The sequence below is a fragment of the Actinomadura livida genome, from assembly GCF_014648675.1.
In the GTDB taxonomy this organism is placed as follows: domain Bacteria; phylum Actinomycetota; class Actinomycetes; order Streptosporangiales; family Streptosporangiaceae; genus Spirillospora; species Spirillospora livida.
In genome coordinates this window covers 13011-65967 of record NZ_BMRO01000007.1, presented here as the reverse complement: position 1 = coordinate 65967, position 52957 = coordinate 13011, and the positions used below count along the sequence as shown (strand labels likewise).

Annotated in this window: 63 protein-coding genes (1 of these 63 running past the window's edge); 24 read left to right on the top strand and 39 right to left on the bottom strand. The window is 73.2% G+C overall.

From position 1 onward, the window contains the following. The 4 genes from IEZ03_RS17805 to IEZ03_RS17790 form a co-directional block, all read left to right on the top strand. A protein-coding gene (locus tag IEZ03_RS17805) for a PH domain-containing protein (RefSeq protein ID WP_184881580.1) crosses the window boundary here: on the top strand, nt 1-187 show its final stretch. 341 nt of this gene lie to the left of the window's left edge; 187 of the gene's 528 nt are visible here — the last part of the coding sequence; the start codon falls outside the window, past its left edge; its stop codon occupies nt 185-187. A 122-nt stretch (nt 188-309) separates the two neighbouring features. Continuing rightward, nucleotides 310-501: a DUF1059 domain-containing protein gene (locus IEZ03_RS17800; protein WP_184881578.1), complete on the top strand. Its 192-nt coding sequence runs from the start codon at nt 310-312 to the stop codon at nt 499-501. Nucleotides 502-511: 10 nt separating this feature from the next. Next, nucleotides 512-808, top strand: coding sequence for a hypothetical protein (locus IEZ03_RS17795; protein ID WP_184881576.1), 297 nt, complete (start codon nt 512-514; stop codon nt 806-808). 294 nt (nt 809-1102) lie between these two features. Then, a complete protein-coding gene (locus IEZ03_RS17790; RefSeq protein ID WP_184881575.1) occupies nt 1103-1666 on the top strand; it encodes a dihydrofolate reductase family protein in 564 nt (187 codons plus the stop codon). A 9-nt stretch (nt 1667-1675) separates the two neighbouring features. On the opposite strand, the gene IEZ03_RS17785 is transcribed toward IEZ03_RS17790, so the two are convergent. Next, a complete protein-coding gene (locus IEZ03_RS17785) occupies nt 1676-2473 on the bottom strand; it encodes an alpha/beta fold hydrolase (RefSeq protein WP_184881573.1) in 798 nt (265 codons plus the stop codon). Nucleotides 2474-2573: 100 nt separating this feature from the next. Between IEZ03_RS17785 and IEZ03_RS17780 the strand changes: the two genes are divergently transcribed. From IEZ03_RS17780 to IEZ03_RS17765, 4 genes are all read left to right on the top strand, one after another. Next, nucleotides 2574-2936 (top strand): ArsR/SmtB family transcription factor, encoded by a 363-nt coding sequence (locus IEZ03_RS17780; protein ID WP_229808369.1) that lies wholly within the window; start codon nt 2574-2576, stop codon nt 2934-2936. Beyond that, entirely contained in the window at nt 2933-3430 is a 498-nt protein-coding gene (locus IEZ03_RS17775; RefSeq protein WP_184881569.1) for an SRPBCC family protein, read from the top strand. Before IEZ03_RS17780 ends, IEZ03_RS17775 begins: the two co-directional genes overlap by 4 nt. Before the next feature lie 73 nt (nt 3431-3503). Then, entirely contained in the window at nt 3504-4319 is an 816-nt protein-coding gene (locus tag IEZ03_RS17770; RefSeq protein WP_184881568.1) for an alpha/beta fold hydrolase, read from the top strand. A gap of 128 nt (nt 4320-4447) precedes the next feature. Beyond that, on the top strand, nt 4448-5356 hold the full coding sequence (locus IEZ03_RS17765; protein WP_184881566.1) for an oxygenase MpaB family protein: 909 nt from the start codon (nt 4448-4450) through the stop codon (nt 5354-5356). A 142-nt stretch (nt 5357-5498) separates the two neighbouring features. On the opposite strand, the gene IEZ03_RS17760 is transcribed toward IEZ03_RS17765, so the two are convergent. The 4 genes from IEZ03_RS17760 to IEZ03_RS17745 are packed head-to-tail and all read right to left on the bottom strand — an operon-like array spanning nt 5499 to nt 8678. Continuing rightward, nucleotides 5499-6425 carry a RecB family exonuclease gene (locus tag IEZ03_RS17760; RefSeq protein WP_229808368.1) on the bottom strand — a complete coding sequence of 309 codons (927 nt, stop codon included), beginning with the start codon at nt 6423-6425 and terminating at the stop codon, nt 5499-5501. Nucleotides 6426-6433: 8 nt separating this feature from the next. Continuing rightward, on the bottom strand, nt 6434-7138 hold the full coding sequence (locus IEZ03_RS17755; RefSeq protein WP_184881564.1) for an MBL fold metallo-hydrolase: 705 nt from the start codon (nt 7136-7138) through the stop codon (nt 6434-6436). A 25-nt stretch (nt 7139-7163) separates the two neighbouring features. Continuing rightward, nucleotides 7164-8015, bottom strand: a complete 852-nt coding sequence (locus IEZ03_RS17750; RefSeq protein WP_184881562.1) for a PHP domain-containing protein — start codon at nt 8013-8015, stop codon at nt 7164-7166. An 18-nt stretch (nt 8016-8033) separates the two neighbouring features. Then, a complete protein-coding gene (locus IEZ03_RS17745) occupies nt 8034-8678 on the bottom strand; it encodes a DUF6758 family protein (protein ID WP_184881560.1) in 645 nt (214 codons plus the stop codon). Between the two features lie 83 nt (nt 8679-8761). Between IEZ03_RS17745 and IEZ03_RS17740 the strand changes: the two genes are divergently transcribed. After that, nucleotides 8762-9151, top strand: a complete 390-nt coding sequence (locus IEZ03_RS17740) for an NUDIX hydrolase (protein ID WP_184881558.1) — start codon at nt 8762-8764, stop codon at nt 9149-9151. Between the two features lie 19 nt (nt 9152-9170). Here IEZ03_RS17740 and IEZ03_RS17735 read toward each other — a convergent pair whose 3' ends face one another. Together IEZ03_RS17735 and IEZ03_RS17730 are read right to left on the bottom strand one after the other, a co-directional pair. Then, the gene (locus tag IEZ03_RS17735; RefSeq protein ID WP_184881556.1) at nt 9171-10481 is read right to left on the bottom strand and encodes a CPBP family intramembrane glutamic endopeptidase; all 1311 of its coding nucleotides are present in this window, start codon (nt 10479-10481) and stop codon (nt 9171-9173) included. Nucleotides 10482-10530: 49 nt separating this feature from the next. Continuing rightward, on the bottom strand, nt 10531-11472 hold the full coding sequence (locus tag IEZ03_RS17730; RefSeq protein WP_184881554.1) for an HpcH/HpaI aldolase/citrate lyase family protein: 942 nt from the start codon (nt 11470-11472) through the stop codon (nt 10531-10533). Nucleotides 11473-11524: 52 nt separating this feature from the next. On the opposite strand from IEZ03_RS17730, the gene IEZ03_RS17725 reads away from it, so the two are divergent. Next, a complete protein-coding gene (locus tag IEZ03_RS17725; RefSeq protein ID WP_184881552.1) occupies nt 11525-12028 on the top strand; it encodes a hypothetical protein in 504 nt (167 codons plus the stop codon). Between the two features lie 19 nt (nt 12029-12047). On the opposite strand, the gene IEZ03_RS17720 is transcribed toward IEZ03_RS17725, so the two are convergent. Continuing rightward, nucleotides 12048-12947, bottom strand: a complete 900-nt coding sequence (locus IEZ03_RS17720) for an RNA polymerase sigma-70 factor (protein WP_184881549.1) — start codon at nt 12945-12947, stop codon at nt 12048-12050. Between the two features lie 128 nt (nt 12948-13075). On the opposite strand from IEZ03_RS17720, the gene IEZ03_RS17715 reads away from it, so the two are divergent. Together IEZ03_RS17715 and IEZ03_RS17710 are read left to right on the top strand one after the other, a co-directional pair. Then, on the top strand, nt 13076-14374 hold the full coding sequence (locus tag IEZ03_RS17715; protein ID WP_184881547.1) for a magnesium transporter MgtE N-terminal domain-containing protein: 1299 nt from the start codon (nt 13076-13078) through the stop codon (nt 14372-14374). Then, entirely contained in the window at nt 14374-14862 is a 489-nt protein-coding gene (locus IEZ03_RS17710) for a DUF1003 domain-containing protein (RefSeq protein ID WP_229808367.1), read from the top strand. The genes IEZ03_RS17715 and IEZ03_RS17710 overlap by 1 nt, the downstream gene beginning before the upstream one ends. Here IEZ03_RS17710 and IEZ03_RS17705 read toward each other — a convergent pair. Then, the gene (locus IEZ03_RS17705; protein WP_229808366.1) at nt 14859-15293 is read right to left on the bottom strand and encodes a MarR family winged helix-turn-helix transcriptional regulator; all 435 of its coding nucleotides are present in this window, start codon (nt 15291-15293) and stop codon (nt 14859-14861) included. The genes IEZ03_RS17710 and IEZ03_RS17705 overlap by 4 nt on opposite strands. A gap of 85 nt (nt 15294-15378) precedes the next feature. Between IEZ03_RS17705 and IEZ03_RS17700 the strand changes: the two genes are divergently transcribed. Beyond that, a complete protein-coding gene (locus IEZ03_RS17700) occupies nt 15379-16518 on the top strand; it encodes an Mrp/NBP35 family ATP-binding protein (protein ID WP_184881545.1) in 1140 nt (379 codons plus the stop codon). Between the two features lie 304 nt (nt 16519-16822). Here the strand turns inward: IEZ03_RS17700 and IEZ03_RS17695 are convergent, their stop codons facing one another. From IEZ03_RS17695 to sigE, 5 genes are all read right to left on the bottom strand, one after another. Next, nucleotides 16823-17176, bottom strand: a complete 354-nt coding sequence (locus IEZ03_RS17695; protein ID WP_132050540.1) for a sec-independent translocase — start codon at nt 17174-17176, stop codon at nt 16823-16825. 131 nt (nt 17177-17307) lie between these two features. Next, nucleotides 17308-19071, bottom strand: a complete 1764-nt coding sequence (locus IEZ03_RS17690) for a trypsin-like peptidase domain-containing protein (RefSeq protein WP_184881543.1) — start codon at nt 19069-19071, stop codon at nt 17308-17310. A gap of 115 nt (nt 19072-19186) precedes the next feature. Then, nucleotides 19187-20293: a MucB/RseB C-terminal domain-containing protein gene (locus IEZ03_RS17685; protein WP_184881541.1), complete on the bottom strand. Its 1107-nt coding sequence runs from the start codon at nt 20291-20293 to the stop codon at nt 19187-19189. Beyond that, nucleotides 20290-20895: an anti-sigma factor family protein gene (locus IEZ03_RS17680; RefSeq protein WP_229808365.1), complete on the bottom strand. Its 606-nt coding sequence runs from the start codon at nt 20893-20895 to the stop codon at nt 20290-20292. The genes IEZ03_RS17685 and IEZ03_RS17680 overlap by 4 nt, the downstream gene beginning before the upstream one ends. Nucleotides 20896-20986: 91 nt before the next feature. Further along, nucleotides 20987-21664, bottom strand: a complete 678-nt coding sequence (sigE, locus tag IEZ03_RS17675; RefSeq protein ID WP_373293637.1) for an RNA polymerase sigma factor SigE — start codon at nt 21662-21664, stop codon at nt 20987-20989. A 308-nt stretch (nt 21665-21972) separates the two neighbouring features. Here sigE and IEZ03_RS17670 point away from each other — a divergent pair, with 308 nt between their 5' ends. Both IEZ03_RS17670 and IEZ03_RS17665 read left to right on the top strand, forming a co-directional pair. Beyond that, nucleotides 21973-22575 (top strand): O-methyltransferase, encoded by a 603-nt coding sequence (locus tag IEZ03_RS17670; RefSeq protein WP_184881537.1) that lies wholly within the window; start codon nt 21973-21975, stop codon nt 22573-22575. 6 nt (nt 22576-22581) lie between these two features. Next, nucleotides 22582-23289, top strand: coding sequence for a hypothetical protein (locus IEZ03_RS17665; RefSeq protein ID WP_229808364.1), 708 nt, complete (start codon nt 22582-22584; stop codon nt 23287-23289). A 31-nt stretch (nt 23290-23320) separates the two neighbouring features. Here IEZ03_RS17665 and IEZ03_RS17660 read toward each other — a convergent pair whose 3' ends face one another. Both IEZ03_RS17660 and IEZ03_RS17655 read right to left on the bottom strand, forming a co-directional pair. Then, nucleotides 23321-24802, bottom strand: coding sequence for a leucyl aminopeptidase (locus IEZ03_RS17660; protein ID WP_184881535.1), 1482 nt, complete (start codon nt 24800-24802; stop codon nt 23321-23323). 100 nt (nt 24803-24902) lie between these two features. Next, on the bottom strand, nt 24903-25070 hold the full coding sequence (locus tag IEZ03_RS17655) for a DUF3117 domain-containing protein (RefSeq protein ID WP_131954262.1): 168 nt from the start codon (nt 25068-25070) through the stop codon (nt 24903-24905). 277 nt (nt 25071-25347) lie between these two features. On the opposite strand from IEZ03_RS17655, the gene IEZ03_RS17650 reads away from it, so the two are divergent. The 3 genes from IEZ03_RS17650 to IEZ03_RS17640 all read left to right on the top strand — a co-directional run bounded on the left by IEZ03_RS17650 (nt 25348) and on the right by IEZ03_RS17640 (nt 29581). Continuing rightward, a complete protein-coding gene (locus IEZ03_RS17650; protein ID WP_184881533.1) occupies nt 25348-26133 on the top strand; it encodes an enoyl-CoA hydratase-related protein in 786 nt (261 codons plus the stop codon). Nucleotides 26134-26223: 90 nt separating this feature from the next. After that, the gene (locus tag IEZ03_RS17645) at nt 26224-26988 is read left to right on the top strand and encodes an ABC transporter ATP-binding protein (RefSeq protein ID WP_221480588.1); all 765 of its coding nucleotides are present in this window, start codon (nt 26224-26226) and stop codon (nt 26986-26988) included. Between the two features lie 4 nt (nt 26989-26992). Then, complete coding sequence (locus IEZ03_RS17640) at nt 26993-29581, top strand: FtsX-like permease family protein (RefSeq protein WP_184881532.1); 2589 nt, start codon at nt 26993-26995, stop codon at nt 29579-29581. A 24-nt stretch (nt 29582-29605) separates the two neighbouring features. On the opposite strand, the gene IEZ03_RS17635 is transcribed toward IEZ03_RS17640, so the two are convergent. From IEZ03_RS17635 to IEZ03_RS17625, 3 genes are read right to left on the bottom strand one after another with little or no spacing between them, the layout of a single operon-like run. Further along, nucleotides 29606-30181 (bottom strand): DNA-3-methyladenine glycosylase I, encoded by a 576-nt coding sequence (locus IEZ03_RS17635; RefSeq protein WP_184881530.1) that lies wholly within the window; start codon nt 30179-30181, stop codon nt 29606-29608. Nucleotides 30182-30195: 14 nt separating this feature from the next. Then, entirely contained in the window at nt 30196-30624 is a 429-nt protein-coding gene (locus IEZ03_RS17630; protein ID WP_184881528.1) for an SRPBCC family protein, read from the bottom strand. Further along, nucleotides 30621-31073: a hypothetical protein gene (locus tag IEZ03_RS17625; protein WP_184881526.1), complete on the bottom strand. Its 453-nt coding sequence runs from the start codon at nt 31071-31073 to the stop codon at nt 30621-30623. The genes IEZ03_RS17630 and IEZ03_RS17625 overlap by 4 nt, the downstream gene beginning before the upstream one ends. Nucleotides 31074-31146: 73 nt before the next feature. Here IEZ03_RS17625 and IEZ03_RS17620 point away from each other — a divergent pair, with 73 nt between their 5' ends. Next, on the top strand, nt 31147-31464 hold the full coding sequence (locus IEZ03_RS17620; protein ID WP_184881525.1) for a hypothetical protein: 318 nt from the start codon (nt 31147-31149) through the stop codon (nt 31462-31464). Between the two features lie 4 nt (nt 31465-31468). Here IEZ03_RS17620 and IEZ03_RS17615 read toward each other — a convergent pair whose 3' ends face one another. The 7 genes from IEZ03_RS17615 to IEZ03_RS17585 all read right to left on the bottom strand — a co-directional run bounded on the left by IEZ03_RS17615 (nt 31469) and on the right by IEZ03_RS17585 (nt 38820). Beyond that, nucleotides 31469-32824: an alkaline phosphatase PhoX gene (locus tag IEZ03_RS17615; RefSeq protein ID WP_184881523.1), complete on the bottom strand. Its 1356-nt coding sequence runs from the start codon at nt 32822-32824 to the stop codon at nt 31469-31471. A 68-nt stretch (nt 32825-32892) separates the two neighbouring features. After that, nucleotides 32893-33747 (bottom strand): inositol monophosphatase family protein, encoded by an 855-nt coding sequence (locus IEZ03_RS17610; RefSeq protein WP_184881521.1) that lies wholly within the window; start codon nt 33745-33747, stop codon nt 32893-32895. Nucleotides 33748-33852: 105 nt separating this feature from the next. Next, nucleotides 33853-34455, bottom strand: a complete 603-nt coding sequence (locus IEZ03_RS17605; RefSeq protein WP_229808363.1) for an LOG family protein — start codon at nt 34453-34455, stop codon at nt 33853-33855. A 37-nt stretch (nt 34456-34492) separates the two neighbouring features. Continuing rightward, nucleotides 34493-36097, bottom strand: a complete 1605-nt coding sequence (locus IEZ03_RS17600; RefSeq protein ID WP_184881518.1) for an ABC transporter permease — start codon at nt 36095-36097, stop codon at nt 34493-34495. After that, nucleotides 36094-37005, bottom strand: coding sequence for an ABC transporter ATP-binding protein (locus IEZ03_RS17595; RefSeq protein ID WP_184881516.1), 912 nt, complete (start codon nt 37003-37005; stop codon nt 36094-36096). The genes IEZ03_RS17600 and IEZ03_RS17595 overlap by 4 nt, the downstream gene beginning before the upstream one ends. Continuing rightward, entirely contained in the window at nt 37002-37670 is a 669-nt protein-coding gene (locus IEZ03_RS17590; protein WP_184881514.1) for a TetR/AcrR family transcriptional regulator, read from the bottom strand. The genes IEZ03_RS17595 and IEZ03_RS17590 overlap by 4 nt, the downstream gene beginning before the upstream one ends. A 79-nt stretch (nt 37671-37749) precedes the next feature. Further along, the gene (locus tag IEZ03_RS17585) at nt 37750-38820 is read right to left on the bottom strand and encodes a S1C family serine protease (protein WP_229808362.1); all 1071 of its coding nucleotides are present in this window, start codon (nt 38818-38820) and stop codon (nt 37750-37752) included. Between the two features lie 193 nt (nt 38821-39013). Between IEZ03_RS17585 and IEZ03_RS17580 the strand changes: the two genes are divergently transcribed. Beyond that, complete coding sequence (locus IEZ03_RS17580) at nt 39014-39370, top strand: helix-turn-helix transcriptional regulator (protein ID WP_229808361.1); 357 nt, start codon at nt 39014-39016, stop codon at nt 39368-39370. A 19-nt stretch (nt 39371-39389) separates the two neighbouring features. On the opposite strand, the gene IEZ03_RS38855 is transcribed toward IEZ03_RS17580, so the two are convergent. From IEZ03_RS38855 to IEZ03_RS17540, 9 genes are read right to left on the bottom strand one after another with little or no spacing between them, the layout of a single operon-like run. Then, nucleotides 39390-39500, bottom strand: coding sequence for a DUF6893 family small protein (locus IEZ03_RS38855; RefSeq protein WP_373293636.1), 111 nt, complete (start codon nt 39498-39500; stop codon nt 39390-39392). A gap of 20 nt (nt 39501-39520) precedes the next feature. Continuing rightward, on the bottom strand, nt 39521-39730 hold the full coding sequence (locus tag IEZ03_RS17575) for a hypothetical protein (RefSeq protein ID WP_184881513.1): 210 nt from the start codon (nt 39728-39730) through the stop codon (nt 39521-39523). Beyond that, nucleotides 39730-40353 carry a DUF5947 family protein gene (locus IEZ03_RS17570; protein ID WP_184881511.1) on the bottom strand — a complete coding sequence of 208 codons (624 nt, stop codon included), beginning with the start codon at nt 40351-40353 and terminating at the stop codon, nt 39730-39732. The genes IEZ03_RS17575 and IEZ03_RS17570 overlap by 1 nt, the downstream gene beginning before the upstream one ends. Then, nucleotides 40350-40904, bottom strand: a complete 555-nt coding sequence (locus IEZ03_RS17565) for a NifU-related iron-sulfur-binding protein (RefSeq protein WP_184881509.1) — start codon at nt 40902-40904, stop codon at nt 40350-40352. The genes IEZ03_RS17570 and IEZ03_RS17565 overlap by 4 nt, the downstream gene beginning before the upstream one ends. Next, nucleotides 40897-42690 (bottom strand): nickel-dependent hydrogenase large subunit, encoded by a 1794-nt coding sequence (locus IEZ03_RS17560; protein WP_184881507.1) that lies wholly within the window; start codon nt 42688-42690, stop codon nt 40897-40899. Before IEZ03_RS17560 ends, IEZ03_RS17565 begins: the two co-directional genes overlap by 8 nt. 32 nt (nt 42691-42722) lie before the next feature. Beyond that, nucleotides 42723-43760 (bottom strand): NADH-quinone oxidoreductase subunit B family protein, encoded by a 1038-nt coding sequence (locus tag IEZ03_RS17555; RefSeq protein WP_229808360.1) that lies wholly within the window; start codon nt 43758-43760, stop codon nt 42723-42725. Nucleotides 43761-43771: 11 nt separating this feature from the next. Next, nucleotides 43772-44134, bottom strand: coding sequence for a hydrogenase maturation nickel metallochaperone HypA (locus IEZ03_RS17550; RefSeq protein ID WP_184881505.1), 363 nt, complete (start codon nt 44132-44134; stop codon nt 43772-43774). Further along, nucleotides 44127-44672 (bottom strand): hydrogenase maturation protease, encoded by a 546-nt coding sequence (locus IEZ03_RS17545; protein ID WP_184881503.1) that lies wholly within the window; start codon nt 44670-44672, stop codon nt 44127-44129. Before IEZ03_RS17545 ends, IEZ03_RS17550 begins: the two co-directional genes overlap by 8 nt. Next, the gene (locus IEZ03_RS17540; protein WP_229808359.1) at nt 44669-46042 is read right to left on the bottom strand and encodes a hypothetical protein; all 1374 of its coding nucleotides are present in this window, start codon (nt 46040-46042) and stop codon (nt 44669-44671) included. Before IEZ03_RS17540 ends, IEZ03_RS17545 begins: the two co-directional genes overlap by 4 nt. A 201-nt stretch (nt 46043-46243) precedes the next feature. On the opposite strand from IEZ03_RS17540, the gene IEZ03_RS17535 reads away from it, so the two are divergent. Then, nucleotides 46244-46789, top strand: a complete 546-nt coding sequence (locus IEZ03_RS17535; RefSeq protein ID WP_184881501.1) for a hypothetical protein — start codon at nt 46244-46246, stop codon at nt 46787-46789. Here the strand turns inward: IEZ03_RS17535 and IEZ03_RS17530 are convergent. Next, on the bottom strand, nt 46728-47324 hold the full coding sequence (locus tag IEZ03_RS17530) for a TetR/AcrR family transcriptional regulator (protein WP_184881499.1): 597 nt from the start codon (nt 47322-47324) through the stop codon (nt 46728-46730). The two genes, IEZ03_RS17535 and IEZ03_RS17530, sit on opposite strands and share 62 nt — an antisense overlap. Between IEZ03_RS17530 and IEZ03_RS17525 the strand changes: the two genes are divergently transcribed. Further along, on the top strand, nt 47266-48324 hold the full coding sequence (locus tag IEZ03_RS17525) for an NAD(P)-dependent oxidoreductase (protein WP_308427979.1): 1059 nt from the start codon (nt 47266-47268) through the stop codon (nt 48322-48324). The genes IEZ03_RS17530 and IEZ03_RS17525 overlap by 59 nt on opposite strands. Nucleotides 48325-48330: 6 nt before the next feature. On the opposite strand, the gene IEZ03_RS17520 is transcribed toward IEZ03_RS17525, so the two are convergent. Both IEZ03_RS17520 and dapE read right to left on the bottom strand, forming a co-directional pair. Beyond that, nucleotides 48331-49146: an LOG family protein gene (locus IEZ03_RS17520; protein ID WP_184881495.1), complete on the bottom strand. Its 816-nt coding sequence runs from the start codon at nt 49144-49146 to the stop codon at nt 48331-48333. Further along, nucleotides 49143-50219 carry a succinyl-diaminopimelate desuccinylase gene (dapE, locus tag IEZ03_RS17515; protein WP_184881493.1) on the bottom strand — a complete coding sequence of 359 codons (1077 nt, stop codon included), beginning with the start codon at nt 50217-50219 and terminating at the stop codon, nt 49143-49145. The genes IEZ03_RS17520 and dapE overlap by 4 nt, the downstream gene beginning before the upstream one ends. A 28-nt stretch (nt 50220-50247) precedes the next feature. On the opposite strand from dapE, the gene IEZ03_RS17510 reads away from it, so the two are divergent. Continuing rightward, nucleotides 50248-50955 (top strand): 4'-phosphopantetheinyl transferase family protein, encoded by a 708-nt coding sequence (locus tag IEZ03_RS17510; protein WP_184890400.1) that lies wholly within the window; start codon nt 50248-50250, stop codon nt 50953-50955. Nucleotides 50956-50983: 28 nt separating this feature from the next. Here the strand turns inward: IEZ03_RS17510 and IEZ03_RS17505 are convergent, their stop codons facing one another. Further along, nucleotides 50984-51820, bottom strand: coding sequence for a 2,3,4,5-tetrahydropyridine-2,6-dicarboxylate N-succinyltransferase (locus IEZ03_RS17505; RefSeq protein WP_184881491.1), 837 nt, complete (start codon nt 51818-51820; stop codon nt 50984-50986). A 44-nt stretch (nt 51821-51864) separates the two neighbouring features. On the opposite strand from IEZ03_RS17505, the gene IEZ03_RS17500 reads away from it, so the two are divergent. Next, nucleotides 51865-52791: a hypothetical protein gene (locus IEZ03_RS17500; RefSeq protein ID WP_229808358.1), complete on the top strand. Its 927-nt coding sequence runs from the start codon at nt 51865-51867 to the stop codon at nt 52789-52791. The last annotated feature ends 166 nt before the right edge of the window (nt 52792-52957 follow it).

Below are 52957 nucleotides of genomic sequence, written 5' to 3'. Positions count from 1 at the left end.
CGGCGATGCCCGCCCGATCCTGGTCGTTCTCGTGGGCAGCATCCGCAGCACCATCCCGTGGGAGCGCTACGACGTCGCTCCCCCGAACACCCCGCGCCGCCTGCGCGACCAGTACGGGACGCTACGCGAGGCCTGGCACCGCCACCGGGAGGACACCGGGACGTCCTCCCGGGATAGTTCCGGCTGACCTGGGGACATATCACGATAAGTAGTGAATTCGGCGATGCTGCGGGACGGCCAGGAGGCCGGCGCCGCGAAGCACGTTCTCCTCACGCGCCGGCCGCCCGGCCACCGACACGGGGAGGAACGATGCGCAAAGTGGCCGACTGCCGGGAGATGCCGAGCGAGTCCGGATGCACGCTGACCATCAGCGGCGAGGAGGACGAGGTCGTCCGCGCCGCCGCCGAGCACGCGGCATCGGTGCACGGGCACACCGACAGCCCGGAGTTCCGCGAAGAGATCCGCAACTCGCTCAAGGACGAGCACATGAGCGTCCGTTAGGGGGCAGCACATGACTTTCATGCAGATCATCGAGTACGAGACCGACCGTCCCGACGAGCTGGACCCGCTGTTCGACCAGTGGGCCGCGGCGACCGAGGGCAAGCGGACGGTGTCCCGCGACACGCACACGCGCGACCGCGAGAACCCGGCCCACTTCGTGGAGATCGTGGAGTTCCCGTCCTACGAGGCGGCGATGCTGAACAACGACCTGCCCGAGACCCAGCAGATCGCCGCGGAGCTCCAGGCCCGCTGCACCAGCGGCCCGCGCTTCATGAACCTGGACGTCATCCGCGACGAACCGATGTGACCCCACCGCGCCGCCCGAGCCTCACCGTGGACGGCCGCCCTCTCCGTTCTCGCCGTCCTCAGTCCCGAGGCGGTGATGCAGGTGCGCGAGGACGTGCGTCAGGCTGGAGAGCAGGCTCGGAGCCGTGACGTTCAGGTCGAAGAGCTCCGCGATTCCTTCGGCCGTGGCATGATCGCCGGCCGGGGCGCCGGATCGGGCCTCGTCGGGTTTTCGCGGTGCGCGATGAGTTCCCGCGATGAGTTCCGCGTTGTCCGACGGTCGTAACGTCGAACGCGTTACCGGGAGGGGACTCTGATGCGCAGTGTGACCTATTCGATGGCCGTGTCGCTGGACGGCTACGTCATCGGGCCGGACGGCGGCTTCCAGTGGGCGGAGCCCGACGAGGAGGTCTTCCGCTTCGCCACCGACGAGGTCCGGGACGTCGGCGTCCACCTGATGGGACGACGGCTGTACGAGACGATGCTCTACTGGGAGACCGCCGCCCAGGACCCGAAGACCACCGATCTGGAGCGCGAGTTCATCGCCGTCTGGAACCCGCTCCCGAAGGTGGTGTTCTCCAACACGCTGTCGGCGGTGCAGGGCAACGCGCGCCTGGCCTCCGGCGGCCTGGCGGAGGAGATCGAGCGGCTGCGGGCCGAACCGGGCGGCGGGAACATCGCGATCGGCGGCGCGACACTCGCCGCCGAGGCCGCCGCACTGGACCTGATCGACGAGTACCGGGCCAGGGTCTGCCCGGTCCTGGTCGGCGGCGGCACTCCGTTCTTCCCCCGGCACGAGCGGCACGTGGATCTCGAACTCGTCGAGACCCGCACCTTCACCTCGAAGGTCGTCTTCCTCCACTACCGCGTGGCCCGCTAGCCCGCACCCCTACCGCTGCGGGTCAGCGGCCAGGAAGGCCGTGATCACCGGGGCGGCCTGGTCGGCGGGCGCGGCGTGGTCTTGGCCTTCCAGCAACGTGTACTCGCCGTTCGGCAGCAGGGCGGTCAGGCGCGTCGCGGTGTCGCGGAAGAAGGGCGGGCTGGCGCTGCCCGCGATCAGCAGGGTCGGGGCGGCGACGGCGCGGGCCAGGTCTTCCGGGATCGCGCCGCCCCGGGCGGTGTCGCCCATGACCTCGAAGTCGTAGGGCATCGTCGGGGCTATCGCCTGCATGTCCGGGTCGGCGGCCGTCCCTTCGGCCGTTTCCGGGGGCATGCCCGACGCGGCCAGGAAGAGCTTGATGGCGTCGGCCCGGCGGTCGTCCTTCAGGGCCGCCTGGACGTTCTCGGCCAGTTCCCGCGCGGTTCGCCTCTCGTCCTCGTCGTCGGAGCCGTAGGGCGGCTCGTGCAGGACGAGCCTGGTGATCGGCAGTCCCGCGGCGGCCGCTTCCAGGGCCAGGCCCGCGCCGGAGGAGTGGCCGTAGACCGCGGCCGAGCCGCCGGCCTCGGTGATCAGCGCGGCCAGGTCCTCGACCTCCCGCCGCACGGCGTACGGGGCCGTGTCGCCGCTCTCGCCGCGGCCGCGCCGGTCGTAGTTGAGCACCGTGAAGCGTTCGGCGAGCCGCCCGGCCAGTTCCCGGGTGGCGGGGCGGGCGCAGAACATGCCGCCGATGAGGACGACCGCCGGGCCCCCGCCCAGGCGGTCGTAGGCGATGCGGGTCCCGTCCGCCGAGGTCGCGAAGTGGGTCATGCGCACTCCTTTCGTCGTGGTGTACGGACCGGGCGGCCGGCCGGAACTCATCGGTGCCCGCCCTGGACAAAACGCGTAACACGATGGTTACATGTTTTCCGTGGACGTCTTCGATGCCGTGGCGGATCCGGTGCGGCGGCGGATCGTGGTGCTGCTCGGTGACGGGCCGCGGACCGCCGGGGCGCTGGCGGCCGCGTTCCCGGAGATCAGCCGGCCCGCCGTGAGCCGGCACCTGCGGGTGCTGCGCGAGGCGGGGCTGGTCGAGGCCGAGCTGGTGGGCCGGGAGCGGCACTACCGGGTCGAGCACGGTCCGCTGCGGGAGATCGAGCGCTGGCTCGCCACCGCGCGGCGGCGGGTGTGGGACCAGCGCCTCGACGCACTGGAGACAGAGGTCCACCGCACGCGACGCGACCGCGCGCGTGGCCCGGGCGAAGAGCCCATGGACGCGAGGAGCACGGGATGACGCCCACACCGACCGGCAGGCTGATCGCCGCGGCGACCGGCACGGACCTGGAGATGACGCGCGAGTTCAAAGCACCGATCGAGGACGTCTGGGCGAGCATCACCGAGCCCGAGCGGACGGCCCGCTGGTTCGCCCACTGGACGGGTGAGGGCAAGCCCGGCGCCAATGTGCGGCTCACGCTCGTCATGGAGGAGGGGCAGCCGGAGAGCGACATGACGATCATCGCCTGTGAACCGCCGCGCAGGCTGGAGGTCGAGGCGGTCGACGAGTACGGGCGGTGGCACCTGGAGGCGCGCCTGGCCGAGGCCGGCGGCGTGACCACGCTGACCTTCCTGCACCACCTCGACCCGGACACCGACGTGTCCACCACCGGGCCCGGGTGGGAGTACTACCTGGACCGGCTCGTCTCCTCGATGACGGGCGCGCCGGTGGCGGACTTCGACGCCTACTACCCGGGGCAGGTCGAGTACTACAAGGGCCTTTCCGCGAGCTGATCCTCGTCCGGGCGATGAATTCCTCCGGGATCGCGAGTCTTCCTGACCGCACCTACATCACCTGGAGGAATCCATGACGACCAGCGGAACCCTTCGCGTGCCGGATGCGCGGCTGCACTACGAGGTCCGCGGGCGAGGCCCGCTCGTGGCGCTCGTGGGCGCGCCGATGGGCGCGGCGGCGTTCGAGCCGCTCGCCGACCTGCTCGCGAGCGACCACACCGTCCTGACGACCGACCCCCGGGGCATCGGCCGCAGCCCGGTCGACGACCCTGAGCAGGACTCGACGCCGCCACTGCGCGCCGACGACCTGTCGCGCCTGATCGCGCAGGTGGACGCCGGGCCGGCCGTGGTGCTCGGCTCCAGCGGCGGCGCCTGCACCGCCCTCGCGTTCGCGCAGGCCCACCCCGGCCAGGCCCGCCTGGTCATCGCGCACGAACCGCCGCTGGACGAGCTCCTGGACGACCGCGACGACCTCTACAAGGCGACGGACGAGATGATCGCCACCTACTTGAGCGGCGACGTGATGGGCGCGTGGCGCGCGTTCATGGCGCTGAGCGACATCCACCTCCCGGACGGGGCGCTGGAGCACATGTTCGGCGGGGACCGCGACCCGCAGGACCTCGCCGACGAGCGCCGCTGGTTCGAGCACGAGCTGCGCGAGACCGTCCACTGGAAGCCCGACCTCGCCGCCCTGCGCGCGGTCGCGTCCCGCATCGTGGTCGGCATCGGCGAGGAGTCCGCGGGCGAGCTGTGCGACCGCGCCTCCCGGGCGCTCGCCGAGGAGCTCGGCATCGAGCCGACGCTGTTCCCCGGCGGCCACACCGGCTTCGCCGACGCCCCGGAGTTCTTCGCCGTCCACCTCCGGAAGGTCCTCGCCGCGTCCTCCTGAAGCACCGGGCAGCGGAGGTCGGAGGGGCTGGGCCGAGGGCGACGACCGGACGCCTCGATCGGGGGGCGGTGTCACGGCGGCGAGCGGGTAATGACACACTTACCGGAGTTTGTCTCATGGAGGTGTCAATGCCCGCGACGATCCAGCCGCCCGAGAGCGTCACCTGGCGCGTCCACCTCGACCGCACCATGTGGGTCGGCGGGGTGCGCAGCCTGATGCTGCAAGCACTGCATCCGATGGCGATGTGGGGCGTCTGGCAGAACTCCAACTTCCGTGAGGACCCCTTCGGCCGGCTGCAGCGGACCTCCGACTTCGTCGGCCTGGGCACGTTCGGCAGCCCCGAGGAGGTGGAGCAGGCGGCCTACCGGGTCCGGGAGATCCACCGGAGCCTGCGCATCCTCAACCACGACACCGGCAAGAGGGAGCGGCTCGACCAGCCCGAGCTGCTGCTCTGGGTGCACTGCGCCGAGGTGTACTCGTACCTGGAGGTCGCGCGCCGGGCGGGCCTGCCGCTCACCGGCCCCATGGCCGACCGCTACCTGGCGGAGCAGCGCAGGTCGGCCGAGCTCGTCGGCCTGCACGCCGAGGACGTCCCCGGCACCGTCGCCGACATGGAGGCGTACTTCGCGGAGATGCGGCCCCGGCTCCGGGTCACGGAGGAGGCGGCGGAGACCGTCCGGTTCCTGATGTGGCCGACGATGCCGGAGAACCTGAAGTTCCTGGCGCCCGGCAAGCCGGGCTACTTCCCGTTCGGCGCGCTCTGCTACTACGCGCTGCCCGACTGGGCCCGCGCGATGTACGGGGCGCTGCCCGAGGTGCCGCAGCCGGCGGTGACGGCGGCGCTCAAGTCGTTCCGCCTCGCGATGAACGCGGTGCCGGAGCGGCTGCACGACTACGCCTTCGCCAAGCCCACCCGGGACATGCTCGAACGCACCCGGCAGCGGCTCGCCGCCGAGGGCTACGACGTGAGCCGGGGCCTGTTCGGCCTGCGCGACCCGCGGCGCTGGCCGGCCGGGAAGACCCTCACCCCCGCCTAGCCGCCAACCGCCTAGTGCGGTGACCACCAAGGTCCACCGGGCTCGTTGACTTGCGGCGTGTTGTTGTTATCCGGTGCGCCATAACAACAACACGCCGCAGCTCAACGGCTTGTCGACCCGGTGAACGTTCGCGGACACCGCACTAGGCGTCGACCTGGCCCTCGTCGTCGGCGGGCAGGGCCGCCCAGGGCTCCTTGCGCGGGGCGGCCTCCCGCCCTTCGGGGCAGTGGCGGGCGAAGTCGCACCAGGAGCAGAGGTTGCCCGTGCGCGGCGGGAACAGCTCGTCGTACGGGGCGTGGTCTACGGCGGCCGGGCGGGCGTCCCCCACGCGGGGCTTCGGCACGCCCCCGCGCTCCCCCGCCAAAGCGCGGTAGCCCTCGTCGGCATCGGCCGCCTCGGAGGCGATCTGCTCGGCGCGGCGGATGTGCCGGTTCAGGGACTCGTCGGTGTGGTCCCAGGCCGCGACCTCGCCGGACGGCAGGTGGTGCAGCTCGACGCGGTGGCAGGGGCGGCGCAGCACGCGGGACGCGGCGACGGCGTAGATGGCGAGGGCGAGGGACCCGCGGGCGTCGTCGGACGCGGGGACGCGGCGTCCCGTCTTGTAGTCGACGACGGCGAGCTCGGAGCCGCGGGCGTCGAGGCGGTCGATGCGGCCCGACACGGCGATGCGGTCGGTGCGGGTCGCGACCGTCCGCTCCACGCCGACCGGCTCGTCGGACGGGTCGAGGCCCGCCGCGTACCGCTCGGTCATCTCGCGGGCCCGGTCACGCCACCGCGCGGACTGCGCGTCGTCGCGGAACCCGTCCGTCAGCCAGCCGCGGACGAGGAGGCTCCCCGCGGCCTCGGGGGTGCGGTCGCCGACGGGCAGCCGCCACCAGCCCGCCAGGGCGTTGTGGACGCTCGCACCGACGCTGTTGTGCGCCCACGGCGGGCCCTTCGGCGGCATCGGACGGTCGAGGTACGTCATCCGGTACCGGCGCGGGCAGTCGAGCCAGGTGTTCAGCCTCGACGGCGTGCACGTGTACAGCCGCCGGGGCATGCCGTCGAAGCCGAGCTGCTCGGCGCCCAACGAGGCCGTCAGTCCTCGTCCTGGGCGAGCGCGCCCCACGACTCCCAGCGGGAGTCCTCTTCGCCGACGGTGGTCTCCTCGCCCTGGGCGGGCAGGACCTTCAGGTCCTTCGGGAGCGGGGTGAGCAGCGCGCCGATGGAGTTGAGCTGCTTGCGCAGGTCCTCGTAGACGCCGCCGATGGAGCCGGGGCGGCCGCGGTGCAGCGTGTCGCCGGAGAACAGGACGCCGAGCTGCTCGCTGATCACGCAGACGCTGCCGGGGGTGTGGCCCGGGGTGTGCACGATCTCCAGCTGGGCGTCGGCGATCTCGAAGACGCCGCCGTCCTCCAGCCAGATGTCGGGTTCGAGGGAGCGCAGGGCCTTGGCGTCGTCCTCGTCGTCCTCCTCTTTGGCGAGGCGGCCGAAGTAGTCGCGCCACAGCAGCCGGTCGCCGCGGTGCAGCGCGATCGGGGCCCAGTTCTCCTCGTCCTCCTCGCCCGCGGCGGCGACCTCGAGGACCACGTTGAGGTGGTGCTCGTTGCCGTCGGTGAGCAGGACGGCCATGACCTCGCGGTCACCGACCTCCTTGAGGATGGCCTCGGCGTCGTGCGCCGGATCGATCACGACGACCTCGTCGTCGTCACCGATGATGTAGGTGTTGTTCTCGACGTCGTAGTCGGTGTCGTCGAGGGAGAGCCGCCCCGACGTCACGACCTGTTCGATGCGCGCGTCCACCCTCCGAAGCCTATCGTGCTTCGCGTCACGTTTCGGGCAGTCGGAGATCATCACGGCGGGCTCCCGCCAGCAGCCGCTCGTAGTCGGCGGGCGCGGTCGTCTCGGCGCCGAGACGGTCGCCGGTCAGGTCCCCGTGGTCGTCGCTGGAGCCGGTCACGGCGAGGTCCAGGGCGGACGCGAGGTCGCGCAGGTGAGCGCGGTCCTCGGGGGCGTGGTCGGGGTGGTCGGCCTCGATCCCGGCGAGCCCGGCGGCGGCGAGCCTCTCGACCACCTCGTCGGCGACGACGTACCCGCGGCGCCGCGCCCTCGGGTGGGCCAGCACGCACACTCCCCCGGCCGCGCGGACGAGCCCGATCGCCCGCTCCGGTTCGAGCGCGTACCGCTCGGCGTGGGCGCGGCCGCCCTGCGCGATCCAGCGCGGGGTGAACGCCTCGTCGGTGTCGCGGATCGCGCCCGCCGCGACCATGGCCCGCGCGATGTGCGGACGCCCGACCGCCTCGCCTCTGGCCAGCGAGCGGACCATGTCCCAGGTGACGTCCACGCCGAGCTCCCGGAGCCGGTCGACCATGGCCCGCGCCCTGATCACCCGGTCGTCGCGGATCCGGGCGAGTTCGGCCGCCAGGTCCGGGGCGGCCGGGTCGAACAGGTAGCCGAGCATGTGGAGGCTGCGGCCGTCCTGCCGGCACGACAGCTCGATGCCGGGGACGAGCGTCAGCCCCTCGGGCAGCGCCCCGGCGGCCTCGTCCCAGCCGGCGACGGTGTCGTGGTCGGTGAGCGCCAGGACGTCGAGGCCGTTCGCCCGCGCCCGCCGGACGACCTCCGCGGGCGGCCGGGTGCCGTCGGACGCGTCACTGTGGCTGTGCAGATCGATCCGCATGGCCCGTTCATACCAGCGTCAGTCGTCGAGCCGCGGGCTGTAGGCGCCGTAGGGGAGGTCGAGTTCCATCCCCGGCTCGCGCAGATCGAGCAGGGTCTGGCGCTCCAGCAGCAGCACACCGGCATCGGCGGGCCAGAGCACGACCCAGAGCCAGTGGCCCATCGCCTCCCCGACGAACACGGCGCGGTCGGCCTGGCCGTTGACCGTCCACATCGGCACGGAATGCCCGCAGGTCGCCGCGGGGCCGCTGACGTCGAGCTTCACGTGCGGGGGGGCGTCGAACACCTCGCCCGGGTCGGAGCCGTCGAGGCCCGCGTAGTGGGCACCGAGGCCGATGCCCGGCTCCTCGGCGATCAGCACCATGTCGGCGGGCCCGGCGAGCAGCCCCGGCCCGGACAGGGCCACCGCCGTCGCCCGCGCGCCGCTGCGGTCGTCCCCGACCGTGGCGAACCCCGTGACGAGCCAGCCCAGCGGAAGGGGCCAGGGCGTCCAGACGGGGACGCGGGCGTCGCGCAGCACGGCGGCCAGCCCGTCCGGGCCGGGCCGCTTGGACGGCTGCCTCGGGAGGACGACGCCGTGCACGCCGCAGCTCCAGTCGCTGGACCAGAGGCCCGGCGCATGCAGAGGGCCCGCGCAGCGCGGGCAGGTGGGCTCCGCCCTCATGACTACCCACCCTGCGCGGCCTCTTCCCGGCCCGTCAAGGCCGGGCGGGTCGCCGCGTGGAAAAGGGGGAACAAAATGAGGTCATGCGTGTGCGTTGTGTCGGCGGGATCGTGCAGGACGGCGCCGGGCGGCTGCTCCTGGTGAAGCGGGCGCGCCCGCCGGGCGAGGGCCTGTGGTCGATCCCGGGCGGGCGGGTCGAGCCCGGCGAGGACGACCCGGCCGCGCTCGTGCGGGAGCTGAAGGAGGAGACCGGGCTGGACGTCGTGGTCGGCGCGCTGGCCGGGACGGTGGAGCGCCCGGGGCCCGGCGGCGTCACCTACGAGATCCACGACTACGCCGCGACGGTGGCGGGTGGAACGCTCCGCGCCGGGGACGACGCGGCCGACGCCCGTTGGATCGCTCCGGACGCGCTGGGGGACCTCCCCGTCGTGCCCGGCCTGCTCGACGCGCTCGTGCTGTGGGGCCTGCTGTGAGATTCGGGCTGTGACGCGGCTATGCGACGTGCGCGGGGCTGACGCCAGCGGTCACCGGGGCGTCGTCCTCCGCGGGGGCCGAGCTGACGGTCTGGACGCGCAGGCGCCGCGCCAGCCGGACGGCCACGGCCGCGAACAGGACCATCGGCACGATGTCGGCCACGACGACCTCCCACGGGACGTCGCCCTGCACGATGTCCAGTTCCCCGACGGCGGCGGAGAACATGAACGCCAGCAGGTTGTTGAACACGTGGAGGGCGATGGCCGCCTCCAGCCCGCCCGTGCGCACCGTCACCCACGCCGCGATGGCGCCGAAGGCGAAGATGTCGAGGATCCCCCAGCCCGTGTAGCCGTGCCCGGCCGTGAACAGGGCGGAGCCGACGACGATGCCGGGCCAGGGCGTGCGGAACACGACGCTGAGCGCCCGCCCGACCTTCCGCTTGGCGTTCTCCAGCGTGCAGGCGCCCACGGCCTGCAGCATCCAGCCGCGGAAGACGTACTCCTCCGCCGCGGCCTGGAACGGCACCAGGAGGAGAATGACGACCGCCGGGACGAGGAACTGCCCCCACCCGACCCACTCCTCGTCACCGCCGGACGGGTCGTCCATGGCCATCTCCGCCACGAGCGACGTCCCGAACGCCACGATGCAGAACCCGACCGCGAGGCCGCAGCAGACCAGCAGCCACTTCCAGCGCAGCCGGCCCGCGACCGACGACAGCGTGCCGGGCGCGCGCCGCTGGATGCCCCACGCCGCGAAGAACGCCACCGGCAGGAACACCGCGAGCATGGCCAGGTTGATCGCCAGGTCGGCGGTGTCGTTCTCGAACACCGTGGCGTTCGTGCCGGTCGTGTCGGGCGGCTCTCCAGTCACCGCCCAGGCGATGACCGTCCCGACGATCATGAGCCCCATCACCAGGCCGATGCCGATGACGAGGATCGTCAGCGAGCCGGCCAGGGGACGCCACCAGCGGTGCGCATCGTTCCGTGCCAGGTGGTGGAACGGGCTGCCGGCCGGCGCCTCCACCGTCCAGGACGTCTTGACGGGCTGCATCCCGTAGCCCGGGTACCCCTGCGGATAGGGAGCCTGCCCGTAGGCGCCCTGCCAGTAGGGATCCCGGGCGGGCTGCCCGTACGTCGGGTCCCACCCCGGCGGCTGCGCCGGGGCGCCGGGCCAGTACGGCGTCCCCGCGGTGTAGGGCTGCGCCTGCCCGGGATCGGGCGACCCGGGTGCGGGCGGCCGCTCCTCCTGGGGGCGCGGGTCCGCGGGCCGCTCGCCGGACATGCCGGGGTCCAGCGGGGTCCAGCCGTCGGCTTCCCCTGGTTCTGACACGTTCGGCCCTCCCGAAGCCCTTCCATCCGTGGACGAATCGTACGGGCGGTCAGTTCCCCCGGGGGTCGAAACGCTTCGTGCGCGCCAGCCCGGCCGCGCGGCCCTTGGCGGCGACGACGAGGGCCATCTTCCGGGACGCCTCGTCGATCATCTCGTCGCCGAGGACGGCGGCGCCGCGGCCCTCCACCGTGACGTAGTGGTCGTAGGCCTCGAGGATCAGCTCGGCGTGGTCGTAGTCCTCCTGGGACGGGGAGAACACCGCGTTCCCGGCCTCGATCTGGGACGGGTGCAGCACCCACTTCCCGTCGAACCCCAGCGCCGCGGACCGCCGCGCGACCCGCGTGAACGCCTCCACGTCGCGCACGTTGAAGTAGGGCCCGTCGATGGCCTGCAGGTCGTTGGCGCGGGCGGCGACCAGGATCCGCATCAGGATGTAGTGGTAGGCGTCGCCCTCGGTGTAGCCGGGCGGCTGCTCCCCCACGACGAGCGTTCCCATGTTGAGCGACGCCATGAGGTCGCCGGGCCCGAGGACGAGCGTCTCCAGCCGCGGCGAGGACGCCGCGATCGCGTCGATGCCGGCGAGGCCCCGGGCGTCCTCGATCTGCGCCTCGATGCCGATCCGGCCCACCGGCAGGTCCGCCGCCCGCTCGATCTGGGTGAGGAGCCGGTCGAGCCACTGGACGTAGGAGGCGTCCCGCACCTTCGGCAGCATGATCGCGTCGAGGTTGGCGCCGGCGCCCTCCACGACCTCGATCACGTCCCGGTACGCCCAGTGGGTGTCCAGGTCGTTGACGCGCACCACCCGGGTCTTGCCGGACCAGTCGCCCTCGTTGAGCGCCGCCACGACCGTCCCGCGTGCGTCCTCCTTCGCGGACGGCGCGACGGCGTCCTCCAGGTCGAGGAAGATCTCGTCCGCGGGGAGCCCCTGCGCCTTCTCGATGAAGCGGGCGTTGCTGCCGGGGACCGCGAGCGTGGTACGACGTGAGCGCATGGCCCCGGATGCTATCCATCGGTGTGAGACCCTTCTGACATGGGTGACGGGCATGGCTGAGCTGAACCGGGCGCTCGTCGAGGAGGCGGCCAAGAAGTCGGACCTGCTGTGGCTGGACCTCCCCGGCCTGCGGCAGCCGAGGGCGGCCTGGCACGTGTGGCACGACGGCTCCGCCTACGTGCTGACCGGCGGGGAGGGCGAGCAGCCGCTGCCCGGCCTTCCGGAGTCCGCGCAGGTCACGGTGATCCTGCGCAGCAAGGACAAGGGCGGTCGGCTGGTCTCGTTCGTCGCCGACGCCGAGCCGGTCGAGCCGGGCACCGAGCTCTGGGACGCCGTCGCGCCGCTGCTCGCCAAGGCCCGGCTGAACGCGGCGTCCCACGGGGGTCAGGTGGAGCGCTGGGCGACCGAGTCGTGGATCATCCGGCTCACCCCGGCGCTGCCGGTCACCGAGTCCACCGACGACTACGCGGCCGTCCGCCCCGTCCCGACGCCCGCGACGACCGCGGGCGCCCCGCCCCGCCTCTTCGGCGGCAAGCGCCGCCGGGTCGACCGCTAGCGCGCCGGCCGGCGGCGCGTCACGCCGGGAGCCGGCGGCCTTCGGCCACCGCGCGGAGCTTGTCGGGGTTGGCGACCAGGTGCACGGCCCGGACCCGGCCGTCGCCGTCGACCTCGGCGGTGACGGTGCTGATCGGGCCGTCGGGGCCGTCCACGATGAGGGCCGGTTCGCCGTTGAGGTGGACGCGCCGCACCCGCATGTCGGCGGGGTCGACGCCCGCGTAGGGCTGGCCGTTGATCCCGGTGAGCCAGCGGCCGACCTTCTCCGCGCCGCGGATGACGCGCCGCGCCGCCCGGACCTTGCCGCCGCCGTCCGTCCACAGCGCCACGTCCGGGGCGAGGGCCTCCATGAGCCGGTTGATGTCGCCGCCGAGGACCGCGTCGAAGAACCGCTCGGTGACCTTGCGCCGCTCGCCGCCGCCCGCCTCGAAGCGGGTGCGCCGCGCCTCCACGTGCCTGCGCGCGCGGGAGCCGAGCTGCCGCACGGACGCCTCCGACCGGTCGAGCGCGCCGGCGATCTCCGCGTACGGGTAGCCGAACACCTCCTTGAGGACGAACACGGCCCGTTCGAGGGGGCTCAGCGTCTCCAGCACGACGAGCATCGCCATCGACACCGATTCGGAGAGCTCGGCGTTGTCGGCGATGTCCGGGGAGGTCAGCATCGGCTCGGGCAGCCACGGGCCGACGTAGGTCTCGCGCCGCGCCTGCGCCGAGCGCAGCCGGTCCAGCGCCACGTTGGTGGTGATCCGGATGAGGTACGCCTTGGGTTCGGCGACGTCCGAGCGGTCCTTCGAGGACCAGCGGATCCACGCGTCCTGGACGGCGTCCTCAGCGTCGGCCGCGGTGCCCAGCATCCGGTACGCGACGGCGAACAGCAGGTTGCGGTGTTCCTCGAAGGGGTCCTCGAACGCGTCCCTCATGGTTCCACCCTTTCATGCGGGGGGACGTTCCCCCCGTGCCAGGGAAACGTGAGATGTCCCTCCCGTGGGCGTCCGATACGTCCGTCCGCTCCCGGATCAGGAAGGAGATCATGGGTAATGTCCTCGCCATGAGCGGAGCTCCATCACGCGTCTTCATCGCCCGGCTCGCGGGCGTCGCGGTGTTCGACCCGGCCGGTGACCAGGTCGGCAGGGTCCGGGACGTGGTGGTGGCGCTGCGGCTCGCACCGAGCCCGCCGCGGGTGCTGGGCCTGGTGGTGGAGGTCGCCTCGCGGCGGACCGTGTTCCTGCCGATCACGCGGGTGACGGTCATCGAGGCGGACGCGGTCGTGTTCGACGGGCGGCTGAACGTGCGGCGGTTCAGCAAGCGCGAGTCGGAGACGCTGGTCATCGCCGAGCTGCTGGACCGCACGGTCCGGTACCGGGACGGCGGCGACCCCGTCTCGGTCGTCGACGTCGCGATGGAGCCGACCCGCACCAGGGACTGGATCATCGGCAAGGTGGCCGTCCGGCGGAGGAGGGGCCGCGGGCTCCGCAAGCGCGGCGAGACCATCGTGGTGGACTGGGACGCCGTGGAGGGCTTCTCCGCCGTCGAGCACGGGCAGGGCGCCGCGGCGCTGATCGCCGCGTTCGAGGGGATGAAGCCCGCCGACCTGGCGAACGTCGTCCACGAGCTGCCGGAGAAGCGGCGGACCGAGGTCGCCTTGGCGCTCGACGACGAGCGGCTCGCGGACGTCCTGGAGGAGCTGCCCGAGGACGACCAGATCGAGATCCTCGGCAAGCTCGGCGTGAACCGGGCCGCCCGCGTCCTGGAGGCCATGGGCCCCGACGACGCCGCCGACCTGCTCGGGGACCTGCCGACCGAGCAGCGGGAGCAGCTGCTGACGCTGATGGAGCCGCGGGAGGCCGCGCCCGTCCGGCGGCTGCTGACCTACGAGGACTACTCGGCCGGCGGCCTGATGACGACCGACCCGGTGATCGTCGCGCCGGACGCGACGGTCGCCGAGGCGCTCGCGCTGATCCGGCGGCCCGACCTGAACCCGGCGCTGGCCGCGCAGGTGTACGTGTGCCGGCCGCCGACCGCGACGCCGACCGGGCAGTACCTGGGGACGGTCCACTTCCAGAAGCTCCTCCGGGAGCCGCCGCCGACGCTCGTCGCCGGGATCGTGGACACCGAGCTCGACCAGCTGCGGCCCACCATGTCGCTGGAGGCCGTCGCGATGTTCCTTGCCACCTACAACCTCGTCGCGGGCGCCGTCGTGGACGAGAACGGCCACCTGCTCGGCGCGGTGACCATCGACGACGTCCTCGACCATCTGCTGCCGCTGGACTGGCGCGAGTCGCTGATGGACGCCGGCGCGGAGGAGTCGGCGGATCCCGAGGAAGAGGCTCTCCGGGGGAAGATGTGATGACGACACGCCAGATGACCGCCCGCCTGGACCAGCCGCGGGAGATCCGCCGGACCTTCGTGCCGCACTACGATCCGGAGTCCTTCGGGCGGCTGTCCGAGCGGATCGCGCGGTTCCTCGGGACGGCCAGGTTCCTCGTCTACCTGACCGTGTTCATCATGGTGTGGATGGCGTGGAACATGCTCGCGCCCTCGTCCCTGCGGTTCGACCCGTACCCGTTCATCTTCCTGACGCTGATCCTGTCGATCCAGGCGTCCTACGCGGCGCCGCTGATCCTGCTCGCGCAGAACCGGCAGGACGACCGGGACCGCGTCCAGTACGAGCAGGACCGGTCGCGCAGCGAGCGCACCATCGCCGACACCGAGTACCTGACGCGGGAGATCGCCGGGCTGCGGGTGGCGCTGAGCGAGGTCGTCACCCGCGATTTCCTGCGCTCGGAACTCCAGCAGGTCATGAAGGAGCTGGACGCCAAGGACAGCGCCGCCTAGTCGGCGAGCTTGGCCAGGATCTCCTGCAGGGCGCGCAGATCGGGCTCGTCCAGGCGGCTCAGCACGTAGTCCCGGACGCCCTGCCGGTAGGTGGGGGTGGCCTCGTCGAGCCTGGCCCGCCCGGCGGCCGTCAGGTCCGCGTACAGGCCGCGCGCGTCGCTCGGGCACGTCTGCCGGGTGACCAGCCCCTCCCGCTCCAGCCGGTCGACGAGCCGGGTCAGGCCGCTGCGGGACAGCAGGACGCGGTCGGCGAGGTCGTTCATGCGGAGCCGCCCGGCCTCGCCGAGGTGCATGAGCACCTCATAGGAGCCGACCGCGAGGTCGTGGCGGGCCAGCAGATCGGCTTGCACACGGCGGGAGATCCGCGCCTGGGCTCGGAGCATCGTGCGCCAGACGAGCAATTCGGCGGACGAGACGGTGCTGGTGGTCACGCACCGATGTTACGGCGGCGCGCGGGGACTGTGAGGACGGCCACCCGGATACCTCGGTTTTGCTTCGGGTTCGTACCATGGACCCATGGCCTCCCAGTTGACGACCGAGCAGGTGACCGCGGCGCTTGCAACCGTGAACGATCCTGAGATCCGCAAGCCCATCACCGAGCTCGACATGGTCAAGAGCGTCGACATCGGCGCGGACGGCGCCGTCCGCGTCGGCATCTACCTGACCGTGGCCGGATGTCCGATGAAGGACACCATCACCAAGAACGTCACGGAGGCCGTCTCCAAACTCGAAGGCGTCGCCTCGGTGCACGTCGAGCTCGACGTGATGAGCGAGGAGCAGCGCAAGGACCTGCAGACCAAGCTGCGCGGCGGCGAGCCCGCCAAGGAGATCCCCTTCGCCCGGCCCGGCTCGCTGACCAAGGTCTACGCGGTCGCGAGCGGCAAGGGCGGCGTCGGCAAGTCGTCGGTGACGGTCAACCTGGCCGCCGCGCTCGCCGCGCAGGGCCGCAAGGTCGGCGTCGTGGACGCCGACATCTACGGCCACTCCGTCCCGCGCATGCTCGGCGTCGAGACCTCGCCCACCAAGGTCCAGGACATGATCATGCCGCCGTCGTCGCACGGCGTGAAGGTCATCTCGGTGGGCATGTTCACCGCCGGGAACCAGCCGGTCGTGTGGCGCGGCCCGATGCTGCACCGCGCCCTCCAGCAGTTCCTCGCGGACGTCTACTGGGGCGACCTCGACATCCTCCTGATGGACCTCCCGCCCGGCACCGGCGACATCGCGATCTCCGTCGCGCAGCTGCTGCCGTCCGCGGAGATCCTCGTCGTCACCACCCCGCAGCAGGCGGCCGCGGAGGTCGCCGAACGCGCCGGCGCGATCGCCGCCCAGACCCACCAGCAGGTCGTCGGCGTCATCGAGAACATGTCGTACCTGTCCTGCCCGCACTGCGGCGAGCGCCAGTACATCTTCGGCGAGGGCGGCGGCCAGACGGTGGCGGACGCCCTGACGAAGACCCTGGGCACCCGCGTCCCCCTCCTCGGCCAGGTCCAGATAGACCCCCGCCTCCGCGAGGGCAGCGACCAGGGCGACCCCCTGGTCCTCTCCGACCCGGATGCCGGCGCAGCCAAGGAACTCCGCACAATCGCCGACACCCTGGCAGGCCGAAGCCGAGGCCTAGCAGGCATGTCCCTAGGCATCTCCCCCAAGAAGAGGTAACTCTGCCAGCCCAGGGGGGCGACCCCCTGGGCAACACGCGGGCACCCACGTCTGGCAATGCTGACGACACGCGTGGCTGCCCGCGTGTGTGAGGGACTTGGAGTGGACCCGCAGGTGGGGTCCGACGTGCATGATCACCCACGGGTCGTGCGGCTGGAGCGAGTGCAGCGAGCGGAAGTCGCACGACCCGCCGAGCCGGGCGACCGCAGCGACACCCGCACGCCCCGCACGGTCAAGACAGACCGCACAGGTGGCGTGAGGATCGACCGGCTCGTGACGGGGGGATTGGGGGGTCGCCCCCCAACTATGTAGCCTCGACGTCGAACGGCGGGCGTTCGCCGTGGTCGAGGCGGTCGTCGGGGGCCTTGGCGTAGGAGAGTTCGTCGTCGAAGACTCCGCCCTTGCTGTTCAGGGGGGTGTCGTCGTCCTCCAGGAGGTGTTTGCGGACGAACGTCTTCGGGTTGAGGTCGTTGATGTCGAAGTCTTTGAACTCGGGGCCGAGGCCCTCCTGCAGGTCCGCCTTGGCGTTGTTGGCCATCTGGCGGAACTGGCGCAGCATGCGGCCGGCCTGGCCGGCGACCTGAGGCAGTTTGTCCCCGAAGATGACCAGGGCGAGCACGGCGAGCATCGCCATCTCACCGACTCCGACGTCGAACAACCCGTCCTCCATGCAGCGAAGGGGACCGGCCCTGCGGCGGACCGGCCCCCCAAGCGTATCCCGAGCCCGGACGAACCGGACCCCCGGCATTTCCCCGGCGCGTGGCCGGCCGGGGAACCGTTCGGTTTTGCCTAGTCGGAGCCCAGGGTGACCTCGACGGTGCTTTCCCGGCCGTCGCGCTGGTAGGTGACCGTGATGCGGTCGCCGGGGGCGCGGCTGCGGATCTGCGCGATGAGGTCGGTGGCGTCCTCGATGGGCTTGTCGTCGATGCGGGTGATCACGTCGCCGGGCTTGAGACCGGCCTTGTCGGCGGGGCCGTTCCGGGTCACCGGCTCCTGCCCGTTGACGGCCTCCGGCATGATCCGCGCGCCGCCCTCCTGGTAGCGGGGGTCGGGGAGGACGCCGAGCTTGGCCTGCCGGACGCTGCCGGTGCGGATGATCTCCTCGGCGACCCGCTTGCCCTGGTTGATGGGGATCGCGAAGCCGAGGCCGATGCTGCCGCTCTGCTGCTCGCCGAGGCCCGATCCGCCGCCGAGGGTGGCGATGGCGGTGTTGATGCCGATCACGCGGCCCTTGGCGTCCACGAGCGGTCCGCCGGAGTTGCCCGGGTTGATCGCCGCGTCCGTCTGGATGGCGTTGAGGAAGGACGCGTCGCCGCCTTCGCCGCGGGTGGGCACGGCGCGGTTCAGCGAGCTGACGATGCCGGTGGTGACCGAGCCCTGGAGGCCGAGCGGTGAGCCGATCGCGATCACCGGGTCGCCGACGGCGATCTTGCTGGAGTCGCCGACGGTGAGCGCGGGCAGCGAGTGCGCGCCCTCCGGCTGGAGGACGGCGACGTCCGAGCTGGGGTCGGCGCCCTTGACGGTGGCGGGCAGCGTCTTCTTGTCGTTGAAGACGATCTCGATCGCGCTGCCGCCGGCGCCGGCGACGACGTGGTTGTTCGTGATGATGTAGCCGCCGTTGACGATGAAGCCGGTGCCGCCGACCTCGCCCTGCGACGACTCCACGCGGATCATCACGACGCTCGGCAGGACGCGCTGCGCCACACCGGCGACGGAGTCCGGCGGGCGGGCCTGCACCTCGCCGCCGCTGCTGCCGTTGCCGCCCCCGAGGCTGATCGAGCCGCCGTCGTCGCCGCCGGTGGCGACGACGCCGATCCCGGCGCCGAGCGCCCCGGCCACCAGCGCGACGATCACCGCGATGACGGCGAGGAGCCCGAGGCCCGGGCCGCTCCGCGAGGAGGACGGCGGGGCGGGGACCGGCGCCCAGTTCGGGCCGCCGCCGGGCGGTGTCCCGTAGCCGGCCATGGGGCGGGGGCCGCCGCCGGGCGGCGGGCCCATCGGCGCGGGCGGCGGGCCCATGGGCGCGGGCGGCGGGCCCTGCGGGTTCTGGTGCGGCCAGCCGCCGTAGGGCTGCTGCCCGTGCTGGGCGGCCCGCGGGTCATGGTGGTGGGGCACGAACCCCGGGCGCGGGCGGTCCTCGTCCGCGACGGGCTTGCCGAGCTGGACCGGCGGCGGGGGCTGCGGCATGTCGCTCGGCGACGCGTCCTGCAGCGGCACCTCCTGCGGCCCCATGTCGGCGGCCGGTCCGGGCCGGGACAGGACGTCCTCGCTGGTGTCCGGGGGCCCGAACGACGAGTCCGGCGGCGCGAACCCGCCCGCCACGAGGCGGTCGCCGGACTCGGGCTCGTCGGCGTCGTCGGTTGCGCCCTCGGCGGCACCGGTCTCGGAGCGCGCCTCGGGTTCGGGGTCGTCCGCAGGCTGCTCCTGGGGGATCTCCCGGTCGGTCACCGTCTCGGGCGGAGCCGCCGCCTCCCGCCGCTCAGGTTCCTGGCCGGGGACGAGGCCGTCGTCCTCCGCCGGTGCCCTGACCGGCCCGCGGTTGTCTTCCGTCATCCCCATCTCTCCTACCGAGCATGGTCCTGTTCATCCGTGCTCATCGTGCCCGCAACGGCATGTGAGGAGCATAAGACCTTCTGTCGATACGCTCGCCCATAAGTGATCATCTCGTTCAGTCGAACGGGTTGGCCGCGGCGGTGAGCCTGCGGGCGCCGCGCGACAGCCGCGACCAGAAGGGGTCGGCCTCCCTGGGCAGGTGCGCCGCGACCGCCTCGGCCGTGCTCTGCGGGGCGTCGGTCAGCACCGTGACCACGTAGCCGTCGTCCGCCGAGACGGCCCAGTGCCGCAGCGAACCGGCACGGTACACCGTCCGGCCGCGCCTGACGGTCTTCTGCCAGCCGTCCATGGCCGCCTCGTCCAGCCTGCCGGGCTGGACGAACACCGAGACGGCGGCGAGGCCGTCGGAGTAGCTGAGGTGGACGGTGCCGCCGCCCGCGTCGCGGCGGGCGTCGTGGAGGGTGAGCCGCCCCGGCAGGTCGTCGGGGACGGGCCAGCCGAGCTCGCGCAGCCCGTCGAGGTCGGCACGGTCCAGTTCGTCGCCCCACTGGGCGGCGGCCTCCTCGCCGCCGGACCGGGTCCCGCCGCGCCCGGGGAACCGCGCGAGCCCGTTGCGGGGACCGTCGAGCACCGCGGGCTCCGGCGGCGGCTCGGTGAAGCTGATCTCGGTGAAGCCGGTCATCACGACGGCGCGCCCGGTGGCGTCGATCAGCTCGCGGTGCAGCATCAGCCCGGTCTCGGCGTCGATCCAGAAGCGCCCGGCGGGGCTGCCGTCCGCGCGGCGGGCCTCGACGACGCGGGCGCGCCTGCCGCAGACCGCGGAGTCCTCGGCGCGGACCACCGAGTAGTTGCGGGTCAGCAGGGCGAGCGTCTCCGGGGTGAAGCCGGTCGTGTCCCCGGCGGCGGACTCGGGCCGGTAGCCCCGCTGGGCGGTCCCCGACCGGTAGCGGATGCCGTCGCCGGGGGTGTGGGCGACCGACACCCGGGACGTCATGGAGCGGCTGCGGCTCGCCGTCGTGAGGAACCGCCTGCCCTGGTACGGGACGCGGCTCGCGGCGTCGGCGGCGGCGCGCAGCAGCGCCACGGCGCGCGGGTCGCTGCGGACGTCCCGTGCCGCGGCGGGTTCGCCCGCGAGCGCCGCGGCCAGCGCGAGAGCCCCCGCGAGACCGCAGGCGAGCACGGAGCGGCGCCGTCCCCGGCCGAGCACGGCCCTCGCGCTCACGGCCCCGGAGCGACCGGGACCCGCGAGGACGGGTCGGTGAGCGGGTCGGTCAGCGGCGCGTCGCCGGCGGTCAGCGCGTGCTCGACGGCGAAGCGGTCGAAGGCGGGCGTGACGCTCGGCGCCTCCTGCCGCCCGCCGGCGGCGTAGGACGCGGTGCCGAGCCCGATGAACAGGGTGGCGGCGCCGAGGACGAGGTAGCGGCGCCGCGGCTGGGCGGGCAGGACCGCCGCGTGCCCGGGGCGGCCGCCGTGCGCACGCGCGGCGGGCCGGGCCCGCACGGGACGTGCGGACGGCCGGACCGGCCGGGCGGAGTGCCGCGCGGGCGGGCCGGGCGGAGGTGCGTGCGGAGAGTCGTCGGCGGGATCGGCGTAAGCGGCGAGGGAGCGCAGGCGGGTCAGGAAGTCGTCGGACGGGAGGCCGCCGGTCTCGTCGGCGAGCGGGGCGTCCGACAGGCCGCGCAGCCGCCCCTTGAGCAGGCGCAGCGCGGTGACCTCGTCCTTGCACTGGGCGCAGCCCGCGAGGTGGGCGAGGACGCGGTCGCGCTCCTCGTGCCCCAGCTCACCGTCGACCAGAGCGGTCAGACGCTCCCCCAGACAACTCACGCCGCCTCCGTCGTTCCGTTCCATCGGGCGCGCGGTCCCGTCCCGCGCGCGGTAGGCAAAGCCAGACTCGGACCTGGATCTAGAGTTACACTTACACGCCCTCGGGCTGCGGCCGAACGCCGCCCGCCAGGTGCACGCCCCCCGTAGTCTCCTCGTGCTCCGCGGTCTCCATCGCCTGCAGCGCCTGGTACTCGTTCCTGGTGCCGGGCCTGCGGCGGGTCGGCGCGCGGTGCTCCAGCGCCCCGCGCAGCTGCGCCCGCCCCCGGTGGATGCGGCTGCGCACGGTGCCGAGCTTGACGCCGAGTGTCGCGGAGATCTCCTCGTAGGACAGTCCCTCGATGTCGCACAGCACGACGGCGGCCCGGTACTCCGGTGCCAGCGCGTCGAGCGCCTCCTGCACGTCGGCGTCGAAGTTGGTGTCGTCGAACGCCTGCGCCGGGGTCGGCTCGCGGCCCTGGAGGCGTTCGGCGGCGTCGTCGCCGAGGCCCTCGAAGCGGATGCGCTGGCGGCGCCGCGCCATGTCGAGGAACAGGTTCGTGGTGATCCGGTGCAGCCAGCCCTCGAACGTGCCCGGCGTGTAGTTCGACAAGGAACGGAACACGCGGACGAAGACCTCCTGCGTGAGGTCTTCCGCGTCGTGCTGGTTGCCGGTCAGCCGGTAGGCGAGCCGGTAGACGCGGGCGGAATGATCGCGGACGACCTCGTCCCAGGACGGCGGAGCCCATTCCGCCTCGGGGGCGTTCTCGCGAGCGCTCGTGCCACTGCCCACCCCTTGTCTGGGGCCGACCCCCACAGCGCTTCTGAAACTGAGTGCTGCGACTCCCATGGTGCCGGGCTGTTCCTCTCTCGTGAGCCAAGGTCTCGCCTTGGAACGGCACGGTCTCGCCTGGGCTGGGGCGGTCTATACCGACTCGGTACTCGTGGGTTCAACCCGCTCGTGAGCGGATTCCTTCCGCCGTTACAACGCGCTGAAACTCCAGTTGGTTCCCTGTCAGCGATATGGTCTTTCCAGCATGACCCAGGCGGGGGTCCCGCGAGGAGGCAGCCATCGACGCCGTTCAGGCCACCCGGGCCTATGTGGAGGATTACCTCCCCGAAGACGAGTCGCTCCTGAACGCCAGGCGCCGCGGCGAGGAGGTCGGCGCCGTGCCGATCGGCGCGGCCGCCGGGTCCGCGCTGCGCTTCCTCGCGACGCTGCTCGGCGCCCGGACGGTCGTGGAGGTCGGCTCCGGCTGCGGCGTGTCCGGCATCTGGCTGATGCGGGGGATGCCGAAGGACGCGGTGCTGACGAGCGTCGACATCGACCCCGAGCACCAGCGGATGGCGAAGCAGGCGTACCTGGAGGCCGGCCTCGGCTCCTTCCGCACCCGGATGATCACCGGGCCGGCGCTGGAGGTGCTGCCGCGGCTCACCGACGGCGCCTACGACCTGGTGTTCTGCGACGCGCAGAAGCGCGAGTACCCCGAGTACCTGACCGCCGCGCTGCGGCTGCTGCGGCCGGGCGGCGTGGTCGCGTTCGACAACGCGCTGTGGCACGACCGGGTCGCCGACCCGAACCGGCGCGACCCCGACACCGAGGCGATCCGCGAGGTGCACCGGATGGTCCGCGACGACGAGCGCCTCGTCCCGATGCTGCTCCCGGTGGGCGACGGCCTGCTGTGCGCGGTGAAGAGCGGCTGACCCCCGATGGAAGCCGCCCCCGGCAAGGCCACTTCTGACGCAGCCGCCCCCGACGAAGCCGCGCCTGACGAAGCCGCGCATGAGGAGAGCCTCTCCGAAGAAGGCGGGGGGGCCCGCGCCGGTGCGGGCGAGCCGTTCGCCGTCCGGGTCAGGGTGACGTGGCGGGACGTCTGGCTGCTCGTCGCGTCCCTGATCCTGCTCGCCGCGTCGGCCGCGTTCGTCGCGGGCGGCGTGACGGGCGGCGCCACCCTCGGCGGCGTCATGTTCTCGATCTTCGGCTTCGCCGGGCTCGCGCTGTTCGGCACGGGGCTGTTCCTGTCGGCCGGGCAGATGGCGGCGCGCCGCCCCGTGCTGGAACTGGACGCGGACGGCGTGCGCCGCACCGCGCGCTGGCCGCTGCCCCGCCGCGCCGGGAAGACGCTGCCCTGGGCGGACGTCCAGGCGATCGCGGCCCTGCGGCGCGGCCTCGACGGCACCCGCCGGGGCGAGCTGGACTACGTCGTGTTCCTCCGCACCCCGGAACTCGTCGAGATGGCCCGCACCTCCGGACGGCCGCAGCTGGTGGCGATGACCATGCGGGACGTGCCGGTCACGGCCGAGGCCGTCCAGTGGTGCTTCGCGGTCGAGCGGAACTGGGACGCGAACCTCCCGCGGATCGTCAAGGAGGCAAGGGCGCGCCACCGCGTCCCGGTGATCGACCGCCGCACGAAGTGACTCCGGCGCGGTCACCCCGCGCGGGAGGCCGTCAGGCGGTCAGCCAGTCGAGCAGGAGGCGGGTGCCGAAGCCCGTCGCGCCGCGGGTGATCTCGGCGTCGTCGGAGGTGGCGCGGCCGGGGCCGGCGATGTCCAGGTGCGCCCAGGGGCGCTCGCCGACGAACTCGCGCAGGAACAGCGCCGCCGTGATGGAGCCGCCGCCGTAGCCGCCGCGGCCGATGTTGTTGATGTCGGCGACGTCGGAGTCGATGGCGGCGCGGTAGTCGGCGACGAGCGGCAGCCGCCACACCGGGTCCCCGGCGGCCGTCCCCGCGCTCGTGAGCGCCGCGGCGAGCTCGTCGTCGGTGGAGAACAGCGCCGCATGCCGCAGGCCCAGCGCGACCTTGGCCGCGCCGGTCAGCGTCGCCACGTCCACGACCACGTCGGGGTCGAGCACGGCGTCCGCGTAGGCGAGGGCGTCCGCCAGGACGAGGCGTCCCTCGGCGTCGGTGTTCAGCACCTCCGACGTCTTCCCGCCGTAGTGGGTGATGACGTCCCCGGGCCGCATGGACGACCCGGACGGCATGTTCTCCGCGGCGGCGATCAGGCCGGTCACGCGGGCGCGGACGCCGAGACCGCGCAGCGCGCTGAGCACGGCGATGACCGCCGCGCCGCCCGCCATGTCGGTCTTCATCGTCTTCATGCCCTCGTTGGGCTTGAGCGACAGCCCGCCGGTGTCGAACGTGATGCCCTTGCCCACCAGGACGACATGCCGCTCGGGAGCACCCTCGGCGCCTCGCGGGTCGTAGGACAGCTCGATCAGGCGGGGCGGGCGCGACGACCCGCCCCCCACGGCCACCAGGCCGCCGAACCCCTCGTCGACGAGTTCCTTCTCACCGCGCACGCGGACGGTGAGACCGGTCTCGGCGGCGACCCGCTCGGCCTCCCCTGCGAGCCAGGACGGGTCCTTCTCGCGGGACGGGGTGTTGGCGAGGTCGCGGGCCAGCGCGGTGGCCCGGGCGCGGGTGGCGCCCAGCTCGATCGCCGGGGCGTCGGCCACCGGCCCCGCCTCGGTGACGACGGCGAGCGTGCCGACCGCCTTCTTCGCAGGCGGCTTCCCGATCTTGAATTCGTAGCAGGCGAGCAGCGCGCCCTCGGCGAAGGCGGCCAGGGCGGCGGCGGAGACGCCGGCCGGCGCGGCCGCGGCCAGCGCGGTCCGGCCCTTGCCGCGGCGGGCCAGTGCGGCGCCGGCCTTGCGCAGGTCGGCCGGGGCCGCGTGGCCCACCCCGTACAGCAGCAGCTCCCGCACCCGGTCGCCGAGGCGGACCTGGGCGGACGTGATCTCGCCCGGCTCGCCCTTGGCGTCGTGGAGCGCGAGCAGCTCGTCCAGCGTGAACGGCAGCGACTCCGCCGCTTCGGTCGCCGGCGCGACCGGCCCCGGCCCGACGGGGACGGCGACGACCTCGGCGTCGAGGTCGACCGCCGTCTGCGACACGGTGCCGCCGGCACCGTGCAAGCGGGTCTCGATGGGCATGGCGGCGGTTCCCCCTGTGAGTCGTGCTGCCTACGGGAATGGCAAGGGCCCCGGCGGTTCCGCCGGGACCGTCACCAGCAAGCCGGGATCGGCGGAGTCGTCAGCCCACGACTTCCTTGATGGCGTCGCCGAGTTCCTTGGCCTCGTCGGCGGAGAGCTCGACCACGAGACGTCCGCCGCCTTCGAGAGGAACCCGCATGACGATGCCGCGCCCCTCCTTGGTCACTTCGAGCGGACCGTCTCCCGTCCGCGGCTTCATCGCCGCCATGCGTGCATCCCCTTCCTGCGTAGGGCCGCGGCCTCGCACACCCTTGGCCGCGTGGCCGCGTGTCGCATCCGCGTCATCAATAGGTGGTCCATTATCTCGTCTTCCGGGCGCGAAGTGGTAACGATCAGCCTCCAGATCGGCCGAGCGGTGCGCCGGAGGCGCGCGGATCGGCGCCCGCGGGCCATGTGCCGGCGAGTGCCGGCGGCCCCTTGCCCGCCGCCCCCCGGTTCACCGATGGTTGCCTGGGAAGATCTACCGCGGACCATGGAGGACACCGATGGCTGAGACCGTGCGCTACGACGTGACCGACGGTGTGGGAACAATCACACTTAACCGCCCGGACGGTATGAATTCGCTGATGGCCGAGATGAAGGAGCTGCTGCGCGCGACGGTGGTGCGCGCCGCGGCCGACCCCGCGGCCCGCGCGGTGATCCTCACCGGGGCCGGGCGGGCCTTCTGCGCCGGGCAGGACCTGCGTGAGCACGGTGACAACCTCGCCGCGGGCAAGGGCCTGGACGACACGGTCCGCAAGCACTACAACCCGATCGTGCTGGCGATAGCGGGCATGCGTAAACCGGTCGTGGCGGCGGTGAACGGCGTTGCGGCAGGCGCGGGGGCGGCGCTGGCGTTCGCGTGCGACCTGGTCGTCGCGTCCGACAAGGCGCGGTTCGCGACGGCGTTCACCGGGATCGGCCTCGCGCCCGACAGCGGCATGTCGTGGACGCTCCAGCGGCTCGTAGGCCGAGCCAAGGCGGCCGAGCTGCTGCTGCTGGGCGAGCCGGTCAAGGCGCAGGACGCCCTGGAGCTCGGGCTGGTGAACCGGGTCGTCCCGGCGGACGAGCTGGCCCCGGCGTCGGTGGAGCTGGCCCGCCGCCTCGCCGAGGGTCCGACGGTCGCCTACGGCGCGGTGAAGGCGGCGCTCGACCACGCTGCGACGCACGATCTGGCGTCGTCGCTGGAGCGGGAGGCCGAGCTCCAGGACGAGTGCGCGGGGACCAGTGACCACCGCAACGCGACCGAGGCGTTCCTGAAGAAGCAGCAGCCCGCGTTCGAGGGCCGGTAGCCCGTACCCGGCCGGTGGGGCTGCCCCCACCGGCCGGTGGGGAGCGTGCGCCAATGTGCCGGAGGGGGTCCCGGCGGTTTGCTTGGCGGCATGACGCAATCTATGGCCGCACCGCCCGCCGAGCAGGTCCACGACCACGTCGCCGTCGCCCGCGACGTGGTCAAGTCGTACGGGTCGGGCGACGGTGCGGTGACGGCGCTGCGCGGTGTGTCGGCGACGTTCCGCCGGGGCCGGTTCACCGCGATCATGGGGCCGTCCGGCTCGGGGAAGTCGACGTTCCTGCACTGCATGGCCGGGCTCGACACGGTGTCGTCCGGGTCCGTGCTGATCGGCGGCGTGGACATCACCGGGCTGTCGCGGACGCGGCTCACGAAGCTGCGCCGCGACCGGCTGGGGTTCGTGTTCCAGGCGTTCAACCTGCTGCCGCTGCTGACGGCGGAGGAGAACATCCGGCTCACCGGGCGGCTCGGGAAGCGGCGCGCCGACCAGCGGTGGTTCGACACGGTCGTGGACGCGCTGGGGCTGCGCGAGCGGCTCGGGCACCGGCCGGGCGAGCTGTCGGGCGGGCAGCAGCAGCGGGTCGCGGTCGCGCGGGCGCTGCTGACGCGGCCGGAGGTGCTGTTCGCCGACGAGCCGACCGGCAACCTCGACTCGGCGTCGGGCGCCGAGGTGCTGGAGTTCCTGCGCACCGCGGTGGACGTCTACGGCCAGACGGTGATCATGGTGACGCACGACCCGGTGGCCGCCGCGCACGCCGACCGGGTGCTGTTCCTGGCCGACGGGATGATCGTCCACGAGCTGCCGCACCCGACGATCGACGCCGTGCACGCCGCGATGCGCCGGCTGGAGGGCTGAGCGGATGTGGCTCATCGCGCGCCGCTCCTTCGCCGAGGGCTGGATGCGGCTGGCCGCCACGCTGCTGGCGGGGGTGTTCTCGGTCGGGCTGATCGCGGGCTCGGTGCAGTTCACGCTGCGGGCGCAGGAGGCGGTGTCGGGCAGCGACGCCAGCGAGTACGCCCGCACGGACGTGCTCGTGGTCGGCGGCGAGACCGACCCGGACGACGTCTACGCGGCGCCGGACGGGCGGGTGGCGCTGGACGCGGTCGCGGGACGGCCGGGCGTCGCCGCGGCCGCCGGGGACGCGCTGGTCCCGGTGACCGCGAGCGGGCCGGACGGCGAGCCGATCGTCGCGCCCGCCGGGGCGGGGACGACGCTGCGGCCGTGGACGCCGGAGACCGGGCTCAACCCGTACCGCCTGGACGCGGGACGCGCGCCCGCCGCGGACGGCGAGGTCGCCGTCACCGGGCACATGGCGCGGGCCGGTGGGCTGTCGCCCGGCGACGCGCTGCGGGTGACGCTTCCCAGGCGGAGCCGCGACATGAAGGTCGTCGGGATCGTGACCGTGCAGGACCGCGGCACCGTGGCGCGCGGCGACCTGGTGCTCGCGCCGCCGGAGACCGTCCGGGAGGCGGCGGGGCTGCCGCCCGGGACGTGGCAGGGAGTGTGGGTGAAGGCCGCGCCGGGCGTCCCGGCGGAGCGGCTCGCCAAGGACCTGGCCCGCGACCTCGCCGCCGAGGACGTCACCGTCCGGACCGCCGCCTCGGCGCGGAGCGCCCACTCGGCCTCGCTCCAGGCGGAGGGGGCGACGATCGGCGGCGCCATCGCCATGGTCGCGTCCGTCGCGGTGTTCACCGGCCTGTTCGTGGTGGCCAACACGTTCGGGACGCTCGTCCGGCAGCGGACCCGCCGGCTGGCGCTGCTCGGCGCGATCGGCGCGACGCCCCGCCAGATCAAACGGCTGATCCGGCTTGAGGCGCTGGTGCTCGGCGCCGTCGCGACGGCCGGCGGCACGCTGCTCGGCTTCCCGGTGTCGGGCCTGCTCACCACGCTGTTCGCCCGGGACGGCTTCGACATCACCGGCACCGGCGCCCAGTACGGGTGGGTCGCGCTCGCCGTGCCCGCCGCGGCCGGGATCCTCGTCACCCAGCTCGCGGCGTGGCGCGCGGCACGGAAGGCCGCGCGGATCTCGCCCATGCAGGCGCTGCGCTCCGCGACCGCCGACACCGCCGGACGGCGCTGGCCGCGGCTGCTCGGCGCGCTCGCCGTGTTCGCCGCGGCCTGGGTGTTCTTCGGGCCGGTGTTCGCCGTGCAGCACGACGAGCCGCCCGGCCCCGACCGGACCATCGCCGTCTGCGTGCTGATCCTGCTGGGCTGCATGACGACGGCCGCGGCGCTCTGCGTCCTCGCGCCGTTCTTCGTCGGCCCGCTCGGCGGCCTGGTCGGGCGGCTCGGGACGGCGGTGAGCGGGGAGGCCGGGCGGCTGGCCCGCGCCACCATCACCCGCAGCCCGCGCCGGGTGTCGTCGGCCGCGTCGTCGCTGATGCTCGGCGTCGCGCTGGTCGGGGCGACCGCGCTGATCGTCCTGTCGGCGGACGCGCGGTTCGACGAGGCCGGGAAGGAGGTGCTGCGGGCCGAGCACGCGATCGCCGCGACCGGGGTGACCTCGACGGGCCAGGCACCGCTCCCCCGCGACATGGCGGACAGGGTCGCCGCCGTCCCGGGCGTGTCCCGGGCGATGGCGCTCACCGCGACCGAGGCCAAGCTCGTCTCGCCGCGCCCGAAGAGCCCGTACGGCGACGAGGACGCCGGGCCGCTGTACCTGATGGTGAGCGGCGCCGACCCGGCGGCGATGCCGTCCGTGCTGGACCTCGGCGGCGACCTGCGGCCGCTGCGCACCGGCGAGATCGCGCTGACCTCCACGGTCATGGAGGCGCAGCGGCTGCGGAAGGGGCAGCGGATCGTCGTCCGCGGCGGCGCCGGCAAGGTCGCGCTGACGATAGCGGGCGCCTACCACGACCCGTCCCACCTGTTCGCCGACCAGGCGCTCGTGTCGGCCGCCACCCTGGACCGGCTCGATCCCGGCGCGGCGACGCAGGTTGTCCTCGTCCGGGGCGGCACGCGGGAGGGCCTGGCGCGGGCGGTGGCGGACGTGCCGGGCGTGGAGGTGCTCGACAGGTCCGGCTACATCGAGATGGCGGCCGACGCGACCACGTCGGGGATGACCGTCATCTACGGGTTCATCGGGATGGCGCTGGTGCTCGCCCTGTTCGGGATGGCGACGACCGTGTCGATGAGCGTCGGTGAGCGGACCCGCGAGTTCGGGCTGCTCGGCGCGGTCGGCGCGACCGGGACGCAGATCCGGTCGGTCGTGCGGTGGGAGGCCGCCACGGTCGTGCTGCTCGGCGGCCTGCTCGGCATCGGCACGGCCCTCGGCACCGTGTACCTCATGCACGTGGCCACGGGGAGCACGTTCCTCAGCCCGAACCCGCCGTGGTGGCTGTTCGCCGCCGTCCTCGCCGGGGCCGCCGCCGTCACCCTGGCGACGTCGGCGCTGCCCGCCCGGCGCGCCGCGGCCGTCCCGATCCTGGAGGCCGCCAGATCGGAGTGAGCCGGGCCGGAGCGAGTGGGGGGCCTACCGGTAGGCGCCGTGCCGGTGGCAGCCGGTCAGATGGTCGTCGACCAGGCCGCACGCCTGCATGAGGGCGTAGGCGGTGGTGGGGCCGACGAAGCGGAAACCGTGCTTCTTCAGCTCCTTGGCCAGGGCCTTCGACCCGTCGGTGTACGCGGGCACGTCCGCCGTGTCCGCGTACGCCGGCGCATCGGGGTCGGCGTAGCGCCACGCGGTCGCGGCCAGGCCGCCGGGGAGGTCGAGCGCGGCGCGGGCGTTGCCGATCGCCGCCTCGATCTTCGCCCGGTTGCGGACGATGGCGGCGTCGCCCAGCAGGCGCTCGACGTCGGCGGGGCCGAACGCGGCGACCTTCGCCAGGTCGAACCCGGCGAACGCGGCGCGGAAGCCCTCGCGCTTGCGCAGGATCGTCAGCCACGACAGCCCGGACTGGAACGCCTCCAGGCAGAGCCGCTCGTAGAGACCCTGGTCGTCGCGGACGGGGCGGCCCCATTCCCGATCGTGGTAGGCGACGTAGTCGGGCGTCGACAGGCCCCAGGGGCAGCGGGCCAGCCCGTCCTCGCCGCGGATGGCGGTGCTCACCCGCCCGTTCTACCTCACGCCCGCGACAGAACGGCCAGCCGGCGCAGGCCGAGGGTCATGAACGCCTTCACGACCGGGCCCGCGACGATCCATCCGGCACGGCCCAGCGGGCCGAGCGGCAGGTCGACGCGCTCGGCCCAGACGATCCGGCTGCCGGAGCCCTCGGGGACGACCATGAACCACGCCTCGCCGCGCACGACGCGCCCGGTGTGCCGCACCGCGACGCGGCGGCCGTCCCGCCAGTCGGTGATCACCATCGTGTCGAGGAAGCCGACCGGCCCGATGCCCGTCCAGCCCCGGATCTCGTCGCCGACCTTGTCGCCGCCCTCCGCGCGGGTGAACGGCATCCACTCGCCGTGCCGGCGCCAGTCGGTGAGGACCTCGAAGACGCGTTCCGCCGGCGCGTCGGAGACGGCCTCGGCGTGGACGGCGACGACGCTCACCGGTGGTCCTCCTTCGCGCCGCCGACCGGCTCGTCCTCTGTGCGGCCGTCGACGGCTCCGCCCGCGGCGGTCTCCTCGCGCGCCGGCGGCGTGCCGTTCCAGCTCGGCTCCTCCAGGCCGTGCAGGGCGCCGACCGGGCCGGGGTCCTCTGGGATGCCGTGCAGCTCCCGGAGCCGCTGCTCAAGTTCGGCCACGCGGGCGTCGCGCTCGTACAGCGCGTCGGCGAGGCGGTGCAGGGCCTCGTCCGTCAGCTGCGGCTGATAGCCCCAGAACGTGCGGGGCAGCCGCAGCCGGGCGACGTCGTCCCCGGTGATGGGACGGCCGTCCGCGCCGCCCGGGAGCGGCGGATAGTCCGGATGGGTCTCGGCCAGCTCGCCGCCCCTGCCCATGGCGAGGGCGACGACGGCGCCCAGCACGGCCAGGCCGGCCAGGACGAGGACCACGGCCACGATCAGGCTCCGTTCTGCTCGCACCCCACTGGGAAGACGTTCCCCAGTCCCCGATCGTGCCACGCTTGGCGGTATGGGGATGCAAGAGCGGAGAGTCCTTTCACCGGACGCGCCGGTTCCGGACGGCGTCGTGGACGCCGGCACGGCACCGGCGACCAGCCGGATCGAGCGGCTGACGGCCGGTGACGCCGTGGTCCTGGTCACATTGGAGACGGACGCGCCGGAGCCCGACCCCGCGCTGCTGGCCGCCGCGTCCGTCTACGCGTGGCTGGGCGTGAAGCTGTTCCGCGTACCGGAGTCACAGGCGGAAGCGGTGAGCGAGGTCCTGGACATGGTCGCGTCCATAGAGGGCACCCGCCCACCGGCGGTATCCCGCCGAGGACTCGCCTGAAGGGTCAGCCGCGTAGGCGGTGCCAGGGGCCCTTGACCGCGAAGGTCGCGCCCGGGTCCGACTGGCGGTTGAAGAACAGGATGCGCCCGTCCGGCGAGAAGGTGACGCCGGTGAACTCGCTGCCGTTCAGGGCGTTGCGGGCCATCGCGAACGGCCGGTCCTTGCGGGTGGTGCCGACGAGGTACTGCTCGCCGTCGCCGTCCTCGGCCAGGATCACGCCGCCGCCGTACGGGGAGAGGGTGATGTTGTCCGGGCCGTCAAAGCGGCCGCCGGGCTTGAAGATGAGCTGGAGTTCCACCTCGTTGCGGCGCGGGTCGTAGGTCCAGACCTGGCCCGCGTGGTCGCCCGCGGCGCCGTCGTCCGTGCTGGAGAAGCTCGCGACGAAGTACGCCTTGCCGTGGCCCCACCAGGCGCCTTCGAGCTTCTGGCTCCGCGTGATCCGGTCGTCCTCGAACTGCTTGCGGATGGACGTCCGCTTCGCCAGCGGGTCGGGGACGTCCACCCAGCGGGCGGGCAGCCGGGTGCCGGGCTCGGTGACGAGCGACAGGTCCGGGACGCCCGGGACCTTCAGCGCCTCCAGCGTCCCGCCCGCGAGGTAGGAGTGGTAGCCGCCGCGGTGGGCGCGGGGACGGAACCGGAAGAACAGGCCGAACGGCCGGGACGCGTCCTCGGTGAGGTAGGCGACGTTGGTGTGCGGGTCGACGGCGACGGCCTCGTGCGCGAACCGGCCGAGGGCGGTCAGCGGGACGGGCTCGGTGCGCCTGCCGTGGGGGTCGACCTCGAAGACCCAGCCGTGGCTCTTGGTCTCGCCGCTGAAGCCCTCGGTCTCCTCGCAGGTCAGCCACGATCCCCAGGGGGTGCGGCCACCGGCGCAGTTGACGGCCGTCCCGGCCAGGCTGACGTACTGCGACACCAGGTCGCCGTCGCGGTCGACCTCCAGGGTGGTGGTGCCGCCGGTCGCGGCCGGGTCGTAGGTGAGCTCGCGCGGCCCGACGGTGGGGGTGCCGTTGTTGCTCTGCTCGTGGTTGCGCACCAGGAGCGTGTGGCCGCGCCCATGGCCGCGGCCGTGCCCGGGGTGGCCCTGGCCGCGGGCCGGGAAGGTGGCCATGCCGTCGTGGTGGCCGGGGACGACGACGCCCTTGGAGATCGGGTCGCCCTCCACCGACATCACCTTGTACGAGAATCCCTTGGGCAGATCAAGCACGCCCTTGGGGTCGGGGATCAGGGGGCCGTAGCCGTACGCCTCTCCGGTGTCTGCGCCGGCGGAGGTCTGGAAGATGCCTTCCAGGCTTCCGGCGAGTGCGATGGACAGCGCGCCGGCCGCGCCGCCCTTGACGACTCCGCGACGGGTCACGGACATGGGGGGACTCCTTCACGTGAGGGATCACGCGGGAGCCTGGCGGCCGCCCCTGAACCGCCGGTTAACGATCACCGGACGGGCGGGAAATCCCCGGGGCACTCTTGTGCGGTGAGGTCGGCGACCTCGGCGATGGCGGAGCCGGCGAGGTCGAATCCGGCGACGCACGCGAGGTAGCCGGGGGCGTCCCAGTCGTCGCCGCCGGGCTTCCCGCGGAGCGGGAGGTAGGTGCCGCCCGCCTGCCTGACCAGCAGCAGCCCGGCCGCGATGTCGTAGGCGTTGATCCACGAGTCGTAGGCGACGTCCGTCCAGCCCGCCGCGACGTGCGCGAGGGTCAGCGCGGCGCTGCCGGGCCTGCGCACGGTGGCGAACGCGCCGATGAGGTCCCCGTAGCGCCGCAGCGTCTCCGTCCGGTCGCCCTCGGCCAGGTCGTGCGGGCTCGGGTAGGAGGTGGCGAGCACGGCGCCCCGGTCGCCGGTCGCGCCGTTGCTCCGGATCGGCTCGCCGTTGCAGGTCGCGCCGTCCAGGGACGCGGTGAACATGTCGTCGCGGATCGGGTCGTACACCACGCCCGCGACCAGCTCGCCGTCCGCGACGGCCGCGATGGACGTGCAGAAGAACGGCAGCCCGACCGCGAAGTTGGCCGTCCCGTCGATGGGGTCGACGTACCAGCGGACGCGGTCGTCCCGGCCCTGGACGCCGCCCTCCTCCCCCACGACGACGCAGCCCGGGGTCTGCTCGTCGAGCACTTCCCGGATGGTCTCCTCCGCGGCGCGGTCGTGCTCGGTGACCGGGTCGTGGAAGTCCAGCTTGAGGTCGATCCCGGGACGGGAGCGGAACGCCGTCCGCAGCCGGTCGCCGGTCGTGCGGGCGGCGAGCTCGGCGATCGCGGCCAGTTCCCGTGAGGCGGGCACGTCGGCGTTCATCGGTCTCCTAGGGGCCGGTTCATGGGCGCGCACGCTTCGACGGTATCCGAGGGTGCGCGACCACCGGTCCGGGAGCACCCGCCGCGGGCACCGGCGGGTGAGTGGTCAGAGTTGGGTCTCCGCGTAGTCGCTCGCGGAGAACTCGATGCGGGGCTGGGAGCGCTCGAGGAAGTCGAACGCCTCGGGGACGGTGGTCGTCCAGCCGATCGCGTCCCAGATGCGGTGGCGGGCGAAGCCCTGCTCGGTGAGGCTCACCATCAGCTCGCGGAGCGGGTCGTAGACGCCGGTCGGGTCGAGGATGACGACGGGTTTCTCGTGCATGGACAGGACCCGGGCCGTCCACACCTCGAACAGCTCCTCCAGCGTGCCGATGCCGCCGGGCAGGATGAGGAACGCGTCGCTGCGCTCGTCCATCTCGCCCTTGCGGGTCCGCATGTCGGGGGTGACGATCAGCTCGTCGTTGTCCTCGTCGGAGATCTCGACGCTGACGAGGCCCTCGGGGATCACCCCGACGGTGCGGGCGCCGCCCGCCCGCGCGGCGCGGGCCACGGCGCCCATGCACGACACCTGGGCGCCGCCGCTGACCAGGCTGTGGCCCCGCCGGGCCAGCTCGGTGCCGACGTCCGCGGCGAGGTCGACGTGGCGGCGGTCGATCCTGCCGCTGGACGAGCAGAACACGCAGACGGCAAGCGGCTTCGCAGTGGTCACCGGGCCAATTTAACCGCTGACCGGCCCGGGCGCCCCGCTAGTTGGCAGCGATGTCCCTGCGCCGGAAGCCGAGCATGCCCGCGGCGGACAGGACGGCGGTCAGCGCCACCAGCCAGGCGAAGGGCACGGCGGTGAACGCGGCGCCGGGGAGCTTCGGGACGTGGGTGAACGGCGACACGTTCAGCACCCACTGGTCCAGGTCGAGCGCCGGGCCGAACATCGTGATCACGATGAACGCCCCGACCGCGGCCCAGACCGCGCCGGTGAACCGGGGCGCCAGCCCGAACAGGGCGAGGGCGATCGCCGCGACCAGCCAGACGGCGGGCAGCTGCGCCAGCGCCGCCCCGAGGACCCGCGGCAGCTCGCGGCCGACGTCGCCGACGTTCAGCCCGTGCGCCAGCCCGGCGGCGGCGCCCGCGACGGCCATCGCGGCGGCGGGCCCCAGCAGGACGAACACCAGGTGCCCGGCCGCCCACCGCAGCCGGGTGGTCGCCGTGGCGAGCAGCGGCTCGGCGCGCTGGCCGGTCTCCTCCGCCCGCATGCGCAGCGTGGCCGAGACCGCGTAGGCCGCGGCGATCAGGCCGAGGATGCCCATCGCCGAGGCGAAGAAGGCGTCGGTGATCCCGGCCTGCCCGCCGATGCTCCTGAAGAACTCCGCCAGCTCGGGGCTGTCCCGCACCATGTCCCGTACTCCGCCGGCGACGGCGCCGTACACGACGCCCAGCGCGGCGAACCCGGCGAGCCAGCCGTACAGGGCCCGGCTGTGGAGCCGCCACCCGAGTCCGAAGGGCCCGGACAACCGAGGTGAGGCGCCGGTGGGCCCGAGCTTCGGCGGCAGGATGCCCGCGCCGACGTCGCGGCGCGCCGAGAGCGCCGCGGCCGCCGCCATCAGCGCCGCGACGAGCACCGCGACCACGGCGAACGTCCACCAGCGCTCTCCGCCGTAGGGGCGTGCCCGCTGCGCCCAGCCGAACGGGGAGAGCCAGCCGAGCCACGACAGCGCGTTGCCCTCGCCGCCGACGTCGGCGGCCATCCGGACGACGAACGCGCCGCCGAGCGCGCCGACGGCCGCTCCCCTGGCCGCGCCGGCGCCCTCGCTGAGCTGGGCGGTGATGCCGGCGACCGCCGCGAACACCCAGCCGCCGGCCGCGAACTGGAGGCCGAAGGCCAGCGACCCGGCGAGGGGCAGGCCCTGGGCGGCCATGCCGGCGGCGAGGAGCACGGCGATCGCGAGGTTGGCGGCCAGCGTGACGGCGAGCGCGGCGGCCAGGCCCGCGCCGCGGCCGGTGACGGTGGCGCCGAGCAGCTCGCGGCGCCCGGCCTCCTCCTCGGCCCGGGTGTGCCGGATGACCGTCAGCGCGCTGATCACGCCGATCACCACGGGCATGAACCCGGCGCGCTGGACGATGATGCCGCCGAGGTCGCCGCTGTACAGCGGCCCGTAGAGCGCCAGGAACGTCGGGTTCGTCCCCGTGGTCCCCGCGTACTGGAGCCGGTCGGCGGCGGTGGGGAGCAGCGCCTCGGTGGCGGGGACGAGGTTGACCGTCACCAGAGCGGGCGCCAGCACCCACAGGGGGAGGAGGAACCGGTCGCGCCGCAGCACGAGCCTGATCAGCCCCCCGGTGCCCGCGAGCCCGCTCATGTCGCGGCCTTCTCGGCGAGTTCGTCCTTGTAGTGCCGCAGGAACAGCTCCTCCAGCGTCGGCGGGCGGCTGACCAGGCTCCGGACGCCGACCTCGGTGAGGCTGCGCAGCGCGTCGTCCAGCCGGGGCGTGTCCACCTCGAACCGGATGGTCGTCCCGTCTATCTCGACGTCGTGGGCGCCCGGCAGCGGGAGCCCGTCCGGCGGCGCCGCCAGCTCGGCGTGGATCGAGGTGCGGGTCAGGTGCCGCAGCTCGTCCAGGGTGCCGGACTCGACCGCGGCGCCCTTCCGGATGATCGTGACCCGGTCGCACAGCGCCTCGACCTCGGACAGGATGTGGCTGGACAGCAGGACGGTGCGCCCCTCGTCCCGCGCCTCGCGGACGCACTGCTGGAAGACCTCCTCCATGAGGGGGTCGAGGCCGGAGGTGGGCTCGTCCAGGAGCAGCAGCTCGGCGTCGGAGGCCAGCGCGGCGACGAGGCCGACCTTCTGCCGGTTGCCCTTGGAGTAGGCGCGGCCCTTCTTGCGCGGGTCGAGCTCGAACCGCTCCAGCAGCTCGGCCTTGCGGCGCTCGTCGGTCCCGTCGCGCATCCGGCCGAGCAGGTCGATCACCTCGCCGCCGGACAGGTTCGGCCACAGCGTCACGTCGCCGGGGACGTAGGCGAGCCGGCGGTGCAGTTCGGTGGCGTCGCGCCAGGGGTCGCCGCCGAGCAGCCGGGCGGTGCCCGCGTCGGCGCGCAGCAGGCCGAGCAGGACCCTGATGGCGGTCGACTTCCCGGATCCGTTCGGGCCCAGGAAGCCGTGCACCTCGCCTTGCCGGACGGTCAGGTCAAGGCCGTCCAGTGCGCGGGTGCGGCCGAAGTTCTTGACCAGGCCGGATACCTGGACGGGGGGTTGGTTCGCTGTCACCGGTCCTCCTCGGCGGGGGGTCGCACGCCCTCCGCGATCATGGTCTTCAGGGCGCGGCGGGTCTGCTCGACCAGCTCGGGGGTGAGGAGCCGGTCGTCCAGGACGTCGATCATCGCGAGGGCGAGCCGGGGGTAGCCGTCGCCCAGCAGGACGTCGCCGCCGAGGGCGCGGGAGAGGTGCTCGTTGAGCACGATCACCCCGAAGCTGATGGCGGTCATGACGGCGGCGTAGGCGTGCAGATCGTCGGTCTCGGCCTTGGCCATCCCGGGGGCCCCCTGGCCGAGGACCTCCTCGCTGAACTTCACGGCGTCGTCGAACAGCGTGCGGGCGGCCTCGGAGTCGTCGGCCAGGGTGCGCGCCAGGTAGAGCTGGATGGGCCGGGCCGTCCGCATGGCGATCGACAGGAAGTCCGGGCTGCCCATGCCGCCGGCGAGCGCGTCCCGCTTGATCTCGCGGATGCTCTCGATGACGTGCTCGTCGCACGCCCGGCGCAGTGCCTCCTTCGTCCCGAAGTGGTGCTGGACCAGCGCGGGCGACACTCCGGCGGACTTCGCGATCCCCCGGATCGTCGCGCCCTTGACCCCTTGCTCCGCGAACTCCAGCAGCGCCGCGTCCCTGATCCGGGCGCGCCCGGTCAGGTCCTCGGGCCGCGCTCCTCGTGCCATCCCGCTCACCTGTACGCATGTTCAGCAGACTGTACGTTTGTACACTGTACTCCCGTACAGGCGAGGCGTCCAGAAGGGGTCAGCCGCCCCCGGGGAGCTCGCCGAGCGTCACCTTGACCTCCTCCTTCGAGCCGTCCTGCTTCTGGATCTCGACCGGCACGGTGTTGCCGGGGTCGAGGTTCGCCAGGACGCTGGTCAGCGCCGTCTGGTCCGGTGTCGGGGTGCCGTTCACCGACAGGATCAGATGGCCGGGCTCGATGCCCGCCTTGGCGGCGCCGCTGTTCCGCGTGACCTCCACCACGGCGACCGCGGACCCCTGGCCGCTCTCCGGGTCGATGAGCGTCCGCACCACCACGCCGAGCGCCGCCCGGCCCGAACTGGAGACCTCGCCGGACCTGATGAGCTGCGGGACGATCCGCTTCACGGTGTCGCTCGGCGTCGCGAACCCGATGCCGGGCGCCGCTCCCCCGGCCCCCGGGTCCTGGGCGGCGGCGGTCGGGACGCCGATGACCTCGCCGTTGAGCGTGACGAGGGCGCCGCCGCTGTTGCCCGGGTTGATCGGCGCGCTCGTCTGGACGGCGTCGGCGATGGTCGAGCCGGAGAAGTCGCCCTCGCCCTGGGTCGAGACCGTCCGGTGCAACGCGGACACGATTCCGTTGGTCACGCTTCCGGCCAGGCCCAGCGGGTTGCCCATGGCCAGGACCATCTGCCCGACCTCCAGCTTGGTGGAGTCGCCCCACGCGGCCGCCTTGAGGGAGCCGCCGTCCACCTTGACCACCGCCAGGTCGTCGGGGGCGAACGCGCCCACGAGCCTGGCCTTCTGCGGTGAGCCGCCGCTGGAAGCCGTGACCCGTATCTCCCGCGCCCCGGCCACCACGTGGGCGTTGGTGACGATGTGGCCCTGGTCGTCGAACACGACGCCCGAGCCCTCTCCCCCGCCCGTCTCGATCTTCACCACCGAGGGCAGCACGGTGTCGACGACCCGCTCGAACTGCTCCTGCACCTCGGCCGCCGCCCCCGTCGCCGCCACCGGGGTCGGGGCCGCCCCGGCCGTCTCACCGGCATCGCCGTCGCCGCCGCCGCTGCATCCGGCCGCCAGGAGCAGGCCCATCGCCGCCGCGCACGCTTTCACGCTCGTGTTCCGGTTCACTTTCCACCTCCGACGGATTGGTTCCCGCGTCGCGGAGAACAGGCATGGAACCGGTCAGGACTTCGCCATGGCGCAGGGGGGATTTCGGAATGCGGCGTTAGGGGACCGGCGGAACGGAAAGCCGTCCTTCGGGGTCACCGCCGTCCGGAGCGCAGCGAGGAGTGGAATGGTGTGCGGCAGCGAGATCCGTGGCATGCTCCAGCCCTTCCTGCTCCTGCTGATCTACCAGCGGCCGGACCACGGCTACGAGCTGATCGAGCGGCTCGCCAGGATGGGCGTCGCGGACGTCGAGCCGGGGCACGCCTACCGGGTGCTGCGCGGCCTGGAGCGGGAGCGGCTGCTGACGTCGAGCTGGGTCCCCTCGGACGCCGGGCCCGCCCGCCGGCGCTACGAGCTGACGGCGGAGGGCCTCACCGAGCTGCGGGCGCGGATGTCGGGCCTGGCCCGGTTCGGGACCGTCCTCGATTCCTTCCTGCTGCTGTGGAGGGAGAAGCCGGATCCGCCCGCTTCTCCCCCCGCCCCGGTCGACGCGCGGGTGGATTCGCGCTAGCGCGCTCTCGCATGCGCTCTCACATGCGGGTCATCCGGATGTAGCGGCGCATCGCCGGCCATTCCCGCCAGATCATCGCGGCGAATCCGGCGCCGGCCACGCAGGCCGTCGCGATCATTGCCTTCCGCATTTCCTTCCCCCTCCCTCGGCTCAGCCGGGCGGCACGTTCGGCATGCTCGGCAGGATCGGATCGCGCCTGCCGGCGCGGACCCCGGTCGAGCGCCGCGAGTCGGCGGTGCCGTCCTCGTGGTGCCCGACCTCGTTCTTGTAGGCGCCCTTCTCGTTGCCCTGGCGGACGCCCTTGACGTGCGAGGGCGCGTCCGGCTTCACGTCCGGCTTCCCCACGCGGATCTCGGCCATCAGTGCTCCTTCGTCCCTGGTGAGTTCGTCTCTGTCAGGTCCGTGAAGAACGCGTCGATGTCGTCCCACACCCGGTCTCCCCCGGACAGGCCCGTCCATGACCGCCTGATCACGGCGACGAGCCGGTAGCAGTCGTCGATCGGCACGAGCCACTGCTCGTCGGCACCGCGCACCGTGTTGACCAGCAGCGCCTCGACGCCGGGGCGCAGCTCCGCGAGCCGCGGCGCGCGGGCGGTCACGTCCGCCCAGGTGCCCGGGTCCACGGTCCACTCGGTGGCGCCCATGGGGCTCGGGTAGCGGGCGGTGACGGCGCCGTCCGGTCCGGCCGTGAAGAACGCCAGCCCGACCGGGACGCCGAGCTCCGCGGCGGGCACCCCGCGGAGCCTCTCCCGGCGCCGGGGGACGAGCCGGTAGTGGCCGTATCCGGCGCCCTCCCGCTCGAACAGGAGGCCGCACGCGCGGCAGGCGCAGAGCAGCTCGCCCTTGCTCTCGTCCAGGACGTGGGCGTGCGGCTCCGGGGCGGGCGCGTCGCAGAGGCCGCAGGTGTCGGCCTCCCCGCGCGCCGCCGGGCCCGCGGCGGCGGACGCCCGCCGGATCGCCCGGTCGAGAGCCCCGGACCTCACGCGGCACCGTCCGCCGCCGTCGCGGGCGGCCGCATCAGCGCGTCGACCGGGACGAACGCCGCCGGGGCCTTCGGGGCCACGAGGTCCACCCCGGCCAACTCCGGGGCGGCCGCCAGCACGGCCTCCTGGACGAGTTCCCCGGCGGTTTCCGCGCCGCCCCCGCAGCCGCCGCCCTTCAGGCCGACCCGCGCCGTCCCCGCCTCGATGCCGACGAGGTCGACCTCGAAGCCCTGCCGGTTCAGGCGCGGCCGGAGACCGTCCAGCGTCCGGGCGACGCGCCGCTCGACCGGCTCGGGATGGATGTCGTGGAGCACGAGCAGGTGGCCGACGAGGTCGTCCTCCACCAGGGCCTCGGCAGCGGCCGTGGGGATGTGCTCCATCACCCGTGCCAGGGCCTCGCCGTAGACCTCGGTCAGCATGGAGACCGAGTCGAGGGCGGTCTCGGCCGTCGCGCCGGGCGTCTGCTCCAGCCGGCCCAGCGTCTCGTCCAGCCGGGCCAGCCGGTCGGCCACCGCGCCCTCGTCCAGGCGGGATCGCGGCCCGTCATTCATGGGTCGCACCGAACATCGGCGAGTGGATCTTCTTCAGCGTCCGCCCGCCGCCGACGTACATGTGGACGCCGCACGGCAGGCACGGGTCGAAGCTGCGGACGGCGCGCATGATGTCGACGCCCTTGAACTCGTCCGGGCCGTTCTCCTCGAAGATCGGCATGTCCTGGACGGCGTCCTCGTACGGGCCGGGCGTGCCGTAGATGTCGCGCGGGCTGGCGTTCCACGGCGTCGGCGGGTACGGGTGGTAGTTCGCGATCTTCTTGTCCTTGATGACGAGGTGGTGGGACAGCACCCCGCGCACCGCCTCGTGGAACCCGCAGCCGATCGCCTCGTCGGGGACCTCGAAGTCGTCGAAGACCCGGGTGTCCCCGTCGTGGACGCGGCCGAGCGCCTGCTCGACGAAGTACACCGCCATCGCCGCCGCGTAGGCGATGAAGTAGCCGCGGGCCCGGTCGCGCTCCAGGGCGTTGGACCACTTCGGGATGCGCCATTCGAGCGTCATCTCCGGGAGCCGCTCGCCCTTCGGCAGGTTGATCTGGACGCTGGACCCGGTCGACTTCACGTACGGGGTGTCGACCAGGCCGGCCAGCGCGGTGGTGTAGAGCCGCGCGAACGGGCCGCCGCCGGTGTCCAGCGCGAGGTGCTCCCCGGTCTGCGGGTGCAGCCAGCGCGGGCTCATCACCCAGGAGTACTTCTCGTTGAAGTCGCGCTTCTGCGGCACCGGGACCGTGGTCTGGTTCCACGGGTGGCGCATGTCGACCGGGTTCCCGAGCGGGTCGAGGGTGACGAACGGGTCCTCGTTCACCCAGTCGTCGTAGTAGGAGCTGCCCAGCAGGATGCGCATGCCGAGGTTGATGTCGACCAGGTTCGTGGTGAGCAGCTCGCCGTCGATGACGATGCCGGGGGTGACGTACATCGCCTTGCCCCACCGGTCCATCGTCTCGTAGCGGTAGTCGACCACCGCCGGGTCCTGGAAGGCGCCCCAGCAGCCGAGCATGACGCGGCGGCGCCCGACCTCCTCGTAGCCCGGCAGCGCCTCGTAGAAGAAGTCGAAGACGTCGTCGTTCATCGCGACGGCCTTCTTGACGAAGTCGACGATGCCGATCAGCCGGGACAGGTAGTCGGTGAACAGGGTCGGGGTCGGCATCGTCCCGACGCCGCCCGGGTAGACGGTCGAGGGGTGCACGTGCCGCCCCTCCATCAGGCAGAACATCTCCCGGGTCGTGCGGCTGATCTGGAGGGCCTCCTTGTAGACCGCCCCCTCGAACGGGTTGAACGCCTCCATGATCTCGGCGATCGTCCGGTACCCGTGGACGGCCGCGTTCGGCGCGTCGGTGGTCTTCGCCTTCTTCAGCACGCTCGGGTTGGTGTCCTTGACCATCGCCTCGCAGAAGTCGACGAAGACGAGGTTGTCCTGGAAGAGCGTGTGGTCGAACATGTACTCGGCCGCTTCGCCGAGGTTGAGGATCCACTCGGCGAGCGGCGGGTTCTTGATGCCGTACGCCATGTTCTGCGCGTACACCGAGCACGTGGTGTGGTTGTCGCCGCAGATGCCGCAGATCCGGCTGGTGATGAAGCCCGCGTCGCGGGGGTCCTTGCCCTTCATGAACACCGAGTAGCCGCGGAACAGGGAGGACGTGCTGTGGCACTCGGCGACCCGCCGGTTCGCGAAATCGATCTTGGTGTAGATGCCGAGGTTGCCGATGATGCGGGTGATCGGGTCCCACGACATCTCCACGAGCTGCCCGGGTTCGGTCCCGGCGGGCCTCGGCGCGGTCTTCGCCATCGATGTGTCCTCTCTGACTGCTCGGGTTAGGGCTAGGGCCGCCAGCGCGGGTTGTAGCCGCTGGTCAGCACCTCACGGTTGTGGTGCCACCGGGGTTCCTTGTTCGCGGTCGCGTTGGTGAGGCCGCGCATCCGGCGGATGAAGGCGCCGTACGGTTTGATCAGCGTCGTGGAGAGGCTGCCGCCGGGCGGGGCGTCCATGAACGGCATGAACTTGTCCGGGAAGCCCGGCATGGTGCAGGCGATGCAGATGCCGCCGACGTTCGGGCAGCCGCCGACACCGCCCATCCAGCCGCGCTTGGGGACGTTGCAGTTCACCACCGGGCCCCAGCAGCCGATCTTCACCTGGCACTTCGGCGAGTTGTAGTCCTTGGAGAAGTCGGCCTGCTCGTAGTAGGCCGCTCGGTCGCAGCCCTCGTGGACCGTCTTGCCGAAGATCCACTGCGGGCGGAGCATGTCGTCCAGCGGCGGTGGCGGCGCGGAACCCGCCGCGTGCTGGAGCACCCACGTGAGCGTCTCCATGAAGTTCTCGGGCTGGACCGGGCAGCCGGGGACGTTGACGATCGGCAGTCCGCCCGCCGACCGGAAGTCCCACCCGAGGTAGTCGGCGAGCCCCATGCACCCGGTCGGGTTGCCCGCCATCGCGTGGATGCCGCCGTACGTCGCGCACGTGCCGGCCGCGACGACCGCCCACGCCCGCGGCGCGAGCCGGTCGAGCCACCAGTCGAGCGTCAGCGGCTCACCGGTCTCCGGGTCGTTGCCGAACGACGACCAGTGCCCGTCCCCGTTGATCTTCTCGTTGGGGACCGAGCCCTCCAGCACGAAGATGAACGGCTCCAACTCGCCGCGGGCCGCCGCCCGGAACGGGGCCAGGAAGTCCTCGCCGCCCTGCGTCGGCGAGAGCACCTTGTTGTACAGGTGCACCTTCGGCAGCCCCGGGATGAGCCCGTTGACCACGTCCTCGATCGAGGGCTGCCCCGACGCGGTGATCGACACGGTGTCGCCGTCGCAGCTCATGCCCTCCGAGATCCACAGGATGTGGATCTCCTTGAACCCGTTCTCGCCGTTCACGGTGTACCTCCTCAGTCGCGGGCCGGCTCAGGGGCCGGCGCGTCCACGGTGATCGACTCCAGGACGACGTCCTCCCGCCCGGCGCTCTGCACGTCGACGGAGCCGCACGCCGGGCACGCCGCCAGCGCCGTGGCGGAGTTCACCGGCGTCCGGGCGCCGCAGCGGTCGCAATGCACCGAGAGCGGCTCCAGCACCAGGTCGAGCGCGGCGTCCTCGGCCGCGGTGCCCGCCGCGGCGACCCGGACGCCCTGCTCGATCACCTCCGGGTCGACCGGGTGGCCGCCGACGCGGACCCGCATGCCCCGCACCGGGCGGCCGTCCGCCCGCCGGAGGGCCGCCTCGACGATCCCCTCGCACATCCCCACCTCATGCATTCGTCCGCTCCACTTCCCTGTTCGCCTCGTCCCGGGCCAGGTCCGCGACGAGCCGGACGGCGTCGTCCAGCGCGGCGCGCACGGGCTCGGACAGCTCCATCCGCTCCTCCAGGACGGCGGGCCGGCAGCCCACCACGAGGACGCGGCCGATCTCGCCGCCGAGCCGCCGCAGCAGCCGCAGCACGGCCGTCGGGTTCATGCCGTGCCCGTCGACGGCCGGGGGGCCGAGGGGGTCGGCGAAGTCCGCGCCGGCGACCGCGTCGTCCACGGCGGCCGCGTCCACGTGGATGACGGCGAGGGTGCCGGGCGGGCCCTCGACGCGCACCGCGTCCACCATGATCAGCGTGTCGTGCCGGCCTTCGAGCAGCTCGTAGGCCAGGTGGACGCCGCGGATGCCGTAGTCGGCGACCCGCACACCGTCCGGGAGCGCGTTCCCGTCCGGCAGGCCGTCCCGCAGGATGCGCCGGGCGACCTCCACGCCGAAGCCGTCGTCGGCGAGGAACACGTTGCCGATCCCGGCGACGAGCACCCGGCTCACCGCGGCTCACCGTCCGCGGCGGCGGGCAGGGGCTCGACCTCGTCGGGGGCGAAGTACCGGAACCGCCCGTACCACTGGTTGAGGTCGGCGGCCGGGTCGTCCTCGACGGTGACCGCGAGGTGCGTGCCGTCGTCCACGTCGGTCATCACCGCCTCGACCAGCGCGGTCCTGCCGTCCAGGAACCGGTCCTGGGGGTCGGTGCCGCGGGTTCTCGGCCGCAGCCGCACCCGGCTCCCCTTCGCGACGGGCACCCCGGCGACCACGACCCCGGCGCCGTCGCTCTCCGGCAGCGGCGTGCGGATCGTGCCGTGCAGGCGGGCGAACGCCTCCGGCGACAGGGACTCCGTCCGGTCCAGGATCGCGGCGGCCCGCGGGTCGGTGCCGCGCGCCTCGCGCTTCTCCTCGTCGGTGAGCGTCAGCGTCCGCAGCGACAGGATCTCGTCGATCTCCGTCGCGTCGTGCAGGTCGCCGGGGCTCTCCGGGGCGACCTGCGGGTGGTCGTACAGGAGGATCGGCGAGGACAGGACGGCGTGCCGGTCGCCCGGCTCTCCGGTGAGCACGGGGAAGGTGTGGACGTTCACGCACTCCCTGGCGGCCGCGGCGGCCCATTCGGGCGGGTCCAGGAGGGAGAGGAACGACCCGTCGTCGGTGCCGAGCAGGACGTGGCAGGCGAGCAGCGATCGGCACAGGGCGTCGTCGCGGGGCGCGTCCGCCGCCGTGGCGGCGTCCGTGTTGGCGATGTGCACGCGGAGCAGGTCGGCCCGGTGCGGGGCCCCGCCGGGCGCCGCGGGCGGGGTCGCCGACAGCGTCACGACGGCCGTCAGGGGCCACCGCCTGCGGACCGCGCGTCCGACGACGCGGCCCTCGCCGTCCAGGATCGGATCGGTGTCCTCGCGTCCCGGTGCACGCAGATCGAACTTCTGCTCCCCGGCCCGCAGATCCCGCAGCGGGATCCGGAAGTCGAATTCCTGCGGCACGGCCTCGTCGAAACCGACTTCCATCCGTTCCCCGGCGTTCACGAAATCGGCCGGATGAAAGGACCCCTCCGGAAGCCGCTCTTCCACACTTTTCCGCTGAGTCTGCAGAAACCGGACCCGGCACGTCACCGCGGCGTCGTCGGGCGCGCTGAGCAGGCACTCGGTCTGCTGCCACGGCGCCTCGGCCGAGCCGGCCACGCTCGTGTCGGTCAGCCCGTGCGCATCGGCCCAGGCAGGCGGCACGATGACGCCGAACTGCCAGCGCACGCGGTTCTTGCCGGACGAGCGCCGGTAGGGATAGAGCAGGTAGCCCTCGTAGAGGATCGCATCGGCCACAGCGCGGGCGTGCGCGAAACTCCTGGCGACCCTGGCCGGTCCGTTCTCCACCGACACCCCCACCCCTTCCGCAGACGGAATGCGCATGCCCGCTTCGACGCTTTCGCGCGGCGGGGCAGCACCTCAGCTATAGCAACGCGAAAAGGGGCCCGGTAAGTGACGGCGTCCAGTAAGTGCATGGCTCATATACCGCCTCCCCCGGCCCGGCGCATGTTCACCGGATCAGAGGGCAGAGATGTCACGCGCAGGGAGGTCGCCATGGGATCGCGGATGCCGGAGCGGAGCACCGGAACGGTCGTCAGGGCCGGAGCGCGGGGACTCGTCGGCGCCATGGCGATGACCGGGGTGCGGACGGTGACCGCGGCCGTCGGGCCGCGCGAGCAGAGCCCGCCCGAGGCGATCGTGGAGCAGCGCGTGCCGCTCGTCAGCGGGCTGCCCGAACGGCACGAGGCGGCGATCACCGAGCTGCTGCACTGGACCTACGGCGCCGCGGGCGGCGCGGCGTACGGGTTCCTGCCGCGCGGCGTGCGGAGCAGGCCCGCCAGCGGCCCCGTCTACGGCCTGCTCATCTGGCTCGGCTTCGAGGTCGGCATCGCCCCGCTGCTCGGCGTCCGCCACGCGCACGAGCACGGTGTCGCCTGGCGGGCGGGGACGGCCCTGGACCACCTCTTGTACGGCATCGTCGTCGGCGGGCGGCTCGCCCCCGAACCCCCGTCCGCACGCGGCCGCGCCCGCCGCCCGGTCACTCCGCTACGGCGGCGCAGGAGTCGAGGTAGGGCGCGAGTTCGCGGACCACGGTCCTGAGCGGGCGGACGCTCTGCTCGGCCCGCGCCATCAGGATCGCCCCCTCCAGCGCGCTGATCATCAACGTGGCGAGCGCCTCGGCCCTGCGGGACGGGACGCCCATCCCGGCCAGCTCCCGCGCGACGGGGCGGCGCCAGCAGGCGAACGCGGCGGCGGTCGCGGCCCGGGTCGACTCGGCGGAGTCCGCGCAGTCGACCGTCGCCGCGGCCACAGGGCAGCCCCCGGCGAAGCCCGCCGACCGGAACTCGTCGATCCACTGCTTCGCCATCGCCGCGAAGAGCCTGCCCGGGGTGGGCCGTGACATCGCGGACATGAACCGGGCGACCCGCGCGCTCGCGTAGCGGCCGGCCCACTCCACGGCCTCGTTGACGAGCTGCTCCTTGCCGCCCGGGAAGTAGTGCTGCAGCGAGCCGCGCGGCGCCCCCGCGTGGTCGGCGACCTCCCGCAGGCCGGTGGCCGTGACCCCGTCGCGGCGGATGAGCTGGGCCGCGCTGAAGACCATCCGCTCCCGCGGCCCCCGCTCGGCGTCTCCCATGCCGCCTCCCGACGCAGTTTCAAATGGCTATTGCCAGCTTCACCAGGATCATTATCATGACCGTTGTCATAACTGGCAAGGCCGGCGATCCCGGCCGGAGGCGGTGGTGGACATGGACGTCGGTTTCGTCGGGCTAGGCGTCATGGGACGGCCGATGGCGCTCAACCTCGCCCGCGCGGGCACCCGCCTCGTCGTCTGGAACCGCACCGCCGCCAGGAGCGAGGTGCTGCGCGAAGCGGGGGCGGACGTGGCCGCGAGCCCCGCGGAGGTGTGCCGGCGCGCGCGGGTCGTGCTGCTCATGCTGGCCGACGGCCCCGCCATCGACGCGGTGCTGGGACGCGGCACCCCCGGGTTCGCGGCGAACGTCGCCGGGCGCGTCATCGTCCACATGGGGACGACGTCGCCCGGCTATTCGCGCGGCCTCGAAACCGACGTGCGCGCCGCCGGGGGCCGGTACGTCGAGGCTCCCGTCTCCGGCTCGCGCGGGCCCGCCGAGACGGGGCGGCTGGTGGCGCTGCTGGCGGGCGAGCCGTCCGCCGTGGAGGCCGTCCGCCCGCTGCTCCGGCCGATGTGCCATGAGGCGTTCGTGTGCGGGGCCGTCCCGAACGCGCTGCTGATGAAGCTGTCGGTCAACCTGTTCCTGATCACGATGGTCACCGGGCTGGTGGAGGCGTTCCACTTCGCCGACCGGAACGGCCTCGACCAGGGGCTCCTCCGGGACGTCCTGGACGCGGGCCCGATGGCGAGCACCGTGTCACGGGCGAAGGCCGGCAAGCTCGTCGACCGCGACTTCACCGTCCAGGCGTCCATCGTCAACGTGCTGGACAACAACCGCCTGGTCGCCGAGGCCGCCCGCGCGTCCGGTGTCGCCTCGCCGCTGCTGGACGCCTGCCACGCCCTCTACCGCGAGACCCTCGCCCTGGGGCACGGCCAGGCGGACATGGCGGCGGTGCTCCACGCGATCGCGTCCCGGACGGCGTCCCACCGCGGCACCGGCTGACCCCGGCTACTCGGCCTGCTCGGCGTCCTGGACCTGCCGGGCGGTCTCCTTCCGGGCGCGGGCCTCGGCGATCTCCTGCTCGGCGCGGGAGTGGCCCTCGACGATGATGCGGACGGCCTCGTCCGGGTCGTCGGTGAGGTGGACCAGGTCGAGGTCATGGGCGGCGATCTTGCCGGTGGTCAGCATCCGGTCGCGGATCCAGTCCATGAGGCCGCCCCAGAACTCGGTGCCGACCAGCACGATCGGGAACCGGGTGATCTTCCCGGTCTGCACGAGGGTGATCGCCTCGAACACCTCGTCCAGCGTCCCGAACCCGCCGGGCAGGACCACGAACGCCTGCGAGTACTTGACGAACATCGTCTTGCGGACGAAGAAGTAGCGGAACTGCAGCCCGATGTCGACGTGGTCGTTGATCCCCTGCTCGAAGGGCAGCTCGATGCCGAGGCCGACCGACAGGCCGCCGCTCTCGTCGCACCCCTTGTTGGCCGCCTCCATGATCCCCGGGCCGCCGCCGGTGATCACCGCGTAACCGGCCTCGTGCAGCTTCGCGCCGATCTCCACGCCGAGCTTGTAGTCGGCGGAGTCCGGCTTGGTGCGGGCGCTGCCGAACACGCTGACCGCCTTCGGCAGCTCCGCCAGGAGGCCGAACCCCTCCACGAACTCGGCCTGGATGCGCAGCACGCGCCACGGGTCGGCGTGCACCCAGTCGACGGGGCCGCGGCTGTCCAGCAGCCGCTGGTCGGTGGTGGTCTTCGGGACGGCCCTGCCCCGCAGCGTCGCGGGCCCCTGCCGCCGGAGGGGGGACTGAGGATTCAATGTCATGAGGCCACGTTAACGGGGCCCCCCAGCCACGTGCGCATACGTCGCTCGCACTCCGCTATCAGGGGAATCTCCACGTACTCGTCGCGGGTGTGGGCGAGGGTCGGCTCGCCGGGGCCGTAGTTGACGGCCGGGATCCCGAGCTCGGCGAAGCGCGCGACGTCCGTCCAGCCGAGTTTGGCGCGGACGCCGGCGCCGCTGGCGGCGACGAACGCGGCGGCGGCCGGGTGCGTCAGCCCGGGACGCGCGGCCGACGCGCTGTCGGTGATCTTCACCGCGAAGCCGCGGAAGATTTCCCGGAGGTACGCCTCGGCGTCGGCGGGCGACTTGTCGGGCGCGAACCGGTAGTTCACCGTGACGACGCACTCGTCGGGGATGACGTTGCCCGCGACGCCGCCGCTGATGAACACGGCGTTCAGGCCCTCGTGGTACTCCAGGCCGTCCACGACCGGGCGGGCCGGCTCGTAGGCGCGCAGGACGTCCAGGATCCGCCCGGCCGCGTGGATCGCGTTGGAGCCCATCCACGCCCGCGCACTGTGCGCCCGCTCCCCCGCCGCGGTGACCTCGGCGCGCATCGTGCCCTGGCAGCCGCCCTCGATGAGCGCGCCGGTCGGCTCCATCAGCACGGCGAAGTCACCGGCGAGCAGCTCGGGGCGGGTGGCCGCGAGCCGCCGCAGCCCGTTGCGCTCGGCCTCGATCTCCTCGCACTCGTAGAAGACGTAGGTGATGTCGCGCACCGGCTCGGTGAGGGTCGCGGCGAGCCGGAGGGCGACGGCGACGCCGCTCTTCATGTCCGTCGTCCCGCAGCCGTAGAGGCGGTCGCCCTCGACGCGGGACGGCAGGTTGCCGTTCAGCGGCACGGTGTCGAGATGCCCGGCCAGGACGACCCGTTCGGCTCGGCCGAGGTCGGTGCGGGCGACGACGTTGTGGCCGTGGCGTTCGACCGTCAGGTGCGGGAGCGCGCGCAGCGCCTCCTCGACGGCGTCGGCGAGGGGCCCTTCCGCGCCGCTCACCGACTCGATGTCGACGATCGCCGCCGTGAGGTCCGCGACGTCGGAGAGAAGATCCAGCCCCATGCTCAAGTCCTATCATCGGCTCGTGGAGATGCCCGTGGGAGACGACCCTGCCGTGGAGAAAGACGCGCTGGAGTGCGCCGTCCGTTGGGCGGTCCCCGCCGACGACCCCGGGATGCGGGCGCTGCTCGACGACGGGGAGCGCGAACGCTACGAGCGTTTCATCCGCGCGGAGGACAAGGCCCGGTTCGTCACCGGGCGGTTCCTGGCGCGGACGGCGCTCGCCGAGGTCACCGGCCTGGACCCGCGGGCCATGCGGTTCAGCACCGACTGCCGGCTGTGCGCCGGCGCCCACGGCAAGCCGCGCCTCCCCGGCGCCCGCGTCGACTTCTCGCTGTCGCACTCCGGGGACCGGGTCGTCCTCGTCCTCGCCGAGGGCGCCGAGGTCGGCGTGGACGTCGAGCGGGAGAGCGACCGCGACATCGACGGGCTCGCCAAGATGGTCCTCAGCGAGCCCGAGCGGGCGGCGCTGGCGGCCATGCCCGACCGCAGGCGCGGCTTCCACGCCTACTGGAGCCGCAAGGAGGCCCTGCTGAAGGCGACCGGCCACGGCCTCGCCGCCCCGATGACCGCCATCCGCCTCACCGCGCCCGACGAGCCCCCCGAGGTCCTGGAGTGGGACGGCGAGGCGGCGGTCTCGCCGGTCCGGCTGGCCGACCTCACGCCCGGCCCCGGCTACGCCGCCGCGGCCGCCGTCCTCACCGGCCGCCCTCTCAGGATCACCGAGACCCCGCTCTAGCGGACGGCCGACACAGAGGCGCCGACGGTCACGTGTTGATGCCGTGGTCGCGGAGGATGTCGTTGAGGGACGCCTTGTCGTGCCGCTGGCCCTCTTCGAGCCGCTTGAGGATGAGCACGGCCGGGAGCCCGAACGTCCCGCCCTCGAACTCCTTGTAGCGGGTCCCGCCGACGGCGACGCACCAGTCGGGGATGCGGCCCCGGCTGATCTCCTCACCGGTCTCCACGTCGATGACCGGCATGGACGCCGACAGGTTCGTCCCGGAGCCGACGACGGCGCCCTTCCCGACCCGCGCCCCCTCGACGATCATCGAGCGGCTGCCGATCATCGCCTCGTCCTCGATGATCACGGGCTTGGCGTTCGGCGGTTCCAGTACCCCGCCGACGCCGACGCCGCCGGACAGGTGGACGTTCTTGCCGACCTGCGCGCACGAGCCCACGGTCGCCCACGTGTCGACCATCGTGCCGGAGTCGACGTAGGCGCCGATGTTGGTGAACGACGGCATCAGCACCACGCCGGGCGCCAGGTAGGAGCCCCAGCGGGCGATCGCGCCGGGGACGACGCGGACGCCGTCCAGCCGGCTCTTCAGCGGGATGCGGTCGTGGTACCGGAAGTCGCCGACCTGGGAGCGCACCATGCCGAGGACCTTGAAGCTCAGCAGGATCGCCCGCTTGGCCCGCTCGTCGACGACGACTTCGTCGGACGCGGGGTCGATGTGGGCGACGCGGGCCTCGCCGGTGTCGATCTGGTCGACGGCGGCCACGATGGCGGCCCGCGCGTCGGCGTCGTCCGGCGTGAGGTCGGCGCGCCGCTCCCACAGCTCGTCGATGCCGCCGGAGATCGGGCTGGTGAACGTTTCGGTCATGCCTCCTGAGCTTACTGGTGGCCATTCCCCGGTACCGTCTTCGCGTGGCTGTTTGGGCGAGGTTGCGGGGGCACCCCGGGAAGGTGCCCGACGCCGGCGGCGGGCGCCGCCGGCGCGGCGGTTCGGCGTGGGCGGCGGGCCTGGCGGTCGTCGTGGTGCTGCTGGCCGTCGGCGGCTACGCCCTTTTCCAGCGGGCCCGCCCCTACCTGCACGGATCCGGCTGCGAGGTCACCACGAGCGCGGGGAAGATGTCCCTGGACCTGGAGCAGGGCGCCAACGCCGCCACGATCGCCGCCGTCGCGTTCCGCAAGCGGCTCCCCGAGCGGGCCGTGGTGATCGCCTACGCGACCGCGATCCAGGAGTCGCACATCCGCAACCTGCCGGGCGGCGACCGCGACTCGGTCGGCATGTTCCAGCAGCGCCCCTCGCAGGGCTGGGGCACCCCCGACAAGCTCCGCGACCCCGTCGTGTCGACCAGCAAGTTCTTCGACGCGCTGGTCCAGGTGAAGGACTACCTCGACCACGACCTGCACGTCGCGGCGCAGGAGGTGCAGCGCAGCGCCGACGGCGACGCCTACGCCCAGCACGAGGACGAGGGCGGGCTGCTCGCGGCGGCGTTCACCGGCCGCGAGCCGGGCACGGCGCGGTGCTGGTTCCCGCCCGACAAGCGGACCGGCTCGCGCCGCCCGGACGCGCTCCGGGAGATGCGCCGCGCGTTCGGCAGCAGGCTCCAGGTGAGCGGCCCCGGCGCGCTCGCGGCCGGTGCCGCCTCCGACCCGGAGTCCTGGAACTCGGTGAAGGCCGGCAACGCCCGCGAGGGCTGGGCGGCCGCGACGTGGGCGGTGACGCACGCCCAGGTCTACGGCCTGACCGAGGTCCGCTTCGCGGGCAAGCACTGGCAGGTCGACGCGGGCCACGACGGCTGGACCCCCGACGAGTCCGCCCCGGACGACAACGTCATCATCAAGTGACCCCCTCCTGAGCCGTCTGGACGGGCACCCGCGAACCGGAGATCATTCCCGGTGGGCTGGACGGGTACTCGGTGAGGAGGCTCATGCGCGGCGGGCGGCTGGCGGGACGGTACCGGCTGGACGCGCTGCTCGGACGCGGCGGCATGGGCGAGGTCTGGCGGGCGAC

Excerpts from the sequence above, each read along its gene's own strand:
- IEZ03_RS17800 (WP_184881578.1), top strand. The coding sequence starts at position 310 with ATGCGCAAAGTGGCCGACTGCCGGGAGATGCCGAGCGAGTCCGGATGC.
- IEZ03_RS17795 (WP_184881576.1), top strand. The coding sequence starts at position 512 with ATGACTTTCATGCAGATCATCGAGTACGAGACCGACCGTCCCGACGAG.
- IEZ03_RS17790 (WP_184881575.1), top strand. The coding sequence starts at position 1,103 with ATGCGCAGTGTGACCTATTCGATGGCCGTGTCGCTGGACGGCTACGTC.
- IEZ03_RS17785 (WP_184881573.1), bottom strand. The coding sequence starts at position 2,473 with ATGACCCACTTCGCGACCTCGGCGGACGGGACCCGCATCGCCTACGAC.
- IEZ03_RS17775 (WP_184881569.1), top strand. The coding sequence starts at position 2,933 with ATGACGCCCACACCGACCGGCAGGCTGATCGCCGCGGCGACCGGCACG.
- IEZ03_RS17770 (WP_184881568.1), top strand. The coding sequence starts at position 3,504 with ATGACGACCAGCGGAACCCTTCGCGTGCCGGATGCGCGGCTGCACTAC.
- IEZ03_RS17765 (WP_184881566.1), top strand. The coding sequence starts at position 4,448 with ATGCCCGCGACGATCCAGCCGCCCGAGAGCGTCACCTGGCGCGTCCAC.
- IEZ03_RS17750 (WP_184881562.1), bottom strand. The coding sequence starts at position 8,015 with ATGCGGATCGATCTGCACAGCCACAGTGACGCGTCCGACGGCACCCGG.
- IEZ03_RS17745 (WP_184881560.1), bottom strand. The coding sequence starts at position 8,678 with ATGAGGGCGGAGCCCACCTGCCCGCGCTGCGCGGGCCCTCTGCATGCG.
- IEZ03_RS17740 (WP_184881558.1), top strand. The coding sequence starts at position 8,762 with ATGCGTGTGCGTTGTGTCGGCGGGATCGTGCAGGACGGCGCCGGGCGG.
- IEZ03_RS17730 (WP_184881554.1), bottom strand. The coding sequence starts at position 11,472 with ATGCGCTCACGTCGTACCACGCTCGCGGTCCCCGGCAGCAACGCCCGC.
- IEZ03_RS17725 (WP_184881552.1), top strand. The coding sequence starts at position 11,525 with ATGGCTGAGCTGAACCGGGCGCTCGTCGAGGAGGCGGCCAAGAAGTCG.
- IEZ03_RS17720 (WP_184881549.1), bottom strand. The coding sequence starts at position 12,947 with ATGAGGGACGCGTTCGAGGACCCCTTCGAGGAACACCGCAACCTGCTG.
- IEZ03_RS17715 (WP_184881547.1), top strand. The coding sequence starts at position 13,076 with ATGAGCGGAGCTCCATCACGCGTCTTCATCGCCCGGCTCGCGGGCGTC.
- IEZ03_RS17710 (WP_229808367.1), top strand. The coding sequence starts at position 14,374 with ATGACGACACGCCAGATGACCGCCCGCCTGGACCAGCCGCGGGAGATC.
- IEZ03_RS17700 (WP_184881545.1), top strand. The coding sequence starts at position 15,379 with ATGGCCTCCCAGTTGACGACCGAGCAGGTGACCGCGGCGCTTGCAACC.
- IEZ03_RS17690 (WP_184881543.1), bottom strand. The coding sequence starts at position 19,071 with ATGACGGAAGACAACCGCGGGCCGGTCAGGGCACCGGCGGAGGACGAC.
- IEZ03_RS17665 (WP_229808364.1), top strand. The coding sequence starts at position 22,582 with ATGGAAGCCGCCCCCGGCAAGGCCACTTCTGACGCAGCCGCCCCCGAC.
- IEZ03_RS17660 (WP_184881535.1), bottom strand. The coding sequence starts at position 24,802 with ATGCCCATCGAGACCCGCTTGCACGGTGCCGGCGGCACCGTGTCGCAG.
- IEZ03_RS17655 (WP_131954262.1), bottom strand. The coding sequence starts at position 25,070 with ATGGCGGCGATGAAGCCGCGGACGGGAGACGGTCCGCTCGAAGTGACC.
- IEZ03_RS17650 (WP_184881533.1), top strand. The coding sequence starts at position 25,348 with ATGGCTGAGACCGTGCGCTACGACGTGACCGACGGTGTGGGAACAATC.
- IEZ03_RS17645 (WP_221480588.1), top strand. The coding sequence starts at position 26,224 with ATGACGCAATCTATGGCCGCACCGCCCGCCGAGCAGGTCCACGACCAC.
- IEZ03_RS17640 (WP_184881532.1), top strand. The coding sequence starts at position 26,993 with ATGTGGCTCATCGCGCGCCGCTCCTTCGCCGAGGGCTGGATGCGGCTG.
- IEZ03_RS17620 (WP_184881525.1), top strand. The coding sequence starts at position 31,147 with ATGGGGATGCAAGAGCGGAGAGTCCTTTCACCGGACGCGCCGGTTCCG.
- IEZ03_RS17615 (WP_184881523.1), bottom strand. The coding sequence starts at position 32,824 with ATGTCCGTGACCCGTCGCGGAGTCGTCAAGGGCGGCGCGGCCGGCGCG.
- IEZ03_RS17610 (WP_184881521.1), bottom strand. The coding sequence starts at position 33,747 with ATGAACGCCGACGTGCCCGCCTCACGGGAACTGGCCGCGATCGCCGAG.
- IEZ03_RS17600 (WP_184881518.1), bottom strand. The coding sequence starts at position 36,097 with ATGAGCGGGCTCGCGGGCACCGGGGGGCTGATCAGGCTCGTGCTGCGG.
- IEZ03_RS17590 (WP_184881514.1), bottom strand. The coding sequence starts at position 37,670 with ATGGCACGAGGAGCGCGGCCCGAGGACCTGACCGGGCGCGCCCGGATC.
- IEZ03_RS17580 (WP_229808361.1), top strand. The coding sequence starts at position 39,014 with ATGCTCCAGCCCTTCCTGCTCCTGCTGATCTACCAGCGGCCGGACCAC.
- IEZ03_RS38855 (WP_373293636.1), bottom strand. The coding sequence starts at position 39,500 with ATGCGGAAGGCAATGATCGCGACGGCCTGCGTGGCCGGCGCCGGATTC.
- IEZ03_RS17575 (WP_184881513.1), bottom strand. The coding sequence starts at position 39,730 with ATGGCCGAGATCCGCGTGGGGAAGCCGGACGTGAAGCCGGACGCGCCC.
- IEZ03_RS17565 (WP_184881509.1), bottom strand. The coding sequence starts at position 40,904 with ATGAATGACGGGCCGCGATCCCGCCTGGACGAGGGCGCGGTGGCCGAC.
- IEZ03_RS17560 (WP_184881507.1), bottom strand. The coding sequence starts at position 42,690 with ATGGCGAAGACCGCGCCGAGGCCCGCCGGGACCGAACCCGGGCAGCTC.
- IEZ03_RS17550 (WP_184881505.1), bottom strand. The coding sequence starts at position 44,134 with ATGCATGAGGTGGGGATGTGCGAGGGGATCGTCGAGGCGGCCCTCCGG.
- IEZ03_RS17535 (WP_184881501.1), top strand. The coding sequence starts at position 46,244 with ATGGGATCGCGGATGCCGGAGCGGAGCACCGGAACGGTCGTCAGGGCC.
- IEZ03_RS17525 (WP_308427979.1), top strand. The coding sequence starts at position 47,266 with ATGAGCTGGGCCGCGCTGAAGACCATCCGCTCCCGCGGCCCCCGCTCG.
- IEZ03_RS17530 (WP_184881499.1), bottom strand. The coding sequence starts at position 47,324 with ATGGGAGACGCCGAGCGGGGGCCGCGGGAGCGGATGGTCTTCAGCGCG.
- IEZ03_RS17520 (WP_184881495.1), bottom strand. The coding sequence starts at position 49,146 with ATGACATTGAATCCTCAGTCCCCCCTCCGGCGGCAGGGGCCCGCGACG.
- dapE (WP_184881493.1), bottom strand. The coding sequence starts at position 50,219 with ATGGGGCTGGATCTTCTCTCCGACGTCGCGGACCTCACGGCGGCGATC.
- IEZ03_RS17510 (WP_184890400.1), top strand. The coding sequence starts at position 50,248 with ATGCCCGTGGGAGACGACCCTGCCGTGGAGAAAGACGCGCTGGAGTGC.
- IEZ03_RS17505 (WP_184881491.1), bottom strand. The coding sequence starts at position 51,820 with ATGACCGAAACGTTCACCAGCCCGATCTCCGGCGGCATCGACGAGCTG.